The sequence below is a fragment of the Microtetraspora glauca genome (genome assembly GCF_040656155.1).
Lineage (GTDB): Bacteria > Actinomycetota > Actinomycetes > Streptosporangiales > Streptosporangiaceae > Microtetraspora > Microtetraspora glauca.
This window is the reverse complement of the sequence record NZ_JBFALK010000028.1, coordinates 56181-107567: the sequence shown is the minus strand read 5'-3', so window position 1 is coordinate 107567 and position 51387 is coordinate 56181. Positions and strand designations below refer to the sequence as shown.

General features: G+C 70.0%; 51 protein-coding genes (1 of these 51 cut by a window edge). 24 read left to right on the top strand and 27 right to left on the bottom strand.

The genetic code is table 11. The features are described from left to right. Positions 1–232: 232 nt before the first annotated feature. From AB0I59_RS37310 to AB0I59_RS37290, 5 genes are all read left to right on the top strand, one after another. Positions 233–904 (top strand): TetR/AcrR family transcriptional regulator, encoded by a 672-nt coding sequence (locus tag AB0I59_RS37310; RefSeq protein WP_358140713.1) that lies wholly within the window; start codon positions 233–235, stop codon positions 902–904. Further along, on the top strand, positions 861–1655 hold the full coding sequence (locus AB0I59_RS37305; protein ID WP_358140710.1) for a maleylpyruvate isomerase family mycothiol-dependent enzyme: 795 nt from the start codon (positions 861–863) through the stop codon (positions 1653–1655). The genes AB0I59_RS37310 and AB0I59_RS37305 overlap by 44 nt, the downstream gene beginning before the upstream one ends. A 74-nt stretch (positions 1656–1729) precedes the next feature. Further along, the gene (locus tag AB0I59_RS37300; RefSeq protein ID WP_358140707.1) at positions 1730–2404 is read left to right on the top strand and encodes a hemerythrin domain-containing protein; all 675 of its coding nucleotides are present in this window, start codon (positions 1730–1732) and stop codon (positions 2402–2404) included. Positions 2405–2761: 357 nt separating this feature from the next. Next, entirely contained in the window at positions 2762–4540 is a 1779-nt protein-coding gene (locus AB0I59_RS37295; protein WP_061254696.1) for an SGNH/GDSL hydrolase family protein, read from the top strand. Positions 4541–4866: 326 nt separating this feature from the next. Beyond that, positions 4867–5307, top strand: coding sequence for a ribosomal protein L7/L12 (locus AB0I59_RS37290; RefSeq protein WP_358140704.1), 441 nt, complete (start codon positions 4867–4869; stop codon positions 5305–5307). A gap of 233 nt (positions 5308–5540) precedes the next feature. On the opposite strand, the gene AB0I59_RS37285 is transcribed toward AB0I59_RS37290, so the two are convergent. The 3 genes from AB0I59_RS37285 to AB0I59_RS37275 form a co-directional block, all read right to left on the bottom strand. Next, entirely contained in the window at positions 5541–6350 is an 810-nt protein-coding gene (locus tag AB0I59_RS37285) for an aminoglycoside phosphotransferase/kinase family protein (protein WP_061254698.1), read from the bottom strand. Between the two features lie 469 nt (positions 6351–6819). Next, positions 6820–7539, bottom strand: a complete 720-nt coding sequence (locus tag AB0I59_RS37280; RefSeq protein ID WP_358140701.1) for a DUF8817 family protein — start codon at positions 7537–7539, stop codon at positions 6820–6822. Next, entirely contained in the window at positions 7524–7994 is a 471-nt protein-coding gene (locus AB0I59_RS37275) for a MarR family winged helix-turn-helix transcriptional regulator (RefSeq protein ID WP_061254702.1), read from the bottom strand. The genes AB0I59_RS37280 and AB0I59_RS37275 overlap by 16 nt, the downstream gene beginning before the upstream one ends. Positions 7995–9034: 1040 nt before the next feature. Between AB0I59_RS37275 and AB0I59_RS37270 the strand changes: the two genes are divergently transcribed. Further along, positions 9035–9169, top strand: coding sequence for a hypothetical protein (locus tag AB0I59_RS37270; protein ID WP_358140698.1), 135 nt, complete (start codon positions 9035–9037; stop codon positions 9167–9169). Between the two features lie 67 nt (positions 9170–9236). Here AB0I59_RS37270 and rho read toward each other — a convergent pair whose 3' ends face one another. Continuing rightward, positions 9237–10397, bottom strand: coding sequence for a transcription termination factor Rho (rho, locus tag AB0I59_RS37265; protein WP_358140695.1), 1161 nt, complete (start codon positions 10395–10397; stop codon positions 9237–9239). 616 nt (positions 10398–11013) lie between these two features. On the opposite strand from rho, the gene AB0I59_RS37260 reads away from it, so the two are divergent. Beyond that, on the top strand, positions 11014–12390 hold the full coding sequence (locus tag AB0I59_RS37260) for a hypothetical protein (RefSeq protein WP_358140691.1): 1377 nt from the start codon (positions 11014–11016) through the stop codon (positions 12388–12390). Between the two features lie 108 nt (positions 12391–12498). Next, the gene (locus AB0I59_RS37255; RefSeq protein ID WP_358140688.1) at positions 12499–13005 is read left to right on the top strand and encodes a hypothetical protein; all 507 of its coding nucleotides are present in this window, start codon (positions 12499–12501) and stop codon (positions 13003–13005) included. A gap of 178 nt (positions 13006–13183) precedes the next feature. On the opposite strand, the gene AB0I59_RS37250 is transcribed toward AB0I59_RS37255, so the two are convergent. Next, complete coding sequence (locus tag AB0I59_RS37250; RefSeq protein WP_358140684.1) at positions 13184–13792, bottom strand: TetR/AcrR family transcriptional regulator; 609 nt, start codon at positions 13790–13792, stop codon at positions 13184–13186. 9 nt (positions 13793–13801) lie between these two features. Next, a complete protein-coding gene (locus AB0I59_RS37245) occupies positions 13802–14722 on the bottom strand; it encodes an alpha/beta fold hydrolase (protein WP_358140681.1) in 921 nt (306 codons plus the stop codon). Positions 14723–14995: 273 nt separating this feature from the next. Here AB0I59_RS37245 and AB0I59_RS37240 point away from each other — a divergent pair, with 273 nt between their 5' ends. Next, entirely contained in the window at positions 14996–15307 is a 312-nt protein-coding gene (locus AB0I59_RS37240; protein ID WP_061254712.1) for a DUF3817 domain-containing protein, read from the top strand. Between the two features lie 258 nt (positions 15308–15565). Continuing rightward, positions 15566–16357, top strand: coding sequence for an arginase family protein (locus AB0I59_RS37235; RefSeq protein WP_358140678.1), 792 nt, complete (start codon positions 15566–15568; stop codon positions 16355–16357). A 133-nt stretch (positions 16358–16490) separates the two neighbouring features. Here the strand turns inward: AB0I59_RS37235 and AB0I59_RS37230 are convergent, their stop codons facing one another. Further along, a complete protein-coding gene (locus AB0I59_RS37230) occupies positions 16491–17927 on the bottom strand; it encodes an MFS transporter (protein WP_061254714.1) in 1437 nt (478 codons plus the stop codon). A 190-nt stretch (positions 17928–18117) separates the two neighbouring features. Here AB0I59_RS37230 and AB0I59_RS37225 point away from each other — a divergent pair, with 190 nt between their 5' ends. Continuing rightward, on the top strand, positions 18118–19257 hold the full coding sequence (locus AB0I59_RS37225; RefSeq protein ID WP_358140674.1) for a tyrosine-type recombinase/integrase: 1140 nt from the start codon (positions 18118–18120) through the stop codon (positions 19255–19257). A 30-nt stretch (positions 19258–19287) separates the two neighbouring features. Here the strand turns inward: AB0I59_RS37225 and AB0I59_RS37220 are convergent, their stop codons facing one another. Continuing rightward, positions 19288–19449 (bottom strand): hypothetical protein, encoded by a 162-nt coding sequence (locus tag AB0I59_RS37220; protein WP_358140671.1) that lies wholly within the window; start codon positions 19447–19449, stop codon positions 19288–19290. A 147-nt stretch (positions 19450–19596) separates the two neighbouring features. On the opposite strand from AB0I59_RS37220, the gene AB0I59_RS37215 reads away from it, so the two are divergent. After that, positions 19597–20352, top strand: a complete 756-nt coding sequence (locus AB0I59_RS37215) for a LysE family translocator (protein ID WP_358140669.1) — start codon at positions 19597–19599, stop codon at positions 20350–20352. Positions 20353–20447: 95 nt separating this feature from the next. Here AB0I59_RS37215 and AB0I59_RS37210 read toward each other — a convergent pair whose 3' ends face one another. Both AB0I59_RS37210 and AB0I59_RS37205 read right to left on the bottom strand, forming a co-directional pair. Further along, complete coding sequence (locus tag AB0I59_RS37210; protein WP_358140666.1) at positions 20448–21455, bottom strand: MerR family transcriptional regulator; 1008 nt, start codon at positions 21453–21455, stop codon at positions 20448–20450. A gap of 252 nt (positions 21456–21707) precedes the next feature. Next, positions 21708–22562 (bottom strand): aminoglycoside adenylyltransferase domain-containing protein, encoded by an 855-nt coding sequence (locus AB0I59_RS37205; protein ID WP_358140663.1) that lies wholly within the window; start codon positions 22560–22562, stop codon positions 21708–21710. Positions 22563–22839: 277 nt separating this feature from the next. Here AB0I59_RS37205 and AB0I59_RS37200 point away from each other — a divergent pair, with 277 nt between their 5' ends. Further along, positions 22840–23598: a MerR family transcriptional regulator gene (locus tag AB0I59_RS37200; protein WP_358140660.1), complete on the top strand. Its 759-nt coding sequence runs from the start codon at positions 22840–22842 to the stop codon at positions 23596–23598. Between the two features lie 119 nt (positions 23599–23717). Here AB0I59_RS37200 and AB0I59_RS37195 read toward each other — a convergent pair whose 3' ends face one another. Beyond that, positions 23718–24308, bottom strand: a complete 591-nt coding sequence (locus AB0I59_RS37195) for a TetR family transcriptional regulator (protein WP_061254718.1) — start codon at positions 24306–24308, stop codon at positions 23718–23720. Positions 24309–24466: 158 nt separating this feature from the next. Here AB0I59_RS37195 and AB0I59_RS37190 point away from each other — a divergent pair, with 158 nt between their 5' ends. From AB0I59_RS37190 to AB0I59_RS37180, 3 genes are all read left to right on the top strand, one after another. Further along, positions 24467–25225: an SDR family NAD(P)-dependent oxidoreductase gene (locus AB0I59_RS37190; protein WP_358140656.1), complete on the top strand. Its 759-nt coding sequence runs from the start codon at positions 24467–24469 to the stop codon at positions 25223–25225. Positions 25226–25262: 37 nt separating this feature from the next. After that, complete coding sequence (locus AB0I59_RS37185; protein WP_358140653.1) at positions 25263–26894, top strand: FAD-binding protein; 1632 nt, start codon at positions 25263–25265, stop codon at positions 26892–26894. A gap of 366 nt (positions 26895–27260) precedes the next feature. Next, a complete protein-coding gene (locus AB0I59_RS37180; RefSeq protein WP_358140650.1) occupies positions 27261–27965 on the top strand; it encodes an HAD family hydrolase in 705 nt (234 codons plus the stop codon). A gap of 132 nt (positions 27966–28097) precedes the next feature. On the opposite strand, the gene AB0I59_RS37175 is transcribed toward AB0I59_RS37180, so the two are convergent. From AB0I59_RS37175 to AB0I59_RS37155, 5 genes are all read right to left on the bottom strand, one after another. Then, positions 28098–29516: a pyridoxal phosphate-dependent decarboxylase family protein gene (locus AB0I59_RS37175; RefSeq protein WP_358140647.1), complete on the bottom strand. Its 1419-nt coding sequence runs from the start codon at positions 29514–29516 to the stop codon at positions 28098–28100. After that, positions 29509–30135 (bottom strand): helix-turn-helix domain-containing protein, encoded by a 627-nt coding sequence (locus AB0I59_RS37170; RefSeq protein ID WP_358140644.1) that lies wholly within the window; start codon positions 30133–30135, stop codon positions 29509–29511. Before AB0I59_RS37170 ends, AB0I59_RS37175 begins: the two co-directional genes overlap by 8 nt. A 196-nt stretch (positions 30136–30331) precedes the next feature. Further along, positions 30332–31222 carry a GNAT family N-acetyltransferase gene (locus tag AB0I59_RS37165; protein ID WP_358140641.1) on the bottom strand — a complete coding sequence of 297 codons (891 nt, stop codon included), beginning with the start codon at positions 31220–31222 and terminating at the stop codon, positions 30332–30334. Continuing rightward, on the bottom strand, positions 31219–32646 hold the full coding sequence (gene purB, locus AB0I59_RS37160; protein WP_061254725.1) for an adenylosuccinate lyase: 1428 nt from the start codon (positions 32644–32646) through the stop codon (positions 31219–31221). Before purB ends, AB0I59_RS37165 begins: the two co-directional genes overlap by 4 nt. 144 nt (positions 32647–32790) lie before the next feature. Further along, positions 32791–36057, bottom strand: a complete 3267-nt coding sequence (locus tag AB0I59_RS37155; RefSeq protein WP_358140638.1) for an efflux RND transporter permease subunit — start codon at positions 36055–36057, stop codon at positions 32791–32793. Between the two features lie 127 nt (positions 36058–36184). On the opposite strand from AB0I59_RS37155, the gene AB0I59_RS37150 reads away from it, so the two are divergent. Both AB0I59_RS37150 and AB0I59_RS37145 read left to right on the top strand, forming a co-directional pair. Beyond that, positions 36185–36688 (top strand): MarR family winged helix-turn-helix transcriptional regulator, encoded by a 504-nt coding sequence (locus tag AB0I59_RS37150; protein ID WP_358140635.1) that lies wholly within the window; start codon positions 36185–36187, stop codon positions 36686–36688. A 107-nt stretch (positions 36689–36795) separates the two neighbouring features. Beyond that, a complete protein-coding gene (locus AB0I59_RS37145; protein WP_061254726.1) occupies positions 36796–37569 on the top strand; it encodes an SDR family NAD(P)-dependent oxidoreductase in 774 nt (257 codons plus the stop codon). A 63-nt stretch (positions 37570–37632) separates the two neighbouring features. Here the strand turns inward: AB0I59_RS37145 and AB0I59_RS37140 are convergent, their stop codons facing one another. Continuing rightward, positions 37633–38475 (bottom strand): pentapeptide repeat-containing protein, encoded by an 843-nt coding sequence (locus AB0I59_RS37140; RefSeq protein WP_061254727.1) that lies wholly within the window; start codon positions 38473–38475, stop codon positions 37633–37635. Between the two features lie 326 nt (positions 38476–38801). Here AB0I59_RS37140 and AB0I59_RS37135 point away from each other — a divergent pair, with 326 nt between their 5' ends. Further along, positions 38802–39326, top strand: coding sequence for an SRPBCC family protein (locus tag AB0I59_RS37135; protein ID WP_061254728.1), 525 nt, complete (start codon positions 38802–38804; stop codon positions 39324–39326). Between the two features lie 459 nt (positions 39327–39785). Beyond that, complete coding sequence (locus AB0I59_RS37130; protein ID WP_061254729.1) at positions 39786–40547, top strand: hypothetical protein; 762 nt, start codon at positions 39786–39788, stop codon at positions 40545–40547. 216 nt (positions 40548–40763) lie between these two features. Here the strand turns inward: AB0I59_RS37130 and AB0I59_RS37125 are convergent, their stop codons facing one another. The 5 genes from AB0I59_RS37125 to AB0I59_RS37105 form a co-directional block, all read right to left on the bottom strand. Then, entirely contained in the window at positions 40764–41039 is a 276-nt protein-coding gene (locus AB0I59_RS37125; protein ID WP_061254809.1) for a hypothetical protein, read from the bottom strand. Between the two features lie 63 nt (positions 41040–41102). Then, a complete protein-coding gene (locus AB0I59_RS37120; RefSeq protein WP_061254810.1) occupies positions 41103–41384 on the bottom strand; it encodes a hypothetical protein in 282 nt (93 codons plus the stop codon). Between the two features lie 88 nt (positions 41385–41472). After that, complete coding sequence (locus AB0I59_RS37115; RefSeq protein ID WP_358140630.1) at positions 41473–42366, bottom strand: LysR family transcriptional regulator; 894 nt, start codon at positions 42364–42366, stop codon at positions 41473–41475. Further along, entirely contained in the window at positions 42363–43061 is a 699-nt protein-coding gene (locus AB0I59_RS37110) for a CTP synthase C-terminal region-related (seleno)protein (protein WP_061254731.1), read from the bottom strand. Before AB0I59_RS37110 ends, AB0I59_RS37115 begins: the two co-directional genes overlap by 4 nt. 173 nt (positions 43062–43234) lie before the next feature. Continuing rightward, complete coding sequence (locus AB0I59_RS37105) at positions 43235–44128, bottom strand: LysR family transcriptional regulator (RefSeq protein ID WP_358140627.1); 894 nt, start codon at positions 44126–44128, stop codon at positions 43235–43237. Positions 44129–44199: 71 nt separating this feature from the next. Here AB0I59_RS37105 and AB0I59_RS37100 point away from each other — a divergent pair, with 71 nt between their 5' ends. Continuing rightward, positions 44200–45090 carry an NAD-dependent epimerase/dehydratase family protein gene (locus tag AB0I59_RS37100; protein ID WP_358140624.1) on the top strand — a complete coding sequence of 297 codons (891 nt, stop codon included), beginning with the start codon at positions 44200–44202 and terminating at the stop codon, positions 45088–45090. Beyond that, complete coding sequence (locus AB0I59_RS37095; protein WP_358140621.1) at positions 45075–45968, top strand: aldo/keto reductase; 894 nt, start codon at positions 45075–45077, stop codon at positions 45966–45968. The genes AB0I59_RS37100 and AB0I59_RS37095 overlap by 16 nt, the downstream gene beginning before the upstream one ends. 8 nt (positions 45969–45976) lie before the next feature. Here AB0I59_RS37095 and AB0I59_RS37090 read toward each other — a convergent pair whose 3' ends face one another. The 5 genes from AB0I59_RS37090 to AB0I59_RS37070 all read right to left on the bottom strand — a co-directional run bounded on the left by AB0I59_RS37090 (position 45977) and on the right by AB0I59_RS37070 (position 49884). Then, on the bottom strand, positions 45977–46738 hold the full coding sequence (locus tag AB0I59_RS37090) for an isocitrate lyase/PEP mutase family protein (RefSeq protein WP_358140618.1): 762 nt from the start codon (positions 46736–46738) through the stop codon (positions 45977–45979). 88 nt (positions 46739–46826) lie between these two features. Beyond that, positions 46827–47312 carry a carboxymuconolactone decarboxylase family protein gene (locus AB0I59_RS37085; protein ID WP_358140615.1) on the bottom strand — a complete coding sequence of 162 codons (486 nt, stop codon included), beginning with the start codon at positions 47310–47312 and terminating at the stop codon, positions 46827–46829. Between the two features lie 102 nt (positions 47313–47414). Next, complete coding sequence (locus AB0I59_RS37080) at positions 47415–48176, bottom strand: alpha/beta fold hydrolase (protein ID WP_358140612.1); 762 nt, start codon at positions 48174–48176, stop codon at positions 47415–47417. A 7-nt stretch (positions 48177–48183) separates the two neighbouring features. Further along, on the bottom strand, positions 48184–48861 hold the full coding sequence (locus AB0I59_RS37075) for a LysE family translocator (protein WP_358140609.1): 678 nt from the start codon (positions 48859–48861) through the stop codon (positions 48184–48186). Positions 48862–48903: 42 nt separating this feature from the next. Further along, positions 48904–49884, bottom strand: coding sequence for a helix-turn-helix transcriptional regulator (locus tag AB0I59_RS37070; protein WP_358140722.1), 981 nt, complete (start codon positions 49882–49884; stop codon positions 48904–48906). A 72-nt stretch (positions 49885–49956) separates the two neighbouring features. On the opposite strand from AB0I59_RS37070, the gene AB0I59_RS37065 reads away from it, so the two are divergent. Both AB0I59_RS37065 and AB0I59_RS37060 read left to right on the top strand, forming a co-directional pair. Continuing rightward, positions 49957–50721, top strand: a complete 765-nt coding sequence (locus AB0I59_RS37065; RefSeq protein WP_358140606.1) for a DeoR/GlpR family DNA-binding transcription regulator — start codon at positions 49957–49959, stop codon at positions 50719–50721. 144 nt (positions 50722–50865) lie between these two features. After that, positions 50866–51387 carry the 5' end (the start) of an MFS transporter gene (locus AB0I59_RS37060; protein WP_358140603.1) on the top strand. It continues 765 nt past the right edge of the window, so only the first 522 of its 1287 coding nucleotides appear in the window; its start codon is at positions 50866–50868; the stop codon falls past the right edge of the window.

The window sequence follows — 51387 nt, the reverse complement described above, 5'->3', positions numbered from 1 at the left end:
CGATCATCGCGCTCGCCGTGACCGGCTCGCTCAAGGACGGCCCGATCCTGATCGTCCCCGCGCTGGTGCTGGTCGCGCTGGTCGTCCCCATGGGTCAATCCTGACACCCGGCGACCAAACGGACGCCAGGGGACGATCAGCGACCCCTCTCCCGCGCGAGAGCCTCACCCGGGCCGACCAGTGCTCCTAATCAGGATTGATTTACCTACGGGCATTAGGTTAATTTAACGACATGAGGCAAGACCGGAGGCTCCGCCGGCGCAACGAGACCGTCCAGGAGATCCTCGACACCGCGATCGAGGTCATGGCGGAAGAAGGCGTGGCCGCGCTCAGCCTCGCGGAGGTCGCACGACGGATAGGCATCCGCCCGCCCTCCCTCTACCAGTACTTCCCATCGAAAATCGCCATCTACGACGCACTCTTCGAACGAGGCATGCGCCGATCGGTCGAGATCCTCGCCCCCTACCGCGCCACGATCGCCGACGACCCATGCGGCGCCATCGCCGCCGGCCAGGAGGCGACCATCGCCTGGATGACGGCCAACCCAGTGCTCGCGCAACTCATGTACTGGCGACCGGCACCCGGATTCGAACCTTCCCCCCAGGCATTCGAACCCGCCGTACAACAACTGGAAATCCTGCGCGAGGCACTCCAGGCGGCCGTGGACGCCGGACAACTGGCACCCGCCGCGGCGAGCGAGGAGGGCCTCGCCCTCTACACGGTGCTGATCTCCGGGGTGATCAGCCAGCAACTCTCCAACGAACCGTCCGCGCCCCCCGGACAGGGACGCTTCACCCGGTACGCGCGCACGGCACTCGACATGTTCTTCCGCTACTACGCCCCCGAGGAGGGCGAGACCGATGATCCCATCCTTCGTCGAAGCCGCGCGGCTACCCCAGACTGATCGCGACCAGGCCGCGCTGATCTCCGACGCCGAGGGCCGCGCGACACTCGCACTACTCGGAGAACTTCGCGACGACGACTGGGCACGCCCCACCGACTGCGTCGAATGGGATGTCCGCACCCTGGTCTCCCACCTCGTCGGCCAGTGCGAGGACAACATCCACCTACGCACGATGCTGCGGCGGCAGCTCACCGGACGGCGACGACACCCCAGCAAGATCGCTCTGGACGCTCACATGGCCGTACAGATCGACGACCACGCCACGGAAACCGGACCGGCACTCGTCGAGGAGTTCGCCCGGCTGTGGCCCCGCGCCGTACGCGCCCGCCTACGGAGACCGAGCACGCTCCGACGCGTCACGATCGACAGCGGCATACCCGCCACGCCCCGGATGCCCATCGGCTACCTGCTCGACGTCATCTACCCCCGCGACCTGTGGATGCATCGCGTCGACCTCGCCCGCGCGACGGGGCGGCCGATCACCACGGGGGAGCACGACCGGCAGATCACCGAACAGGTCATCCGCGACCTGGCACTGGCCTGGACGGGCCCACCGATCGCGCTGGAGCTCACCGGCCCGGCCGGAGGGTCCTGGCTGATCGGCACCGGCGATCCGGCGGGAGTCGTACGAGCGGACGCCGTGGCATACATGCGCGCCCTCGCCGGCCGCGACGACGACGTGCACCTGGAACTCGTCTCCGGCGACCCGGCCGCATCCGCCGCCGCCCGCCAGGCCAGGGTCGTCTTCTAATGCCCCTCCCGGCACCAGCCGCACAGCGCATGACCCGCCGCCCACCGGCGCAGCCAGGGGAAAGGACACACGCGATGAAACCTCAGGCGACCACGCCGGCCGACACACGCATGATGGGCATCATCCACGACGCGCTACGCCGTGACCTCGAACGCACACGCCACGCGCTCACCGAACGGCCATATCCCGAAAACGGCCAACGGGAGGCGATCGCCGACCACCTCCGCTGGATGATGCGTTACCTGCACGACCACCACAGCAGCGAAGACCGCGGCCTGTGGCCACTGCTCCGGCGCAAGGCGCCGACCGCCGCGCAACTCCTCGACAGCATGGAGAAAGACCACGCGGACATCGCCCACGCCATGGCCGCCGTCGAGGCGGCGGCCCAGCGGTACGCCGCCAGCGGCACCGACGAGACGAGGACCGGCCTGCTCGACGCACTGACCGCCCTCGACGACGCGCTCCTGCCACACCTGCGGCGGGAAGAGGACGAGACGATGCCGGTCGCCGCGGCCGCCCTCACCTCGGCCGAGTGGCACGCCTGGGAGCAGGACTTCCACATCAAGCAGAGATCGTTGACCGAACTCGGCGACGAGGGCCACTGGCTGCTCGACAGCCTCGACACCACTCGCTACCAGATCGTCGTCCGGCAGGTGCCGGCCATCCCACGCTTCATCCTGCTACGCGGCTTCGCCGGACGATACCGGCGCCGCGCCGCGCGGCGCTGGGGTTTCGGCCCGCGGAGATGACGCCACGCCGCACTCATCGCCGGACCCCCGGGCGCTCCCCGGGATCGCCGTAACCCGCCTGTTCATGGATGGCGTCGGGAGCACCCGCGGGGGATCGCATCAAACGCGATATCAGAGAGCTACCGGTGGCCTCCAATATTCAATCGGCCGGTTTTCCTCGACGCTCTCGGGTCAATCCCAGTAGTTGTACGACAGCTCGCCTAGGGTCGCGCCTTCCATTAGGCGACCTGACGGCGTTCTCTCATGTCGCGGCTGAGATGACGGCCTCTTGCAGGAGCGTTGGCAGCCCGTGGGCGGAGAACGGGCTCCTCCCCAAGGAGGAGGCCCACCATATGAGCGGCGCTCATAGTTGACGGCATGACGCGAAGATCCTTACATCGGCCACTGCCCCGTGCGCTCACAGGAGCGGCGCTCGCCCTGGCCCTGGTCGCGGGCACGGGCTTCACCCCTGCGAGTGCCACCCCGATCACCGATATCCCGCTCCTCGACGACTACGACGCCGAATCGCTCGCGAACCTCCCCGCCGTCGGCGGCCTGGAGTACCTGGGGCAGCGGTACGCGCCGACCGACACCTGTCCGCCTGTCGGCACCGGGCCGGGTGGGCCGCTGTTCTGGGGGGACGACAAGCCCACCCAGTTCCGTCAGGGCGTCCCACTGCCGGGGCAGAGGGTCGTGAAGATCGTCATCATGGGCGACTCGTACATATCAGGAGAGGGGGCGGGGGACTACTTCAACAAGCGCGGCTTCCTGCCCGAACCCATGCGATTCCTCCCAGGGCCCAACGGTGGGCGTATCCCGGCGGTAGGGCACACCGAGGCCGACTACGATGAGGACTTCCGTCACCGTTCGGCCAACGCCGCGGTCCTGCAGGCCATCGACCAGTTGCGCCGCGCCAATCCCGAGATCTTCTTCGACGTCCGTTTCAACGCCTCCTCCGGCGCCGCCAGCGAGCACTTCTTCGCCGGCCAGAACGACCACGGCCGCGTCAACCCGCCGCAGAACGAGGGACTGGACGAGGCCACCGACCTGGTGATCTCCGGCTTCGGCGGCAACGACGTCGACTTCGGGCCCATGCTGGCGGCCGTACTCGACAAGCCAGGTGACGTGGGCGGTATCGAGGCGCGGATCGCGCCGCTGTTGAACACCACCCGCACCTCGGCGCAGGAATGGGCGGACTCAGAGCCGCCGCGTCCGCCGTTCGTCCGACCGGTGACGCAACCGTCGACCCTGTCGGCGCGGCTGGTGCAGCTCGTGCGGGCGATGAGCGTCGCCACCAGCGGCAAGGCCAGGGTAATGATGGTCAACTATCCCCAGGGCGTCGCAGACGGTCTCCAGCCCGGAGGTCTCATGGGATGGGTGGTGCGGAAACGTCCGGCGGACTGGGCGAAACTCCGCACTCTGGCGCCTCGGCTGACCGCCTCCATCAAAAAGGCGCAGCAGGTCCTGGCCGACAACGGGATCGCCGCCGACATGCTGGACATCGAGAACGCCTTCACCGGCCACGAGCTGGGGACCGAGGCCCCCTACATCCGCAACGTCAACTTCACCCTCGCCGCGGGAGGGGACAGCTTCAACAGCAAACAGCAAACAGGACATCCCAACAAGCAAGGGCAGCAGGCACTGGCGGGCCACTACGCCCTGATGATCGCGGGTGAGCTCGGGCTGCGGGTCAAGGCGCCTGACGGAGCCCGTCCACCGGCCCGAGCGGCGGAGCCGTGCGATGCCGACCCCAGCGATCGCCACTACCTGCCCGCCACCGCCACCCAGAACACGGGGTCGAACGGCGGCACCGGCGGCGGTGGTGGAGGGGGCACCAGCATCCCCAACGTTGGCCCACGCTCGACCATGACCTACGTCAACATCGACCCGCCACTGCCTCATGAGTGGCCCGGGCCCACGAACACCGGCCCACAGCCCCAGCCCACCGGCTCACAGCCCTCTCCCGGAACGGGGACGACAGATCCGACACCGCGATGGAACATCTATCCGGTCGATACCGTCCAGCCCACGAATCCGACCATCCCCATCGACCTGACACAGCCGTTGCCCTACCTGTGGCCTATACCTGGCGGTGGAGGAAGCCCGTACCGTGACACATTCGAGGTGCATATCAACGCCGACCAGCTCATAAGGTGAGGATCAACACCGTCCAGATCAAGAGTTGAGCGGGCACGGGCCGGCGTCCGCCTGGTCCGGACGTCTGGGACTCGCCTACCGCCCCTGTGCGTGCGGGCGAGTCCCATCGCACCCGCCGCACAGCGAGCCTCGGGCACGTCGAGCGCCAGGACCGGCCGTATAGGAGGGCCGGACCCAGGGCGAGGAATGCGGCCGTCTCGACGCCGAGACGGCCGCACCGACTGCCCCGATCGGGGAGACCCTCGACGGTCTACTTGACATAATGTTCATTATCGAGCATTACGGAGAGGCTTCCTCGGACCCTGCCAGAGCCGTACGATCACGGCGTGTCCATAGGAAATCCCACATTCGTCATCGTCCTCATCGTGCTCGTGGTCGCCGTGCTGGTGGTCGTCGTCGTACTGGCGGCCCGCGCGGGAGCCCGTCCCAGCGCACAGCTCGCGTGGCGGACGCCGGGAATGATGCCGCCGATCTCATTGGATCTTCAGGACCGCGTCCGCGAGCTGTGCGCAGAGGACAAGAAGATCCACGCGATCAAGCTGGTCAGGGAGGAAACCGGACTGGGCCTCAAGGAGGCCAAGACCGTCGTCGACGCCCTGGAGGCCGGCCGCCCCGTTCCCGGTGAGCGAGCCGGCGGGCACGGCGACCTCGCCTCCCGCGTACGCGAACTCAAGGCCGCCGGCCGCACCGAACAGGCGATCTTCCTCGTACGCGGCGAGACCGGCATGGGACAGGACGAAGCCGAGATCTTCGTCAACGCCCTCTGACCTGCCCTGAAAGACCCTGGCAGGCCTCCACCACAGCCTCCCGCGAGGGCCGCGGCGCCTCGAATCCGCGCACGGAACGGCGCCTCCGGCAGGAACCTGTGACCAGCGAGAAGAGGTGGTCACCGCCCGCCGCACGTAGCGGCCGACGGCGACCACCTCGGAATCACATGATGTGACTCACTTCCATGTGATTCACCCGGTCAGGCGCGCAAACGGCGTCTGACCTCGAAGAATCACCAGCTCCGCGCGGTGACGGCGCTCTCGAGCATCGACCTGTGGCGCAGCATCCACGCCGCCGACCGGGCCCGCCAGGCCATCGACCACAACGGAGCCGGATCGCCGGACTCGGGCGTGACCCGCCCCTTGATCGCCTCGGCCGCGCAGTCCCGGATGGCGTACTCCACCATCCGGGTCACGAGACCATCCCGTTCGGCGACGGGAAACCCGTAGCCGTCCAGGAAGTACCGCAACTGGGCGGCCCGCACCGACGCGCCGGGCAGACGGTGCCGCTCGGCGACGTCGTCGTCGTGCAACTGCGCGTTCCACCACGCGGTGGCGGCGATCTCGTCGAGCCGGTCGGTCGGCCCGGCGGACGTCCAGTCGATGAAGGCGACCGGCAGACCGTCGCGCGCCACGGTGTGCCACGGCCCCGCGTCCCTGTGGCTGATGATCGCCTCAGGGTCCGAGCTGTGGAACGGCCACCACTGCCAGACCGCGTCCGGCGGCGGCCGGAAACTCGCGGTGGCGTCGTGGAGTTCGCGTAGCAGGCGGCCGACTCGCCAGATCCCTTCATCGGTCCAGGCGAGCGGGTGGACGAACTCGCCGTCGATGTACGTGACGACGTCGCGCCCCTGATCGTCATAGCCATCGCCGACGAGGCGAGGACTGCCGGTGAAACCGACACTCTCCAGGTGCCGCAGCAGGGCGTGGACGGTCTCCGTCCAGGGCCCGGCCGGACGCAGCACCGTGTCGCGATGCCGGATCACCGGTGTGGGATTGCCTTCGGCTCCACGCAGAGGCTCGAAGGATGATTGCGAAGACACTCATGCTCCTCGTGATCGGAATCGTGACGCCATGAGACATGGGCGTCACGCAGGCAAGATGGCAGGGACATCCCTGCGGTCATGCGGATCACTTCGACGCGAGGAGCGCGCTTCACCGCCGGCTCGTCACCGTCCGGAACAGGTTCCACCCCGAGACTCGGGGTCGGGTGCGTCAGAGAGCGACAGGCTCCCGCGTCGAAGCGTGAGTCTCGCCAGGGACCGTGATCGTCATGATCGACCTCCAAAGAGCCGGAGTTGCCGTGAACGGTGTCACGACGGCATCGGGCACGCAACATGTTTTCTCGCGCCTGGCTGGACACAGGCCGACGCCGTCTCCAGCGTCACCTGCCGCGAGATGTTCATTCGAGCGGGCTCACAGCGACAAGGACCGGACCGATCGCCCTGTTCGGGGTGAGAGTGCTGACGCCGTTGGCAGGCGCAGCCGTCCCTGCCTATCCCACTTGGACACTCACGCTTCGCGCTGGGCGCGACGCAGGTCCTCGGCATTCGCCAGGGCGTCGGCCAGGCGTTCCCGATCGGCGCCGGCCAGGTTCGTCGCCGCCACCCGTGCCAGGAGGTCGTTCGCGCGCTCGGCGTCGCCCAGCCGTACGGCCAACTCGGCTCGGTACACCAGCGCTTCGACGAGTTCCACCGCCGGGGCGGAGTCCTGCTCGCGATTGATCGCGCCGTCGAGGATGCGGGCCGCCTGCTTGTCGTCGCCCTTGGAATCGCCGAGGACCACCGCGTTCTCCATGGCTTTGGCGAGCTTGCCGGTGGCAGAGGAGTCCGCGTCCTCGCCCTTGGCCGGGAAGATGCGGATCCAGTTGCCGCCTGGATCGACGACGGTGAAACCGGCCAGCCCGTCGGAGTTCTTGCGCTTGCGCGGTCGTGTGATGCGGGGAATCCCGGACACCGGGAGCTTGCCGTAGGCCTCTCGCAGGCCGGCGGCGAAGCTCTCGAACAGCACTCCCGTGTCCGGCACGAACACCAGGCACGAGCCGTACGAATTCGCGGGATCGAAATCAGGAATCCCGAAGAAGTGCAGTTGGAGATCCTCGCGACGCAGGACCATGTACGGATTGGGGCGCGTCTGCCGGTAGGTCCGCTCGAAGCCGAGCGCACGGTAGAACTCCGCGATGTCGTCGATGGACGCGCAGGGTAGCAGCGGGACGGTCACTTCGTCGGCCATGGGCTCTCCTCTTCCTGTGCCCTGGTCTCGAGGCCGAGTTCGCGCAGGGTGCTGATGGTGATCTTCATATCGGCGAGGGACAGGCGTCCGCCCAGGCGGTTGGCCCACTCGGCCTGATGCCGTTCGACGTAGGCGAGTGCCGCGCGTCCCTCCGAGGTCAACGTCATCAGCCTGGATCGCCGGTGAAGCGGATTGTCCTGGAACACGATCAGGCCGTCGGCCGCGAGCGAGTCGGCCGTCTGCTGGACGCTCTGCCGGGCCAGCCCCATCGTCCGTGCGACCCCGGCCACGGTGATCGGCTCGTGGTCGATCACCCCGAGCACCTGCCATCTGGCACTGGTGAGACCGACGGGCCCGGCGAGCTCGTCGCCGGTGGCCAGCAACAGCCCGTTGGCCCTGAACACCTCGATGACCAGCTCGGAGAAGGCCAAGCCGCGCTCGGTGAGCTCTTCCATGCGCGTCACCCTGCCAGGATGACAGGTACCTGTCAATCTTGCTCAAGGATGGGCGCGAGGGGCCATCGCAGAGGGGCACCACCGTCGACGGCGTCCTCCTCCAGCGATTCAGGCCACCGAAAATGCCTTCCGCGGCTCAGGGCACCGCACGGATGATCATGGCCGTTCGGATCGGCTTTGAAAACGATCAATGAGTCACACCGAAGGAGCGACGTTGTCGTTGCCTCGCATTCTGGGCGCGACGCAACCCCCAACGCCACGGCGGGCGTATGGGCTCGATTCCGTCGCCTCGAGTGAATGTCGGCGGTGCGTGCTCCCCAATGCTTCGATGTCCGGAAAAACCCTCTAAGTTCTATACCGGACAGAAGGTGAATTCTGTCCGGTATGGAGGAGAGTGTTCGGTTTTCAACCAGCGCCCAGTGTCCTGTCTCAGGGAACGTGGCCCCTGTCTCATCAAGGTGGCCCCCGCGGGATTTCGTCTCACTAAAGTGGCTCCGCTCCCGGATTTGTGCGGATCGGACTCTTAGCAACGTGGCCCCTCAGCGTCGGCAGTCTCATGAAAGTGGCTCCGGATCATGTCCCTGGTGGCGTCGATGAGCGTGCAGGCCGTAGCAGCAGCTCCCTCGAACGTCTCCAGCGCGGGCTTCGTAACACAGGAAGCCGAGGAACGGCGGCTTCCGCTGGGTTTGGCGCGCCAATGGGTGGAAGCCCTCCCCCATCCCCGTCGGCTTGGCCAGGAACCGACGTCACCGTCAACTGTCTTCGCCGCCAACGAGCACGCCTACCCGGACATCCACTGATCAGCCTTACAGCCGCCTATGGTGGCGACCGTGAGCGTGCATTACTCCGACGAGGACCTTCCCGCCCGGACTTGCAAAGGTGAACCGTTGCCCCAACCGAGGTCGCGACCCACCCGGTCCAGATCGACGTCGCCGTACGCGGTATCCAGCGGCCGCCAGGGCCTCCTGGTCCCGGTGGCGGCGGCCACTTCACCCACACGCAGACCAACCCCGGCCAAGCAGTGGATCACCGTCCACCCGTTGAGCCGGCGCCCCCGGGTTGCCGTCGAGGACTCCGACGGCAACGAGATCGACGCCGGGGTGACCTGCCCAGATGCGACGACCGTGGCCGTCACCCTCGGCGCGGCAACCGCCGGTCGGGCTTACCTCACCTGAGAACGACGGGGAACCAACGCCAACCAAGAAGATGCGCTGCTCGTGCTCCGGGGTTTCCTGCCGGGGCTCAGAGGGGGTTCTGCGAGAGCGCGAGTTTCCGGAGGAAAGCGGCATTGGACGGTGACGTGCGCAGACCGTCGAGTATCCCGGTGAGCGCCTGCTCGCGGTCCAGGTCTGCGAGCGCCTGCCTGAGTTTCCATATGATCTCGCGCTCGTCGTCGGCGAGGAGCATCTCCTCCCGCCGTGTGCTGGAGGCGGTTACGTCCACGGCGGGGAACAGGTGCTGCTGGGCGAGGGCCCGGTCAAGGCGCAGTTCCATGTTGCCGGTGCTCTTGAACTCCTCGAAGAGGTAGTCGTCCATCCGCGAGCCCGTCTCGACGAGCGCGGTCGCGATGATGGAGAGCGAGCCGCCTTCCTCGGTCGCGCGGGCCGCGCCGAACAGCCGTTTCGGCTGATGGATGGCGTACGCGTCGATTCCACCGGTCAGGGTCTTGCCGCCTTTGGGGGCGATGACGTTGTATGCCCTGCCGAGACGGGTCAGGGAGTCCAGTAGGACAACGACGTCCTGGCCATGCTCGACGAGCCGCTTGGCGCGCTCGATCGCGAGTTCGGCGAGCGCTGTATGGTCGCGTTCGGGCTGGTCGAACGTTGAGGCGATCACTTCGCCGCGCACCTGCCGGCGGAAGTCAGTGACCTCCTCGGGGCGCTCGCCCACGAGTACCACCATGAGGTGGACGGCGGGATGGTTTGCGGCGATGGCGTCGGCGATGGCCTTGAGTGCCATGGTCTTCCCGGCCTTCGGTGGTGCGGCGATCAGGCCGCGCTGTCCCAAGCCGACCGGGGTGATGAGGTCGATCAGGCGTGTGATCGGCGATCCGGTCTCCAAGAGCAGACGGCGGTGGGGGTGGACGGGCGTCATGTCGGAGAAGTGCGGCCGTTCCCTGTGCCGTTCTTCGCCGTCGATCGACACCACCTGTGCCGGCTTGCCGTGCGGCTTGCGCAGGAGGGCTGTGATCAGTTCGCCCCGGCGCAGGCCGAGTGCTTTCACCTGCGCGGTAGGCAGACAGACATCGTCCTGGCTGGGGAGGTAGCCATCTGCTATGAGGTAGGCCCTTCTGTCACGGATGTCGAGCAACCCGGTCACCTCCCGTTCTTCGGTGGGCGGATGTGTGCTGTTCTGGACTGCCAGGGCGCTCCTTGTCGAGGGCTTGTCAGCGGTAATGGTCATGGGCGTGTCCTTAAGTTCGGAGACGAGTGACGGGGAAGGGTGGATGCGCTACATCGGCCCGGTAGCGGGCATGGCGCGATGACTCTCGGCCGGCGGCGGGCGGTCTGCGCGCACAGGAAGAGGCGCGTGATGACGCCGTCCGGCATCTGGAGGAGAAACGACGCCCTTGACAGCGGGCGAACGTGAGATACCGACGCTCAGGACGGCAGAAGAAAGGCTCAGATGGAACGAGGATCAGATTGATCACAGCGAGGAGCCAGTTAGACGGTATCACCCCCGGACCTGGACGCAACCCAGGTGCCGGGACTGCTGCCAGCGAGTGAGAGGTTCACCCTTGGCGGGGCGAGTTGCCGGGGTTGCTCGGGTGTCCTGTCTCACGCAAAATGGCCCCGTCTCACTAAGGTGTGTCGGTGTCCGCCCCAGATGAGCTGATCAAGCCTGAGGATGCGGAGCCCTTCCGTGCGACCGCCCAGTCGGTGACCGATCCCAGCGCGTAGTGGTTGAAGGAGTTCGTTTCGCCCGGGTTGACGGTGCCGTTTGGCAGCATGGAGTCCCAGCAACCGACTCGTGTGCGAAGATCTCGGAAATGCTCTCGTCTAACGGCAGGAAGCCCGTCATGGGCCCATCGCTGGTGCTGGGTGCGCTGGTGCTGGGTGCGCTGGTGCTGGGTTCGTGGGGATGCTCGGCGCTGTCGCCTGGCACCGGGCACTCGCCCGGCGCCGGCGTGCGCCCCTCCCCCGGCGGGGTGCGAACCGTCGCCTCTCCCCGGCCGGTTGCGGCCCCGACCCTGTCGCTCCGAGCGGTGAAGGCCCCGGCGCTCACGTCCGTTCCAGCCCAGCCCTCCTCCTGTCGCCAGCCGCCGGAGCGTACCGACGATTTCCAGGCCGCCGGGAAGGCACCGAACTGGAAGCGACTCACCGTCGACAAGGACGACACCCACACCGATCCGCGTCAGGTGGCCGCCACCGCTGACGGGACGATCTGGGCCGTCTACAACAGGGACCCGTTCAAGACCGGCGTCCTACGTCGCTGGGACGGTTCGGCCTGGCAGGCTTTTGACATCCCACCGGCGCCGGTCGACGGGCCGTTCGACCGCACATCCAATCCCCATGCCGTGGAGGGCTTGGCCGTGGTGTCGGCTCAGCGGGTACGGGTCTTCGGTAGGGCGCTTTACACCGGTGGCTCTTCCAGGCCCGGAGTGTTCGTCCACACCTTCGAAAGGGGCCGGTGGCGTAGTGAGGTCTTCCCCATCGCCACCACGTCCGCCGATTCCGTGGACGTGTACGGTCCGTGGCTGAAGTACGGCAGGCAGGCGCTGCGCTGGAACGGCTCGGCCTGGCGGTCCTACCGGCTTCCGATCCCGCGCCTGGGTGTTCCGTCTTATGGCGGCCTGCTGGTCGGAGGCCGGGGCGATGAGATATGGGCGGTGGGAGTGCCCGGCCGGGACAGCGAGGGTGGGCACCGTGCAGGGGTGCTGCGCTGGGCGGGTTCCGGCTGGCAGGAGATCGGAATGCCCGAGTTGGGTGGGCCGGCCAAGGGGGTCCTGGCAGGCGACAGGGTCGTCGGCACCTCCCTGAGGGTCAACGATGTGGCGGTGCTGGGTCCCGGCGACGTGTGGGTGGTCGGCGCGGCGGCGATGCTGGTGGAAACCGGCGAAGACGAGGAGATGGGCTTCCGTCCGGTGGCGCTGCACTGGGATGGGAGGTCCTGGAGCTGCCACTGGGGTCCGGTGCCCACCTCGGGGGGCGAGAGCAGATGGTTCGAGCATGCCGAGCCCGACGGCGCGGGCGGGATGTGGACGGTGGACGACGCCGACGAGCTGTGGCACCTGTCGAGTGGGCGCTGGACCCGCGGCCGACTGCCCGCGTTCGACGGCTGCACGGCGTACGGGGCGGATCTGGTGCTGCGTCCCGGCACCCGTGAGGTCTACGCGCTGGGCGCCTACCGTTGTGGCCGCGGCATCGATCGTTCCGCACTGTGGCGAACCCGGTGATCGCCCCTGGCGCGCGGGCGGCCCTCCTCACCAACATGAAGACCACAAGGTTCGCCCGGTCGGTGTGAGACCGGCACTTCTACCAGCGACGGAACCGGAAGGCACCGCATGATTCGACTGATCAGGCGAAGACATGGCCTCTCTGCGGCCATCACCGTGCTGTCATATACGGCAGCCGTATGCACACTCACCTGGCTGACCATCGACAACCGGCTCGGGGACCAGCTCTACGGGCATTTGACGATGCTGCTGGTGGCCTTTCCCGTCTCCATCGTGGCATTTCTGGCCGGCTCCTGGCTGTCCCACGCCTTGATCGGCGAGCACGGCACCGCCATCACGTATGGCTGGGACTTTTTCGTGCTGGCCTGGCCCGGCATCGTACTGGCCGTCATCCTCGCGATCCTGCTGTTTCGGCGGCGCGCCGCAGGCCGCGCCATAGGTTGGTTTCTGGCCGGGTGCGTCATCCTGGCCGGACTGGCGATCGCCTTCGACCAATGGGCCCCACGCCGTCCGCACGGTTGGCCGTTGCTGGTGTGCGGGCTTGGCATGGGTATCGGGCTGCTCATGGAACACATCGGGCACCGGAGCGCCACCACGGGCCGCGACGTCACGTGAATGGTCACCACGGAAATCGGAATGATCACACGCCAGAACGGCGCCGGCTCTCACTCCCGCGTTCGGCACAGCGCTGTGGCCGACGAAGGTCGATTGTTCGTCTCGACCTGCCTGGCGACGTGCCGAAGCTGAAGTGAACTGCGCCGGTTTGTCCCTTAACCGCAGTGGTCCCGCTGGGTCAGGCCGCCCCCGGCGCGAACAGGCGGTCCAGGTGGTAGTCGATGATCTTGGTGGCGGCCTCGTGGCTGCGCTGCCGGCTGAGGACGCTGTGGGTCAGGCCGTTGGCGAGAGCCAGAAGGCCGGCGACTTCGGTACGCGTGTCACGATCGGGGGCGATGTCCCCGGCCTGCTGCGCGGCGGTCAACCGTACGGTGAGGAAGTCTTCCAGTGCGTTGGGCAGGGTGAGCCCGACCGCGGCGAGCGCCGGGTCCGTGAGGGCGGCGGTGTAGTAGGCGGTCCAGGCCATAGAGTCCAGGCGGCTCTGCTCGTCGAAGGGCACGATCGTGCCGAGGACGGCGGCGAAAACGCCTCGCGGTGTCAGCTCGCCCGCGGCAGCGGCGGCCCGCTGCTTGACCCGGCGGTCCATGCGGGCACCCAGCTCGGTGAGGCCGGACTCGAGCAGGGCCTGCTTGTTGGTGAAGTAGTACTGGACGACGCGCAGCGAGACCCCGGCCTCGGCGGCGATCTCACGCATCGACACTGCCTGCAGGCCGCGGGTGCTGGCGATGCGCAGCAGCGCCTCGATCAAATGGCGCCGCCGCTCATCATGATCCACCTGTCGGGGCATAACCGTTTTCTACCTGTTGTTCGTGCTGTGCTTCGGCGTTGCGGTCCCGGGCCGCGCCTGGCCGGGAAAGGTGAGGATCCGCTCGGCGACCAGGTCCGGAGCTTCGACGGGTAGCGAGTGTCCGGTGCCGGGCACGATCTCCACCCGCCAGGACGGCGCGATGTCGGCCAGCCGCGCGGCCAGCGCCTGCGCGTCGAGCAGCGCGCTGCGGGCGCCCAGCAGCACCTGCACGGGCACGGACACCTCGCGTATCTGCTCGTCGGTGTAGGCGGGCGGGATGGGCACACGCCGGCGGAAGGACCATCCGGCCCGCATCAGCTCCACCAGCCCATCCTCGCGCAGCACTCCGTTGTTCACTACGCCGGCCATGCGGTGTCGCAACGTACGAGGAAGCATGGAGGCGATGGCCCCGGCAAGGGCCCACCGGATGAACCGCCTGGGCAACGGCGCGAAGCCGCCCGGGTCCACCAGCGTCAGCGCCGCGACTCGGCCGCCCCCGCCGAGTTGCTGTTCCACCGCGGCCCAGCCGCCGGCAGAGAAGCCCGCCACATGTGCGCGCTCGGCTCCGACCGCGGCCAGGACGTCGGTGACCCAGCCACCGACCTCGGCACCGGTCGCGAGCGGCCGCGTCTGAACTGAGCGGCCGGGCTCGCCGAGCGGGTCGACGGCAAGGACCGGGCGCGTGCGTGCCAGCGGCTCGATGTAGCGGTACCAGGCCAGCGCGTTCCCGCCGGCACCGGCCAGGAGGACCACGGGATCCCCCTCGGCGGGTCCGGCCCGGTGGATCCGCACCATGCCGGCGCGGGTCTCGATGTCGATGGCGTCCACCGGCACCGGCCACAGCTCGCCGAGCACTCGGTCGTAGACGGTGTGGTACTTGTCACGGGCGGAGTCGCTGGTGAAGGCGGATGGCCGGTCAGGCATGCGCATGGTGACCTCATCTCCCGAATGGATACAGTCGTATCCTAACAATGCGCGGGGCCGACTGCGGCGGCGGCGTTCGGGCCGGCTGCCCGACCAGACGCGACCTCACCAGCACCGAGGCCGCTTCTCGGCCGCTTCCACGGCACCCCTTCCAGGCGGGTACGCCAAGCCCGCGTCGTGGCTCGGGCGGGGGTCGGCGCGACCCGGCGGCCGGACCGGTCCATCGTGCGCTTAGGCTCGGGGCATCCCCTCCCCCGCCGCTCGAAAGGTGATGCCCTCATGCCCTCCGCGTTCCGCCTCTTCCGTGCCGTCGCGATCGCCGAGGCGTACTCCTGGGCAGGGCTGCTCATCGGCATGTTCTTCAAGTACGTCGTCGTCGGCGACGAGATCGGCGTGCGGATCTTCGGTCCGATCCACGGGGCGATCTTCGTGCTCTACGGGCTCGCCGTGCTGGCCGCAGCGAGGGCGGGCCGATGGAGCTTCGGCACCGTCGTGCTCGGGCTGGCATGCGCGGTGCCGCCGTTCACCACGGTCTGGTTCGAGCGGCGGATGACCCGGCGCCTGGAGCCGGCCGCCCAGGTGGCCGCCTGACGAGGGGTCGGAGGACCGCCGGACAGGATCCGGCGGTCCCCAGGCCGAGGCCGCGGTCCGTTTCCGACCGCGTCGCGCAGCTCGCGGGACCTTTCCTCCAGTAGCGCCTGCAGCAGTCCGGCGCGGTTACCGAAGCGACGGAACACGGTGCCCTATGTGGGGATTTCCTGCTATCAGCCCGATCAGGCGAAAAATCGGTTGAAGACGGCAGCGAGAACGATCTAGATCTTTGATCCCGGCGCCTCGTATCGTCGCCGCATGACGACTGTGCTCTGCGTACCACAATGGCAAGGCTCGGCGTCGAGCAAGGCGCGGGGGTTGTCGGCCGGTGCCCGCCGCGCCGCCGAGCTCGTTCCGGCCGACGCAGTGGTGACCGTGCCGGTGCGGGAAGCCGACGGGGACAAGACCGCCGGGATCCGCGCGTACGACGTGCTCGTGGAGAACCAGCGGCTGACGCGGACGGCACTGGTCGGCATCGACGACCGGGTGATCACCATCGGCGGCGACTGCGCGGTCGACATCCCGCCGATCGACGCGGCCCACGCCCGCTATGGGAATGCGCTGACAGTGCTGTGGATCGATGCGCATCCGGACGTCTACAGCCCGCAGACCCTGCCATCGGGCGCCTTCCACGGGATGGTGGTGCGCGCGCTGCTCGGGGACGGGCCGGCCGGCCTCACACCGGAGCAGCCGCTGGCGCCACACCAGGTGATCATCGCTGGGGAGCGGGCGGGCGATGTGTCCGAGCACGAGTACCTCGCGAGGACCGGCCTGCGCAGGTATGGCGTTGACGACCTGGAGCGTGTGCTCGACGGTCTGCGCGGCCCCGTGTACGTACACATCGACCTCGACGTCCTGGAGCCCACCGCGTTCGGCTCGACCTGCTACCCGGAGCCGAACGGCGTGCGGCCGCAGCGACTGATCGACCTCGTCGCCCAGGTGGAGGACATGGTCGGGGCGGCCATCACCGAACACGCGCCATCCAGCGACGACGTCGACCCCGGCGAGGCCGAGATCATTCGCCGGCTGGGCACCGCTCTGACGCGCTGACGGTCGGCATGTCCTCGGTGCCTTCATCACTCCTGTGGTGATGGAGGTGGCGGCCCGGCGGTGCCGGGCTGGATGTCGGAGACGTCGCGCGGCAGCCCTTCGATCAGGGAGACCCGGGTCGGTCGTTCACCGGTCACTCCGCGGTCAGCGGCTTGGCGATGTGTTCGAGTGACTGCTGCTCCGCCCGTACGCCGAAGGCCAGTTCGGCGATCCCGCCGAGGGCCATGGCGGCGGCTCCGATGAGGAAGCCGACGGCGACGAGGGTCATGCTTCCGGTGGCGATGAACTCGCCGAACACCAGTGGTCCGGTGATGCCGCCGATTCCGGTCCCGACGGCGTAGAACAGGGCGATCGCCAGTGCCCTGGTCTCCATCGGGAAGATCTCGCTGACGGTGAGGTAGGCCGAGCTCGCGCCCGCCGAGGCCACGAAGAACGTGAGCGCGACCAGCGCGACGAACGACACCGCGGTCAGGCCGCCGTTCATCAGGAGGAGGGCGAGGACGACGGCGAGCGCGGCCGACCCCAGGTAGGTCCCCGAGATCATCGGCACGCGGCCGACCGTGTCGAAGAGCCGGCCGAGCAGGAGCGGGCCGAGGAAGTTGCCGAACGCGAAGACCACCATGAAGTACGGCACGGCCCCTGAGGCCACGCCGAAGAAGGTGTGCAGCATGGTGCCGAGGTCGAACGTGACGGCGTTGTAGAGGAACGCCTGCCCGATGAACAGGGCCAGTCCGAGGATCGTCCGGCGGGGGTAGCGCTTGATCGCGACTTCGGCGATCTCCCGGAAGGGGATCGCCCGGCGTTGCCGTACGGTGATGGTCCCGTAGGGTGGTGCCAGCTCGCGGCCGGTCTTGGCGCGTACCTCGGTCTCGATCGTGCCGACGATGCGTTCCGCTTCCTTCTCGCGGCCATGGATGAACAGCCAGCGGGGACTTTCGGGCACGTGCCTGCGTACGATCATGATGCCGATGCCGAGGAGGCCGCCGAGGCCGAAGGCGAGCCGCCATCCGATGTCCGTGGGTAACAGGTCGGACAGCAGAACCAGCGCGGCGGCGCTGCCGAGCGCCGATCCGGCCCAGAAGCTGCCATTGATGGTGAGGTCGACCTGGCCGCGGTTGCGTGCCGGGATGAGCTCGTCGATGGCCGAGTTGATCGCGGCGTACTCCCCTCCGATGCCCATTCCGGTGAGGAACCTGAACAGGTACAGATACCAGGGGGCGAAGGAGAAGGCGGTGGCCACGGTCGCGACGACGTACAACGCGAGCGTGATCATGAACAGTTTCTTGCGGCCGTGGCGGTCGGTGAGCTGCCCGAAGATCAGGGCGCCGGCGCAGGCTCCGGCCACGTAGACCGCGGCGGCGGTGCCGATGTCGGCGGCCGTCAGGTCGATTCCGCTGCCGCGTTCCGTCATGCGGGGGGCGATCGCGCCGACGATGGTCACCTCGATCCCGTCGAGGATCCATACGGTTCCCAGGCCGACGACGATCCGCCAGTGGAAGCGCGACCAGGGCAGCCGGTCCAGGCGGGCCGGGATGCCGGTGCTGACGACCTTGAGCTGCTCGGCTCCCATCGGCACCGCTCCCCCGCTGCGCCCGTGCTCTCACCGCCGCCGTGTCCGTGTGCGTCACCTCCCGGCCTACGGCGGGCGCCGAGAGGCGTGTCTCCCAGCCTCTCGGCCGGGCCGGGCGGGCGCATCCCTCGATCGGGTAGTCGTACGGGTGGCCGCGCGGATGTCGGTGGGGCCGGATACGGTGTGGATCATGCTTCCGGCTCGGTTGAACCGCATCACCGTGGAGGAGGCCGCGGATCGCTACGTGGAGCTGGTCCGGGCCAAGACGCTGACGGGGGCGCTGTCCCCCGCGACCGCCGAGGTGTACGCGCGGGACGTCGCCACGTTCGTACGGCTGGCGGGTGCGGACCGGGTGCTGGACGACCTCACGGGTGAGGACGTGGACGCGGTGCTGCTGGCGTTCGCGCGCAAGCCGGACGAGCGGCGGCGGGAGCCGGAGGCGGGGTTGCAGAGCGCGGGGTTGCAGAGCGCGGCGTCGCAGGCGCGGTTCCGCCGCTCGGTGTCGGCGTTGTTCAAGCACGCGGCGGTGGCGGGGTGGGTGCAGCTCAACCCGATGGCGGCCTCGTCGGTGACCGCCCGGGAGCGTGGCGGGTTGCGGGCCGAGCGGCGGGCGCTCACCAAGGAGCAGGCCGAGGGGTTGATCGGGGCGGCACGTTCTCCCGCCGAGGAGCCCGCGCGCAGGAAGGATCAGCGTACGGATGCCCGTGACGCGTTGATCGTGCTGTTGCTGGCGACGGTGGGGCCGAGGGTGTCGGAGCTGGTGCGGGCGAACGTCGAGGATTTCTACACCAATGACGGGGTGCGCTACTGGCGGATCTTCGGCAAGGGGGGCACGACGCGGGACGTGCCGCTTCCGCGTGACGTCGCCGAGGTGTTCGACGCCTACCTCGCGGTGCGGGCGGCCAGCCAGGAGAAGGCGCTGTTGTTGTCGTGGCGGGGCAGGCGGCTGGCCCGGGGTGACGTGCAGGGGGTGATCGACCGGGTGCAGCGGCGGGTGGAGCCGGGGCGGCGGCGAAGCGTGACGCCGCACGGGTTGCGGCACACGACCGCGACGCATCTGCTGGCGGACGGCACGGACATGGACGCGGTTCGCCGCGTGCTGGGGCACAGCGATCTGTCGACGCTCGGCCGTTATCGCGATGATCTCCCGGGTGAGCTGGAGGTGGCGATGCGGGCGCATCCGCTGCTGCGCGGCCCTCGGGGCGTGGCGGACGTCCCGGCTGCCGGGTCGGCCGATGCCTCGGCCGTACCAGGCGATCCGGAACACGGTGGCCCAGGTGACGCGGGTGAGCGCGGCGCTGAGGGTGACGGCCTGTCGGCCGGACGTTGAGCCCGGATCCGGCGTGTGCTCGCTGACCGGTCATAAAGCGGGACGTTGCCGTGCCGCTCCCCGGGCGGGTGTGGCCTCGGCGATGGCCCGGGCGATGACACGTCGGGGCTTCGCGGGCTGGACGACCTCGTCGAACCTCGCCGCTTTCACCGCGGCGGTGGAGTCGAGGCAACCGCCCGGGCGCAGAGTCACCGCGATCACCCGATTCCGGCCGCCGGCCGCGCATCGGCTCGCTGCGCGGTATGGGCTGCGAGTACGGCGTGAGCAGCCCGCCCGGCTGGAGGGCCGGGGCGAGCACTCAGGTGGACGGCGCACGACAGTCATCACAACAATCGCCATATGACCATGTTCTCCTCGCTTGCCTCCTTCGCCGTCGTCGCCGGCCTGATGACGATCGTTCCCGGTCTGGACACCGCCCTGGTCCTGAGATCGGCGATCACGGGCGGACGGCGGCACGCGTTCGCGACCGCGCTGGGCGTCAACACGGGCGTGTTGGTGTGGGGCGCGGGGGCCGCGGTGGGCGTGTCGGCCCTCCTGACCGCGTCGCAGACGGCGTACACGGTCCTGCGGCTGGCCGGAGCGGCCTATCTCATCTGGTTCGGGGCCACCATGGTGTGGCGCACGATGCGCGGGCGGCCCGCACCCTCGACGACCGCATCCTCAGCGAGCGCGTCCACGCAGCCCGCACCCCTCCAGCCCGCACTCCCCGAGCCCGCACTCCCCGAGGCGGCGAACGCGGAAGGCGCCGACCCGGAGGCGAAGATCGACTCCGCGCCGGTGACAGGGCCGGTGACAGGGCCGGCTGGGGCGTGGGCGCGCGGGTTGGTGACGAACCTGCTCAACCCCAAGATCGGCGTGTTCTACGTGGCCATGCTGCCGCAGTTCATCCCGGCGGACGCGCCACACCTGCTGACGGGCCTGCTGCTGGCGCTGGTGCACAACGTCGAGGGGATGGCGTGGTTCACCTTGCTGATCTTCGGTACCCACCTGGCGCGCGCCTGGCTGATGGGGGCCCGAGTCCATCGGATCATCGACCGGATCACCGGCACCGCTCTGGTCGGGTTCGGAGTGCGCCTGGCCCTGTCCGGCGACTGAGCGGCGAGCACGCTGTCGGCACCGCGTGCTGTACCTGAAGGACACCTCCCGTCCCGACCCGTGGAACCTGGACGTCTCCGTCAGGGAGCTCAAGGTCACCCTCTGGTACCCCACCAGGCAGAAGGGAGGTCAGCGCGCGCCGGACATGACGGCCAAGGAGTCGGAGCTGCCGCCAAAGGGATCATGAGATGGGTGACCAGCCGTTCAGACGGCGTGGTCGAGGGATCACTGACATAGACCTCACGCAGCGGCCCCGCCGGAAGATGGCCGCGCTCGGCGCACCAGGCGAGCAGCGCGTGCGCGGTGAGCGCGATCTGGTCGTAGGGCCCGACATGGGTGGCACGGGCGAAGGTGCCCCCGGGGAGGATGTCCAGCGACGTCCCGGGCGGCGCGCCGTGGCCGTGCCCGCCCGGGACCACCGTCCCCGGCAACACCACCGCGACCGTGACCGGGATCGTGTCGCCGAAGTCGACCGGGAACAGGCCGATGAGCCATACCGGCCCGCCGCCCGTCCCGGACTCGGCGGCTCTCTCCGGCCCGGCCCCCTGCCCAAGGGCGGCGAGCAGGCGGGCGACACAGGCGGAGGTGACCCGTCCGATCTCCTCCGGCGTGGCCGCGACGTCGCGGAGTACCGCGACGCGGCGCGGCGGCTCGGTCACCACGCTCACCTGCGGGGCGGGCAGGCCGCTCTCCAGGATCCGTTCCAGGGTCTGGAGCGTGCGACGCCGCCGGGCCAGCTCGGTTTCGAGATCATCCCGTACGCGGGCGAGTGCGGCGGCCGCCCGGCGGTCCCCCGTACGCGGGGATCCGGCATCGGCCACCTGGTCCGCCGGGACCGGGTTCAGCGTTTCTCCGGTGTCCACCATCGGCCCGATCACGGTGGCGATCACGGCGAGAGGGACGTCGAGGGAGCGCAGCAGCCCGATCGCCAGGGCGGCCCGCGCCTGCCCGGCCCGGTAGTAGCGGTAGCCGCTGTCCGGGTCGATCAACACGGGTTCGAGCAGTCCGAGGTCGGCGTAGTTGCGCAGCTGTTTCACGCTGAGCCGGGCCAGCCGGGCGAACTGCCCGATGGACAACAGGTCGTCGTTCACGCGATCCAGCATGGTCCCTCCCCCCGTGGGAGAGTCCACTCAGCACGTACGCTCCCGCTGCTCGGGCCGCGTACCACCGGCGACGGCGTGTGACGGCGCCGGGAGACGACGGGGCCACACGGTAAGGAAGAAACCCTTTACCGCAAGGAACGCAAGGAAGGGACGGAAGGAGGGCGACCCCGCCGGGAGACCCCTGCCGGACCCTCCGGGTCGGAGTCACGGAGTCACGGAGTAGAGGACGGCGAGGAGCGGGAGGACGGCGCGTCACAGCCGATCCGCGTCAGCGATCACCTCGAGGATGAACTCGCCGACGAGACGGACCCGCCGCTCGGGGTCGGCGAGCGAGGGGTCGGGCCAGGCGGTCGCCGGCTCACCACGCCGGTGGGCGAGGGCCGCCCGAATGAGCGAATGCCAACGCACGCCGAAGGTGTCGAGCGCGTACTCACCCGCGGTCTCCTTCGGGATCACCTCACCGGTGGCGATCGTGTGGTGCAGGCGGGGCGGGCCGAGCGCGCCCCAGGCCGCCAACGACTCCGCCATCCAGCGCGCCGGGACGAACGGCAGGCTCCGCACCCTCCCGGCCAATGCCCTGTCTGCCCAACTCCGCCAGTAGCCGTGCAGGTTGTCCAGGTTCCAGGCGCGCAGCCGGTCCGGTTCCGGGTCGAGGCCGAGCTCGTCCGGAGCCTGCCCCCGCACGGTGATCCCCCGCTCACGCAGCACCTTCCACATCACCGGGTTCACATCGAAGCCGCGGCCGCGGCCGAAGGACGGACCGGTGTGCGAGGCCAGCGGCCGGATCTCCGTCACCGGCCTGCCGAGGTCCCCGGCCGACACGAACACCCCGTTCATCGTCCCCGGGACGGTCGGCCGAACCCGGACCAGTGCTCGCCCGACGGCCCGGGCGTTCCCGGCCGGGTGGAGCACGCGCAGCCGGCGTACGTCCCGCGCGCTGAGGTCGCCCTCCACCACGGCGACGAAGTCGATGTCGCTGCGTCCCGCGCGCCACGCGCCCAGCGCCGCCGAGCCGACGACGTAGAAGCCGGTGATCCGCCCTGGGAGCAGCCGGTCGGCGACGGCCAGGTAGCCGGTGACGGGCCGTACGGCATCTGGATGCAGCATCCACGGAGTCTGCCACAGGCAGCCTTGACCACGCCGCAATACCGCGCCGCGACGACCGCGGTACCCGTCCACCTGCGCCGGAGAACGGGCGGCCCCTCCGCGGGGCATGGCGTTCCCGCCGGGGGACATGACGTTCCCGCACCGCCTCGCGCGGTCGGTACAGTGCACGCGCTCGGCGCACATCCCCCGGCATCGAAGCCGGGAGCCTGCCGGTCGAAACCGGCTTGACCCTCACGTCACGAGAGACCGCAGGCTGGACCATGAAAGGAGGAGAGCCATGAGCTACTCGGTCGGCCAGGTGGCGGCCTTCGCCGGTGTGACGGTCCGCACGCTGCACCACTACGACGAGATCGGACTGCTGTCCCCCAGCGAGCGGACCCACGCCGGATACCGCCGCTACAGCGAGCCCGATCTCGACCGTCTGCAGCGGGTCCTGTTCTACCGCGAGCTCGGATTCTCCCTGGAGGAGATCGCCGCCATCCTCGACGAGCCGGGCGTGGACGCGCTCACCCACCTGCGCCGCCAGCACGAACTGCTGCGCAGGCGGATCGTCAGGCTCACCGAGATGGCCGAGGCGGTCGAGACAGCGATGGAGGCCCAGATCATGGGGATTTCCCTCACCCCGCAGGAGCGGTTCGAGGTGTTCGGCGACTTCCGGCCCGAGGAGTACGCCGAGGAGGTGGAGGAGCGCTGGGGCGGCACCGACGCCTTCGAGCAGAGCAGACGCCGCACCGCGTCCTACACCAAGGAGGACTGGCTGCGGATCACGACGGAGGCGGCCGAGGCGCTGGCCGCGTTCGCCGCCGCGTACGAGGCCGGTATTCCTGCCGACGGCGAGCAGGCGATGGACGCCGCCGAGCGGCACCGCGCCCACATCAGCCGCTGGTTCTACGACTGCGGCTACGAGATCCACAAGGGGCTCGGTGAGCTGTACGTCAGCGACCCGAGGTTCACGGCGAACTACGAGTCCACTGCGGTGGGGCTGGCCCAGTACGTCCGGGACGCCATCCACGCCAACGCCGGCCGCAGGTCCTGACCCCCTCTTTCTGACCCACTGACCGGCTGACCGGTTCACCACCCGGCTGAGGTGGCCGCGCCGCGTCCTGATCACCGACATCGGCGTCCCGCGCCGACGACGGCGGCGAGGTGAGCCGGTCAGCCCGTACGGCCCGGCCCGCCTCCGGCCCGGCCCGCCGCCGTCATCCCTTCGCGGATGAGTCCCCACGCCCGTTCGGCGGTCCGGCGCCGAGCGGGGGCCGGAGTCCTGGCCAGGATCCCGGCGAGCATGCCGACGGCCAGGAGGAGATCGCCGCTGGTGAGGTCGCTCCGGATGCCGCCCGCTCGCTGGGCTCTGGAGAGCGGAGCCCCCAGCAGGGTCTCCACACGGGCATGGACGTCGCGGATGCGCGGGTCGATCGGCGCCATGCTGACCATGTCGATGAACGCGGTCGAGGCGATGGTCTGCTCGGTGATGAGCGTCAGCAGGTCGGTGAGTGTGGTGCCGGGTTCGGCCGCCAGCGCCTCCAGATCGTTCACGCTGTCCTCGAACACGGCCAGGGCCAGGCTGACGCGGTCGGGAAAGTGCCGGTAGAGGCTGCCCTGACCGACCCCCGCCCTGCGGGCGACCAAGCTGAGCGGCGCGTCGTAGCCGGCGTCGGCGAAGACCTCGCGAGCCGCGGCTATCAGCGCCGCACGGTTCTCCGCGGCGGCACTGGGCCCTCTGTTGGGTCGACGAGTAGCAGGCACAGCGGGTATTTTAACAACCGGACAATATTGTCCGGTTGTTTGCGGAGGCGACATGACCGACGGGACCGCACGAACCACCGGTCCTGATCAGCACGGCCTCCGACGCCAGTCGGCCTCACCGGACCTGGCGCCCACCTTCCCCCCAAAGGACTGAGCGCATGACCACCGACACCTTCACCGACCGCGTCAGCCTCATCACCGGCGCGGGCTCCGGAATCGGCCGCGCCATGGCCCTCGCCTTCGCCAAAGCAGGCGCCCGCGTCGTGGCCTGTGACATCAACGCGGAAAGCGCCGATCGGACCGCCGCCGAGATCGGCGACGCCGCCATCGCCGTCGCCGCCGACATCTCCGACGAGGAGGCGGTCACCGCGCTGGTCGAGCGGGCCATCGGCGAGTACGGCCGCATCGATGTGCTGTGCAACAACGCCGGAATCATGGACGACATGGCCCTGCCCGCCGACGTCACCCTCCAGCTATGGGAACGCGTCCTGCGGGTCAACCTCACCGGCACTTTCCTGCTCACCCACGCCGTTCTCCCCCACATGCTCGCCCAAGGCGCCGGCGCCATCGTCAACACCGCCTCCGAAGCCGGCATCCGCGGCGGCGCCGCCGGCGCCGCCTACACCGCCTCCAAGCACGGCGTCGTCGGCCTCACCCGCAGCGTCGCGTGGGCATACGCCAAAAACGGCATCCGCTGCAACGCCATCCTCCCCGGCCCCACCATGACCGGCATCGTGGAATCCGCCGCCTCCTTCGACCCCACCGGCCTGGCCCGCCTCGCCCCGGTCCTCGCCCTCGGCGAGAGCATGGCCCAACCCGAGCAGATGGCCGACGCCGCCCTCTTCCTCGCCTCCGGCGCCGCCTCGTTCATCAACGGCGCCATCGTCCCGGTCGACGGCGGCTGGTCGGCCGCCTGACGCGTCACGCACACCCCCAGATCGAAGGATCAGCACGATGACAGAGCAGTGGGACACCCACGTCGACGTCCTCATCGCGGGAACCGGCGCGGCCGGGCTGACCGCGGCCATCACCGCCGCCGACGCCGGGCTCGGCGTCCTCGTCGTGGAGAGCACCCCGAAGTGGGGCGGCACCACGGCCGTCTCCGGCGGCGGCCTGTGGATGCCGGTCAACCCGCTCATGATCCGGGCCGGCGTCCCGGACTCCGTCGAGGAGGCCCTGCAGTACATGCAGGCGTCCATCGGCGACGCCGGCCCCGCCTCCTCCCCCGAGCGCAGGCGCGCCTTCCTCGACAGCGGGCCCGCGGTGATGCGGCTGCTCGGCCGCCTCGGCGTCCGCTGGACCCGGGCCAAGGACTACCCCGACTACTATCCCGACCGCCCCGGCGGCAAGGTGGGCCGCGGAGTCGAGGTGGCGCCCTTCGACACCAAACTGCTCGGCGCCTGGTACGCCACCGCCCGCGCCGCAGACGGGCTCCCCGCACCGGTGACCACCGACGACGTGTGGCTGCTGGCGCGGGCCTGGTCCACCCCCAGAGGCTTCGTCCGCGGCGCCCGCTTCGTCTTCCGCACAGTCGGCGGCCTCGCGTCCGGCAAGCGGCTGGTGGGCCTGGGCGGCGCCCTGAGCTGCTCCCTCATGCACATCGTCCGCACCCAGCAGACCCCGGTCTGGTTGTCGTCGCCGATCGTCGAGTTGATCACCGAGGACGGCGCCGTCGTCGGCGCGGTGATCGACAAGAAGGGCCGCCGGATGCGCGTACGCGCGCGGCGCGGCGTCGTACTCGCCGCCGGGGGATTCGCCCGTAACGCGGAGTGGCGGCAGAAGCACCACGGCATCCCCGGCTACTCCGCCGCGCCGGAGGGCGACCTCGGCACCGCCATCGACCTCGGCGCCAGGGCCGGGGCCGCGCTGGAACTCATGGACGACGCCTGGTGGGGCGCGGGCACCGTCGGCCCCGACGGCACCCACGGCTTCATTCTGTCGGAGCGGTCCATGCCGTTCTCCATCGTGGTCGACGCGGCCGGCGAGCGCTTCACGAACGAGTCGGCCTCCTACATCGACTTCGGCCACGCCATGCTCTCCCACACCGTGCCGGGGCCGACCTGGCTGGTCACCGATGTCCGGCACGCCCGCCGCTACCTGTCCACCGCCTACGTGGGCCGCAAGAAGCAATGGCTGGCCGCCGGCACCCTGGTCGAGGCCGCGTCGCTGCACGAACTCGCGGACATCACCGGCATGGATCCGGTACGGCTGGCCGCGACCGTCAAACGGTTCAACGGCTTCGCCCGCACCGGCGTTGACGCCGACTTCGGGCGCGGCAGGACCGTCTACGACAATTACTACGGCGACCCCAGGGTCAAGCCGAACCCCAACCTCGGCCCGCTGGAGCGCGGCCCCTTCCGCGCCCTGCGGCTCTACCCCGGCGACCTGGGCACCAAGGGCGGCCTGCTGACCGACGCCGACGCCCGCGTGCTCCGCGAGGACGGCACCGTCATCCCCGGCCTGTACGGCGCGGGCAACACCACCGCCTCGGTCATGGGCCGCACCTACCCCGGTCCCGGCTCGACCATCGGCCCGGCCGTCGTCTTCGGCTACCGCGCCGCACGGCACGCCGCCACGCCCGCCTGAGAACCACCAGGACCCCGGCCAGAACGGCAGCCACGAACGGCGGCGCCTTCCCACGCGAAGGCGCTGCCGCCGGCCATGGCGTCAGCACGCCGCGCCGGGACGCCCGCCACATCCCCTTGCACAACCTTGAAGTGGTGGGTGGAGGTGGACGTGCTGACGGGATGTCGAAGCCCCGCAGGCGATGTCCTCGCCGGTGGCGTCGAGCCCGGCCCCGCGCACCGGGCAGGGACCGGCGTCCGCTACATACGGGCCGCGGACGTGTGCCACAGGCCGTCCCACGACACGATCCGGGGCCATTCCATGGGAGGGTTACCGCGTTCACCTGCGTGAAATGCAACCGAAACACCGGCTGGCCAGGATGGCGTCATGATCAGGGCGATTCTGTTCGACCTCGACGAGACCCTTTTCGACCACCGCCAGGCGGTCGCCTACGCCGCGACCACCTGGACGGAGTCGTTCTCGCCCGGGCACGAACTGCTGACAGAGGTCCCCGCCCTCTGGCTGGACCTGGAGGACAGACACCTCCCCTCCTGGTACGCCGGGGAGTGCTCCTTCGACGAGCAGCGCCGCAGGCGGCTCCGGGACTTCTGCCGGCGCCTCGGCCTGCCCCTCCCCACCGACCTCGACGCGGCGTACGGGGACTTCCTCCTGCACTACGAGGCCGCCTGGGCGGCCTTCCCCGACGCCGCCCAGGCGATGGACGCGCTGTCCGGCCTCGGCCTGACGCTCGGCGTGCTCACCAACGGCGTACCGGTCCAGCAGGAGGCGAAACTGCGCCGCATCGGCCTGATGGACCGTCTCGACCCCGTCCTGACCCCCGACGCGCTCGGCGGCAACTTCAAACCCACCGCCGCGTGCTACCTCGCGGCGGCCGCCAAACTCGGCCTGCGCCCGCAGGAGATCCTCCTCGTCGGGGACAACCGCGACCTCGACGCGATCGGCCCCACCACGGTGGGCATGCACGGCGTCTGGCTCGACCGCTACGGCACACCCCAGGAGCGGGACGACCACGCGACCGGCGGCCCTCCCCGGATCGCCTCGCTCCTGGAACTCCCCGCGCTGCTCAACTGACCCATGTCATCTTCTCGGCAGCGCCGGCCGAGGAGGGGGCTCACCCGCATGCCCGGTAACAGAGCCTGCTCGATGGTCTCCGGACCCCGGAGGTGGACGGCGGTCCACATGGTGGATCCTCATGGTGGATCCTCACGCGGTGGCCTCCCTTACCGCGGTCCGGATTTCGTCCAGCAGGGCGGTGAGGTCGGCTTCGGTGGTCTCCGGGTGGAGGATGCAGGCACGCAGCGCCGCCGTGCCGGAGAGCCGGGTGCCGGTGAGGAAGGCGTGGCCGCGGCCTTGCACGATGGCGGGGATGGCCTGGTTCAGTGCGTCTGTCGCGGCCGGGTCGAGCGTGACGGACCGATAGCGGAAGGCGATGACGGAGGTGACGGCCGGTGCGAGCAGGTCGAAGTCGTCGGAGGCTTCGATCATGGCGGCGAGGGTGCGCGCGAGCCGGGTGGTTCGCCCCACCAGGCGGACGATTCCCTCGCGCCCGAGGTGGGAGATCGTGGCCCATACCCGCAGCGCGCGGAACGGACGGGTCTGTTCGGGTCCGTACTCGGAAAACCACCCCAGTGCGTCGGCCTCGTCGTCGCGAAGATAGGGCGGTACGAGGCTGAAGGTGTCGCGCGCTCCGACGGGATCGCGGAAGAGGACGCAGCCGGCGTCGACGGGGACGCCGAGCCACTTGTGCGGGTCCAGGACGAGGGAATCCGCCAGTTCCAGCCCGGCGTAGAGGTGGCGGGCTCCCTCGGCGAGAATGCCGAGGGCGCCATAGGCGCCGTCGATGTGGAACCACAGCCCGCATTCACGGGCGATCCCGGCGACTTCTTCCAGAGGGTCGACAGTGCCGGTGTTCACCGTCCCCGCGCTGGCCGCGACGAAGAACGGCCGCACGCCCGCCTCCCTGTCCGCCGTGATCATGCGGCGCAGTGCGCCGGTCTCCATGCGGTAGGCGCCGTCGACCGGAACCGTGCGGATGTACCGACTTCCCATACCGAGGAGTTCCGCCGCCTTGCGCAGACAGCTGTGTGCCTCGGCCGAGGCGTAGATCGCCAGCGGACGCTGTCCGTACAGACCCGTCTCGCGCACGTTGTGGCCCTGTCGGCGGACAGCCCGCTGTCGGGCGGTGGCCATCGCGATGACGGTGGCCACCGAAGCCCCGCTCGCCAGCAGTCCGGCCCCCGGTTGGTACGGGAAGTCCACCAGCTCCGCCAGCCACCGCACGACGGTACGCTCCAGCAGGACACCGGCGTGTTCTCCCCCCGCGCAGCTCGGGTTCATCGCCGCGGCCAAAGGTGCGACCAGGACACCGGCGGGCGAGGGCGGGGAGTTGACCCAGCCGAAGAACCGGGGATGCCCGTTGCCCATCGGGTAGGGCAGGATCCGGTCGCGCACGTCGTGCAGCAGGTCCGCCAAGGGGCGCCCCGCCCCGGGCAGCGGCTGCCGGGTAAGCCATGAGCGGTCCGCTTCGGCCACCGGACGCCACACCGGCCCGCCTGGCACGGCGGCCAGATGATCGACTGCCAGGTCCACCGCCGACCGGCCCGCTCGTCGCAGGTCATCCATCATGGCCTCCATGCGGGGGACGGCCGTGGGAGCCGGCTGCGGGGCCCAGCGTCATGGCCAGGTAGTACACGCATGGGCCGGCGGAATCGTTGGCGAAGGCGTGCCGGCGGTTTCCGGGGAAGTAGGCGGCGTCCCCGACCTCCAGGCGGTGCGGAACACCGTCGACGGTCAGGCGCAGACACCCCGTCTCCACCGCCACGTACTCGTGCGACCCCGGCGCGTGCGGGGAGAACTCCCCCGCATCCACGCCCGGCCCCAGGGTGGTGCGCATGAACTCGAACTCGACATCCGGCAGGACAGGGGACAGAATCCGCCGTTCCCACCCGGAGGGATCCCGTACCACGTGCTGCCGGTCGCCGGGCAGGACCACGACATCGGGACGTACCGGCTCATCCAGAAGCCGGGCGATCGAGGTGCCCAGCGCGGTCGCCAGCCGGTCAAGGACCAGCACACTCGGCGTCTTGGCGCCGCGCTCCACCTCGGACACCATGCTTCGACTGACCCCGCTCAGCTCGGCGAGCCGCTCCAACGCCATGCTCCGGGCCCGCCGCTCAGCCCGGATCCTGGCCCCCAGCTCGCCCATGGACAAACCACTAGAAAAAGTGTTGCCGTCACCCATTCGCCCACTATAGCGATCGCCTTCCGCTTTAGAAGATGATCCCTGCCCGCGGGAGTGGCGGACCAAGTACGCGAGCAAGGGGCTGAGGCGCCGGCCAGAGGGCTCGTTTGCCGGGTGATGTGACCCTCCGCTTATGTTTGGTTGCGGTTCCGCTGGTTTCCCCCGGAAGGGCCTGCCGTGACGCGCCCAGGCGATCTCAGCCGACCCGGTTCGCCGCGACCCGGCGGCGGGCGTAGCCCAGACGCTCGTACAGCCGGACGGCGGACCCGTTCCAGTCGTCCACCATCAGCGCCGCCCGGCCGTGATCGGCCAGCAGCGCCGCCGTCACGAACCGGCACACCCGCTCGGCCAGCCCGCGCCCCCGCGCCCGCTCGGCGGTCGCCACCCCCGCCAGGAGCCCCACAGTGGGCGCGGACCACGCGTCGGCCGCGACCGCCACCAGCGCCTCCGCCGCGTCCCGGACCCCGGCCCACCGCGACACCCGGGCGATGCCCGGCACCGCGTACGAGGACGGGTTCGCCCGCGCGAGCAACTCGCCCACCTCGGGACCGGCGGCTGGGCCCAGCCATCCCGGCTCCGACCCCGCCATGGACCCCGGCAGGGATCCGGGATCCCGCTCGGCCTGCCTCCCGCGCCCCTCGCGGCCACCGGTCGCGGAAGCGGGAGCGGAAGCGAGCGAGGTGGTGACCATCCACGAGAACGGCACCGCCTCCGTCAACCCCTCGACCCGCGCCGACATCTCCATGATCAGCTCGACGTCACCGAACAACCGGTACGTCGGCCCCGACTCGGCCAGCGCATGCCGCACGAGCGGCAGAGCGCACGCCGCGCTCCCCCCGACGGCGAGCCGGTCACGGCGGGACGCACCCGGACTGGCCACCGCCACCGCGTCACCCAGCGCCCACGCCCGCACTCCCGGCCGCATCCCCTGAGCCGCCCACACGATCAGATCGTCGTCCCCGCACGCGTCGACGACCTCGGCGACCGTGGTCAGCTCCCGGAGCGCCCCACCCCGCCACGGCGCCGACGAAGAAGACGACGACGCAGCCGGGGACCGTACCGCGGGCGGCTCAGGAGCCGACGTCACAGGATCGCGCCCGGCGCGTACGCGGCCGCCTCCGGATAGCGTGCCGTGATCTCACCCACCCGCTCGACGAGCGCCGCCACCTGCCCCGACGCCGCACCCGTGAACGAGATCCGATCGGCCAGCAGCGCGTCGAGCCGCTCCCTGTCCAGCGGGAACCGCTCGTCGGCGGCGAGCCGGTCCAGCAGCGCGTTCGCCGACCCCTGCGACCGCATCGCCAGCGCCGACGCCACCGCGTGCTCCTTGATCAGCTCGTGCCCCGTCTCCCGGCCGACACCCGCGCGCACCGCCGCCATCAGCATCTTGGTCGTCCCGAGGAACGGCAGGTACCGATCGAGCTCCGCCTCGATCACCGCCGGGAACGCGCCGAACTCGTCCAGCACGGTCAGCATCGTCTCCACCAGGCCGTCGAACGCGAAGAACGCGTCCGGCAGCGCCACCCGGCGCACCACCGAGCAGGACACGTCGCCCTCGTTCCACTGATCCCCGGCCAGCTCGCCCACCATCGACGCGTACCCGCGCAGGATCACCGTCAGGCCGTTGACCCGCTCACAGGAGCGCGTGTTCATCTTGTGCGGCATCGCCGAGGAACCGACCTGGCCCTCCTTGAAGCCCTCCGTGACCAGCTCGTGCCCGGCCATCAGCCGGATCGTCTTGGCCAGCGACGACGGCGCGGCGGCCAGCTGCACCAGCGCCGACACCACGTCGTAGTCCAGCGAGCGCGGGTACACCTGCCCCACGCTGGTGAACCGGCGCGCGAAGCCCAGATGCGCGGCGACCCGATCCTCCAGATCCGCCAGCTTCTCCGGCGTGCCGAGCAGATCCAGCATGTCCTGCGCGGTACCGACCGGACCCTTCACCCCGCGCAGCGGATACCGCTCGATCAGATCCTCGAGCCGCCCGAACGCCACCAGCAGCTCGTCCGCCGCCGTCGCGAACCGCTTGCCCAGCGTGGTCGCCTGCGCGGCGACGTTGTGCGAACGCCCGGCCATGACCAGCTCGGCGTTCTCGGCCGCCAGCCGGGACAACCGCGACAGCAACGCCACCGTCCGCGCCCGCACCAGCAGCAGGCTGTCGCGGATCTGCAACTGCTCGACGTTCTCGGTCAGGTCACGCGAGGTCATCCCCTTGTGCACCTGCTCGTGACCCGCCAGCGCGTTGAACTCCTCGATCCGGGCCTTCACGTCGTGCCGGGTGACCCGCTCCCGCGCGGCGATGGAGGCGAGATCGACCTGCTCGGCCACCTTCTCGTAGTCGGCGACCGCCTGCGGCGGCACCTCCACACCGAGGTCGGCCTGGGCCCTGAGCACCGCGAGCCACAACCGGCGTTCCAGCACCACCTTGTGCTCGGGAGACCACAGACGGGCCAGCTCCGCCGAGGCATAGCGGGCGGCCAGGACATTGGGGATACGCGGCTTGTCACTCACGTTGCCTCAGTTTATTGAGTGCCCCCGGTACGGCTCGCGCCGGTCCCCCACAGGAGAACCGGCGCGCACCGCGTCCGTTCCGGATCCGCCCCGAACAACGTCCCCTTTCGGCGTCGATTCGGCGTCTGATCCGGGATGAACCGGCTACTTCGACGGCGCGAGCGCGTCCTTGTCGTACACCTTCACGTCCGCTTCCGGACGGTCCTTCGGCGTACGGCGCAGCCGCTCCTTCATCCGCTCCACGATCGTGTAGAGCGTCGGCACCAGCACCAGCGTCAGCAGCGTCGAGGAGATCAACCCACCGATCACCACGATCGCCAGAGGCTGCGAGATGAACCCGCCCGACCCCGTCACGCCCAGCGCCATCGGCGTCAGCGCGCAGATCGTCGCGATCGCGGTCATCAGGATCGGCCGCAACCTGCGCCGTCCTCCCTCCAGCACCGCCTCGACGATCCCCAGCCCCTGCTCGCGGTACTGGTTGATCAGGTCGATCAGCACGATCGCGTTGGTCACCACGATGCCGATCAGCATCAGCATGCCGATCAGCGCCGGGACTCCCAGAGCGGTGTCAGTCACCAGCAGCAACCCGATCGCACCCGTCGCCGCGAACGGGATCGACACCAGCAGGATCAGTGGCTGCACGAAGCTGCGGAACGTCGCCACCATGATCATGAAGACGATCGCCACCGCCAGCAGCATCGCCAGCCCGAGGTCCGCGAACGCATCCTCCTGGTCCGCGCTCGCCCCGCCGATCTCGTACGACACGCCCGCCGGCAGCCTCAGACCCTTCAGCTTGTCGGTCACCTTCACCGTGATCGCGCCCAGGTCCGCCGCGTCCGCCTTGCCCGACACGGTCGCCGTACGGTCACCGTTCAGACGGGTGATCTGGGTCGGCCCGTCCGCCCGCACTACATCCGCCACCGAGCTCAGCTTGACCAGACCTGAGGCGGTCGGCAGTGTGATCTTCTCGATCTCCGCCAGGCTCGCCGGAGCGTCACCCATCCGCAGCACGATGTCGCTGGACCGGCCGTCCAGGCTGATCGACCCCAGCGGCGCGCCGCGGAACGCCTGCGCGACGAGCTGGCCGACACCCATCTCGGTCAGCCCCCTGGCCGCGGCCTTCTCCCGGTCCACGTGGACCTCGATCCGGGGCGCGCTGTCCTCCAGGTTGGAGGAGACCTCCCGCAGGCCCGCGACCCCCGACATCGCCTCGCCCACCGCGGCCGCCGCCGTCTTCAGCTCACCGGTGTCCGCACCCTGCAGGATGACCTGCACCTGGTCGGAGCTGAACCCGCCCTCCGAACCGCCGACGGTGATCTCACCCGCGCCGGACAGGCCCTTCAGCCGGTTGCGCAGCGACTCCTGGAACGCCGCCGTGTCCACGCCCTCGGCCACCGTCACCGAGTACGACGCGCGGTCGGCGCTGCCGCCGAGCCCGCCCATGAACTGGTTGCCGCCGCCCACCGTCACCTGGTACGACTCGATCTGCGTGAACTCGGAGAAGACCGTCTCGACCTTCTTGGCCGCCGCGTCCGTGACGGGCAGCGCGGTGCCGACGGGCATCCGCTGCGTGACCGAGATCGAGTCGTTGCCCGAGGAGTCCAGGAAGTTCGTCTTCAGCTTCGGCACCAGCGCCATCGTGCCGGCGAACACCACGAACCCGATCACCAGCGTGACCAACCGGCGCCGCGTCGCGAACCGCAGGACCGGCAGGTACATCCGCTGGAGCGGGCTGCGCAACTCCCGCAGCTCCGCCTCCTCCCGTACGGCCTCCGCCTCCGCCGGTGACAGCACCGGAGCCTTCAGGAACCAGTACGCCAGCACCGGGATCACGGTCAGCGACACCACCAGCGACGCGAGCAGCGCCACCGTCACGGTCACCGCGAACGGGCTGAACAACTGGCCCACCATGCCGCCGACGAACGCGATCGGCAGGAACACCGCGACCGTCGTCAGCGTGGACGCGGTCACCGCCCCCGACACCTCGCGCACCGCCGTGACGATCGCCTGCCGCTTGTTCTCCCCGTAACCGAGGTGCCGCTTGATGTTCTCCAGTACCACGATCGAGTCGTCCACGACCCGGCCGACCGCGATCGTCAACGCGCCCAGCGTCAGCAGGTTCAGCGAGTAGTCGCCCACCCACAACGCGATGAGCGCCATCACCACCGACAGTGGGATCGACACCGCCGTCACGATGGTCGACCGTACCGACAGCAGGAACACCAGGATGACCAGCACCGCGAACGCCAGGCCGAGCAGGCCCTCGGTGGTGAGGTCCTCGATCGACCGCTCCACGTACGGCGCCTGGTCGAACACGACCGTCAGCTCCGAGGCGTCCCCGACCGATCGGGTCAGCTCCGGCAGCGCGGCCCGCACGTCATGGGAGATCCGTACCGCGTTGCCGTCCGGCTTCATCGTGATCGACACGCCGAGGCTGGGCTTCCCGTTGGTCCGGGTCAGCGTGGACGCGTCGGTGTCCTTGACCGTGATGTCGGCGACGTCGCCCAGCTTGACCGGCTTGGGCTGCGTCGGCTTGGCCGCGCCCTGCGTGCGGCCGGGGATCTGCCCGCCCGCGCCCGTGGCCGCACCGCCCGTGGCACCGGAGACACCGCCGGCGCCGCCGGTACGGCCGGTCGCTCCGGCGCCGCCCGTGGCGGCACCCGCGGGCGCGGCGGGGGCGAGGTAGAGGTTCTTCAGGTCGTCGACCGTCTCGATGCGGTCACCGACCTGCACGGTCAGCGTGCGGTCCTTCTCCGTGACACCGCCCGCCGGGATCGCCACCCCGTTCGCGCGCAGCAGTTCGGGGATCGAGGCGGCCGACAGGCCGCGCATCGCGAGCTTGACCTGGTCGGGCGTGATGACGACCTGCTTCTCCCGCGCCCCGGAGACGGTCGCCTCCCGGACACCGTCGATGCCCTGAAGCTTCGGCACCATGATCCGCTCGAGCCGGTCGAACATCGTGTGCTGGTCGCCCACGTCACCCACGGCGATCACCATCACCGGGATGTCGTCGGTGTTGCCGGCGATCACCTGCGGATCGACGCCCGAGGGAAGCCGCGCGCCGATGCGCCCCACGGCCTGCTGCATCTTGCCGACGGCGGCGTCGATGTCGGTGCCATACTCGAACGCGACCTGAATCTGCGCCAGGCCCTCCTTGGACGTTGAGGTGATGTCGGTGGCGCCCGCGATGCCCTGGAAGCTGTTCTCGATCGGCTTGGTGACCTGTTCCTCGACGATCTCGGGCGACGCGCCGGGGTAGGCCGCCACCACGAACGCCCCTGGGAAGCTCAGGGACGGGAACAGTTGCTGCTTGAGAGAGGGAATCGCGAAGGCGCCCAGCGCGCTGAGCACGACCGCGATCATCATGACGAGAGTGCGGTTGCCCAGGCTCAGGCGAGCCAGGAAGGTCATCTGGCGAAGCTCCTTCACGGATGATCATGGAGAAAGGATTCGCCCCACCCTAACACTTCGCCTCATGCGAATAATTCACCTTCGAATTAATGACTGGTAAACTGACTCGCCGACGCGAGAGGTGAACGTGGGCGACAACGAGGCGACAGGACAGCCGGGCGGAGAGCGCGACGAGCGGTGCGCCCTGATCGACCGGCTCGTGCAGCTCCAGCGGACACTCGGCCGCTTCCTCGCCCACGACCGCTCCACCCCGCTGCTCGCCTCCAGCCTCACCATGCAGCAGCTCAAGGTCGTCGTGATGCTCTTCTTCCGCGACGCCTCCTCCGGCCAGCACCTCGCCAGAGCGCTCGGCACCGGCCTCGGCACCGTCACCGGGATCGTGGACCGCCTCGTCGCGCAGGGCCTCGTGAGCCGCCGCGAGGACCCCACCGACCGGCGCGTACGCCTCGTCGAGCTCACCACCCGCGGCCGCCTCCTCGCCGAGGAGCTCATCGACGCCGGGACGTCCAACTACACGCGCCTACTCGGCCGGCTGGACACCGAGACCCTCCACACCCTCGAGAAGGTGATGGTCAAGGTCCAGGAGGCGGCCGACGACATGCTCGCCGGGAACACGCACCCCGCGCCCTGAACCACGCCACCCGCGAGCCGGCGCCACCCGCGTACGTCCTGCCCGCACCGACGATTCGCCGCTGCCCCCTGCCCTTCCACGACCGAGGAAAGATAGGATGATCCGCTATGTCGTCCTATATCGAGGGACTGTTCTCCCTCCGTGGCCGCACCGCCCTCGTCACGGGTGGCAGCTCGGGCATCGGCCGGGCCATGGCCGAGGCCATCGGCCGCGCCGGCGCCGCCGTCGTCATCGTCGCCCGCCGCGAAGCGGAGCTCGCGGCAGCCGTACGCGACCTCGAAGGGCACGGCGTACGCGCCGCGGCCATCAGCGCCGACCTCGGCGACCGCGCCGCCGTCGCGCGCGTCTGCGCCGAAGCCCCGGAGATCTTCGGCGACATCGACATCCTCGTCAACGACGCCGGCAACAACATCCGCCGCCCGATGGCCGAACTCACCCCCGACGACTACGACCAGACGATCGCGGTCAACCTCACCGCGCCGTACCTGCTCGGCCAGCACTTCGGCCCCCGCATGGCCGCCCGGGGCCGGGGGCGCATCATCAACGTCGGCTCCCAGCAGTCGATCAGCGCCTTCGGCGACAGCGGAGCCTACGGAGCCTCCAAGGCCGCCGTCTGCGGCCTCACCAGGTCACAGGCCGAGGCGTGGTCCAAGAACGGCGTCACCAGCAACACGATCATCCCCGGATTCGTGCTCACCCCGCTCACCGCCCCCGCCCAGGCCATCCCCGGACGCGTCGAGGCACTCGCCGCCCGCTCCATGACCGGCCGCAACGGGCTACCCGCCGACTTCGCCGGCATCGCCGCCTTCCTCGCCGGCGACGCCTCGGCCTACGTCACCGGCCAGACCATCTGCGTCGACGGCGGATTCAGCGTTCACTGACGTCGCGGCTCACCCGGCGACCTCCCTCTGACCATGGGACGGCACGGCCGCCACGCAGCCGGGTCAACCGGCGGTCCAATGCGCCGGACGGCTGAGCGCCGGCGGCAGCGTGGTGGCGGCATTCCCCTTGGCCGCGTTGACCTGGGACTGAGTGAGGAAGATGCTGCCCGTGAGATCGGCGCCGCTCAGGTCGGCGTCGCGAAAGTCCACCCCGATCAGGTCAGCCCACCTCAGGTCGGCCTTCGTGAGGTCGGCCGCGATGAGATAGGCCCCACGGAGATTGGCCCCCCGCAGATCGGCGCCCTTGAGCCTGGCCCCGATCAGGTCGGCTCCCCTGTGGTTCTTCTTGCGGCCGGGGACGCCGGCCCGCACCAGTTCGCTGACGCGCAGGAGAAGACCGTTGACGTCCTGCCGCACCCCTGCGACGTCCACCTCCGCGAGCGCTTCGGCGCTGCCGCGCGTGAGGCCGTCCACCTCGTCCAGCGCGCGACGAAGATCGGGGTGAATGGAGCGAGCGGCAGGCAGGGACAGCGCCTCGGCCAGATACCACAGCAGTTCGTGGAGCTGCCGCATGACGGCGAACACGTCGAACATCCGCCGCGCTGTCTGGGGCGCCTGCCGCCAGCTCTGACCGCCGAAGGTGATCTGGGAGACCTTCTGTCCCGCGCCCAGGCAGTCGAAGACGGTACATCCGGGAAACCCACGCTCACGGAGATTCGCGTGGATCCCGCAGCGGAAGTCCGCCCGCAGGTTCGCGCACGGCTGCCCCGCGTCCTTGTCGACCGCGAAATCGGCCGACGCGGCGAAGGGCAACGCGACACAGCACAGCCCGAAGCAGTTCGCACAGTCGGCGCGCAGACCGAGACGGTCACTCTCGGCGGAAGGGGCTTGGCTCTTCTGGGACAACGTGCGTGATCTCCTGCCGTACAAGGGGTGAATCGGGGGTGAGCACCGCATTTCGGCGGGCTCTACGACACACCATTGTCGCCGACCGGATGCGGGACGAAGTAAAGCGCAGCCCACCAGGCGGCAGTACTCGCTGCGCCGAGGCGCCCGCTGCTCGGGCTCAGGTGCGTTTGTTTTGTTCGGCCGGGAAAATCGATCTTCTGACAACCGATCGCCTTTACAACGTAGATTCATAACTCCGAATCGGCCGGTGGATGGCCACGCGGACCTCCCAAATCACCTCCGCCGCACCGCGAACCGAACCTCAGACCATGGGGGTTAGCCTGATGAGGAACACGGGAGGGATCACCATGACCGACTACGGCAGTGTGTCCACCACCGGCGACACCTGCACGCTGTACTTCGAGCGCCGCCTCCCCCACCCTGTCGAGCGTGTCTGGCGCGCCATCAGTGAGCCCAAGCACCTCATCGAATGGCTCGCGGAAGTCGAGATCGAGCTACGCCCCGGAGGCCGTGTCACGCTTCGCTGGCTCGGGACGGACGAGCACGGCAAGCAGACCGGGCAGCCCCTCGCCCACGGAGTGATCAGCGACTTCAAGCCCCCGCACGTCCTCCAGTTCGACACCGACGTGCACGGAACGCTCCGCTGGGAGCTGGAGGGAGACGGCAGCGGCTGCCTGCTCGTCTTCAACGCGATCGGCGACTACGGCGACCAGCTGACCAAGATCCTGGCCGGCTGGCACGCCCATCTGGACTTCCTGGCCGACTCCCTCGAGGGGCGCGTCGTCGACTGGCCCAACTGGCCGCGTACGCGCTGGGAGGTCCTGCACGGCTACTACAGGTCACGCTGACTCCTGCCCAGTACGGCCCGCTCCGGGCGGGGGCGCGGCGGTCACGAACGATCCTGAATGGGCGCTGGCGAGGTCGTCCGCCTGGACGCTCGGAATCGGTCGCCCGACGTGGTGTTTCATCCCCTGCCGTTCGGTTTTCCGGGTGGTGCTGGGGCCGGTTGGCGGCCTGTCGGGAAACCGGCTGATTCCGACACCCCGAGAAGGCGCCACAGCGCGATCAAGCCCCCGTTGGGGCTGGGGACACGTTGGGAGCGGAGGACCGACTTATGGTGGGCACGCGAGGTCCGCAGTGGAGGCGCACTCTGATGAACGGGCTTCGCCGTACTGGATGGGTGCCTGGATGAACCCTCCAGGCCGGTGGCGCGTCCCTTAGGTATGAAGAGATCGCGTTTGACCGTCATCGCGGTGCTTGCGTCGTTGTGCGCCTGCGGCCAGTCTGGTGCTGGTCCGGTACCCGCTGTGGCCGGGACCGAGACGATCGTCGGGACCGAGACGATCGTGTTGCCGCGGGCCGACCAGCCCAAAGCGCATCGGCCCACCCTGGAGCGGCTCAAGCGAGAGGCGGCGTCGTCGGGCCGGCCCCTGGAGGAGGTCGTCAAGCGGTACGCGACCCGGGTGGCTGCTACCTCGTCGCCCAAGCCGACGGACTTCGAGGGTTACGACCCCGCGGTGACCGACCCGGACGTGGCGATCGACGGCATTCCCTACGCCGAGCTGGTCGACCTCGGGACCGTCGCCAAATCGGAGGGCATCTCCTACGAGGAGGCCATCGACCGCTTCGGCTCACAGTCGTCCAACAGCCGGGTGATCGACAAACTTAATGCGGAGTTCCCCGACGAGATCTCCGGCGTCAGATACGTCGACGACCAGCGGGGGCTGCGCATCGGCTTCAAGGGTCCGATCCCGGCTCGCGCGATCGAGCTGGCCAGGACCCTCCCCACGGAGGTCACCCTGATCGGCGGCAAGGGATTCTCGACCGCGGAGCTCCGGCGGGCCCAGGACACGGTCGTCTCCTGGCTCCGATCCCGTCCTGAGGTGGCCACGATGATGGCGCACCCAGATGAGGAGACCGGCCAAGTCATGGTCACAGTTCAGCCGAAGGTGATGCCGGACGATGCGGAGGAGTTCAAGCGTGGGCTTCAGCTCCCGCAGCTGGACAATCCGCACATCACCGTCGAGGTCACGCTCTCCGCCGAATCGATCGCCGTTCGCCCGCAGTGAGGGCCACCGAAGCCCCCGGCGCGCCAACGTCCCCGCGGGGCCGGCGCGGCGGCTCACGTGGCGGCTCGATCGCCACCGTACGGCGAGCTGACCGCGAGGGGCCGGTACAACTCGGCGCCATGCGGCAAACTACTGCTCTTTCACTTTCTCCCGGGCAAGCTCGGCGACGAACGTGCCGCACGAACACGATCAAGCAGAAACGGCCCACTGTCGTGATCAATGCGGCACGACCACGCCGAGTTCGCGGAGCCGGGCGACTGCCAACGACAGGCACAGTGCGGCGCTGGCGGCATCAGCACGCATGCCCACCACCAGCGGGCCGCCGCTCGCCGCGAAGGTCCAGGAAGGCCGCCCCTCCGCCAGCCTCTCGGCATCAACCCTGAGCATTGCACCGATGCCCTGCTCGGCGAGCCACTCCAAGATGAGCAGGGCCGCGTCCTCGATCCCGTCATCGTGATCGGCCTTCGGCCATCTGTCTTTCCGCCCGGTCACGAGACGACCGCATAGACCGGAACCGCAGCCGGAGTGCCGGAAGGCCGGGTGCGTTCGGAGAACTCACCCGGCATTCTGGAGGCGCTCCCAAAGCATCGTGAGCCATGGCGGACCGTCCTGCGCGGGCGCGGAACGAAGTGGATGCACGGGAGCCGACTCGATCACGTGCAGGAGCGACCAGGCCACACCGTGACAGCCGTCCGGCCCGAAGCACCCGGCCAACAGCTCCGCTTCCTCGACAGTCACCGGAGCGGAGATCGCATGAAGCTCGCTCTCCCGATCGGCGATCTCTTCGAACTCGGCATCCTCACTGGGCAGAGGACCCGCATCAACGAACTTCGACACCTCAGGCCTCACCACAAAACGATCTTCTCACAAAATTGCGTCCCTTCCACAGAGCTACCTGGCCGCGTACGGGCCCTGGACCAGGTGCTCATCGGGTGGCGACGGTGAGGGTGACGGCCAGTTCGGCGAAGGCGGCGGCGGCGGGGAGCGGGTCCGCGGGCAGGACGAGGAGAACGGTGCGCTCGGCCGCCGGATCCAGCGGGATCGCATGTACGCCCGCGCGGTGGGCGGGCAGCGAGAGTTCGGGGACGACGCTCACCCCGAGGCCCTCGGCGACCATGGCGAGGATGCTGCCGGTGTCGCGCACACGGTAGTGGCACGTCAGGCTCGCCCCCGCCGCACGCGCGAGTGCCGTGATCAGCGGCTCGCACCCACCCGTGGACATGATGAACGGGTGCCGGGCCAGCTCGGCCACCGGCACCGAGTGGCGTACGCCCAGCTCGTGTCCGCTGGGCAGGACGGCCAGCATGCGGTCCGCGGCGAGCGGCCGCGCCACCGCCCCGGCGGGGAGCGGGACCCCGGCGGCGCCCGCACCCCCGGCTGACACGGTGGCGATGTCCGCCGCACCCGTCTCCAGCCACTCCAGCACCTCGTCGTCCGAGCCCTCCAGCACTGTCAGGCGCACCCGCGGATGCGCGTCCCCGAACCGCCGCAGGATCGGCGGCAGCAGCCGGACGTTGGCGCTGGGGATGACGCCGACGCGCAGGCTGCCGCGCTCCTGCTCCCGGGCCGCGGCCACCTCCTGCTCCAGCGCCTCCACCTGGGTGAGGATGAGCGCGGCGCGGCGGCGTACGGCACGCCCGGTCTCCGTCAGGGTCACCCCGTGGTTTCCGCGCACCAGCAGCGCGACCCCGAACTCGTTCTCCAGTGCGCGCAGCGCGTGGCTGACGGCGGACTGCGTGGTGGCCATCTCCTCGGCGGCCCGGGTCATGTTGCCGGTCCGTGCGACCGCCAGCAGGATCCTGAGCTGGGTGAGCGTCACAGCGCCGCACGCAGCAGGCCGACGACCAGCGGGTGCGGGGCGTCGGGGCGCGAGCGGGCCTGCGGCACATACAGCGTGGCCACGTAGTACGGGTGGCCGGGGATCTCCAGCACGCGGGCCTCGCCGTCACCGTCCACGCCGGTGACCGAGAACCCGCCGTCGTGGAGGCTCCCCTGCCGGCTGGGGTCGAGGCCGAAGTCGCAGTAGTACTTCTCCTCGACCTCGGTCCGTCCGTAAAGCGCGGCCACCCGGGAGCCGGGGGCCAGGGTGACGGGCATGGTCATGCCCGCCAGGGAGCAGGTCAGCGCCGACACGAACAGGGTCGAGGCGTACGGGTCGTACTCGGCGTGCTGGGCGTCCTCGTAGCCGAGCACGTGGCGGGCGTACTCGATGACCATGTGCTGGCAGCCGCCGCACGTTCCCAGGGTGGGCACGCCGCGCTCGCGGCCGTGCCGGAGCGCGGCGAGGGCGCCGAGCAGGCTGCGGTACGGGCTGCCGGGCGCGCACCACAGCACGTCGGCGGCCTCGACCTCGGTCAGGTCGGATTCGAGCGGTTCTGTGGCCAGCCAGCGAACGTCCACCGCGATGCCGAGGTGCGCGGCGGCATGCCGCAGGGCGTCGTCGGTGGCCAGGTGCGGGGGAAACGCCGGGTCGCGATCGCCGATGACGGCGACGCGCAGGGATCGGTCGAACATGGCACTCACTATGCGGTGGGCCGGCCATGACGGCCAATGCCGGATCACGCGCCCGCCATGAGCGATCGCTCAGGTCAGGACGTGACGCCGATACGCGGAGAATCCGGCGCATCGAGCCAACCTTGTGCCTCGCCGTTCGAGGGGACGCTCTGACGGCAGGATCGCGCCCTCACTCATGCTCCTTCCGACAGGAGCCCGCACAGCGCCTCGACGTACGGCTGGGCGGGGCCGCGGTGGCGGCGGGAGGTCGCGATGCCGATGAAGCGGGACGGGCTGGGCGGCTCAAGGGGGATCGCGACGACGTCCGGGGCGGGCGTCAGGGCGATCTCGGGGATGAGGGCGACGCCCACGCCCGCGGTGACCAGGGACTGCGCGAAGAAGTAGTCGGTGGCGCTGCAGGAGATCCGCAGCTCGAAGCCGGCCAACTCGGCGTAGCGGCCGAGGAGGTCGACTGTCTTCAGGCATCCGAGGATCCAGCGTTCGCCGGCGAGTTCGGCCAGATGGAGGCGGGCGTGCCCGGCTCGGGGATGCGTCCGCGGGAGGACGACCCGGAGCGGGTCGGCGATCAGCGGGGTCCAGTCCATGCCGGAGCGGTCACCGGGGCGGACGGGCGCGGGCCCGTCGAAGTGGTAGGCGAGGGCCAGGTCGGCGCGGCCCTCCCGGACCAGGGGCAGGCTGTCCTCCGGTTCACGCTCGAGGATCGTCAGCTCGGCCTCGGGATGCTCGACGACGAATCGGGCGAGCGCCGGCGGCAGGAGGCGGCCCCCGCTGGCGAAGGCCGCGATCGTGAACCGGGCCCGCTCGGTGGACAGCCGGTCGATGCGCTCCTGGGCGTCGGTCAGTTCGGCGGCGATGGCCTCGGCGGCCTCGACGAGCAGGCGCCCCGGCTCGGTGAGGACCACGCCTCGGGTGCTGCGTTCCACCACGGGGACGCCGAGGCCGCGCTCCAGTGCGGCGACCTGCTGCGAGACGGCCGAAGGGGTGAACCGCAGGGCGGCGGCGGCGCGGTTGAAGCTGCCATGGCGGGCGACCTCACGCAGAACGCTGAGCCGGTGAACATCGATCAACAGTTTTCCTTACGACCAACTAAGAAGATCACCACTACCGCTGATGACTATACGCGGGCACCCTGATCCTCGTGAGCGAGATATGCATCATCGGCGGAAGCCGGCACTTCGGCAGGCGGCTGGTCGAGAACCTGCGCGACGCGGGGACGGCGGTCACGGTCGTCAACCGGGGATCGGCTCCGGTGCCCGCGGGCGTGACGCACCTGCGGGCCGACCGGGACGACGAGGCCGCCCTGCGCCGCGTCCTGGACGACCGCGACTTCGACGCGGTGATCGACCAGGTCTGCTACACACCCGCGCAGGCGGCCGTCGCGCGGCGGGTGTTCGCGGGCAGGACCAGGCGTTACGTCATGACCTCGACGATCGAGGTGTACGCCGACCTCGACGGCCCGCCGCACGCGGAACACGCCGTCGATCCCGCGACCTGGCCGGTACGGACGGACCTGCCATGGGACGACCCGGCGTTCCTCGACGACAACTACGGCGAGGGCAAGCGCCAGGCCGAGGCGGTCTTCACACGCGACCCGGTGTTCGACTTCGTCAGCGTCCGGACGGCGCACGTGCTGGGCGGCGCGGACTTCACCGGACGGCTCGCGCACTACGTCCGCAGGATCCGGGCCAGCCTTCCGGTGATCGTCCACGAGGATCCCCGGCCGGCGTCGTTCATCCACGAGCGGGAGATCGCGGAGTTCCTGGCCTGGGCCGCGCGGGCGGACTTCACCGGAGCCGTCAACGCCGCCTCGCACGGGACCCTGGACGTCCGGCAAGTGTGCGCCGCCATCGGGGAGCCCGTGTACGAGGTCGGCGAGGACGTCTCGCCGTTCTCCTTCGACCGTTCCTACGCCATGGACAACGGGCGCGGCACGGCTCTCGGCTTCCCGTTCTCGCGGGTCGCCGACTGGCTGCCGTCCGTCATCGAGGACGCGCTCGCGGAGGAGGAGCGGATATGCGCACTCGCCTGATCGCAGACGTCCCCGTGAGCGCCGTCGGCCTCGGCGCGATGCCGCTGTCCATCGAGGGCAGGCCGGACGAGGCCAGGGCGATCACCACGATCCACGCCGCCCTCGACGCGGGCGTCACGCTGATCGACACCGCCGACTCCTACCACTGGCACGCCGACGAGATCGGCCACAACGAACGGCTGATCGCCCGCGCGCTCGCGGCCTACGGCGGCGACGTCACCGACGTCCTCATCGCCACGAAGGGCGGCCGCGGCCGCCCCGGAGACGGCTCATGGACGGTGAACGGCGACCCGCGCCACATCATGCGGGCCTGCGAGGCGTCGCTCAAGCGGCTCGGCGCCGACTCGATCGGGCTCTACCAACTCCACAAGCCCGACCCGGACGTCCCCTTCGCCGAGTCGGTCGGCGCACTCCGCGACCTGCTCGACGACGGCAAGATCCGGATGGCCGGGATCTCGAACGTCGACACCCTTCAGATCCGCCAGGCACACCGGGAACTGGGCGGCCGTCTGGCCTCGGTCCAGAACCGCTACTCCCCCGCCGTGCGGGACAGCGACCCCGAACTGCGCCTGTGCACCGAGCTCGGCGTCGCCTTCCTGCCCTGGAGCCCCCTCGGCGGCGTCTCCCGCAGCGCACTGGACTCCGACGACCCTGCCGATGGGACGCCGTTCCACACGATCGCCCGCCGACGCGGCGTGAGCCCGCAGCGGGTCTGCCTCGCCTGGCATCTGGCCCGCTCCCCGCGGGTCGTCCCGATCCCCGGCGCGAGCCGTCCCGCGTCGATTCGCGATTCCGCCGCGGCTGCCGAGCTGACGCTCACCGCCGACGAACTCGCCACGCTCGACCGGCTCGACCGGCTCGACCGGCGAAGGGGGTGATCCCGGTTTCAGGGCGCGACGTCGCCGTACGGGCTGAGCCCGGCGCCGATGGCCGCGACCATCCGCTCGGCGTACGCGTGCGCGGCCCGATGCAGGTTGTGGCCGAAGCTGATCCGGGCCACGCCCAGCTCCGCGAGCACGGAGGGCGACGGTGAGCCCGGCCCGCACAGCGCGTTGACGGGCCCGCCCACCTCCTCGACCAGCGTGGCCAGATCCGCGACCTGCGCCCGGATCGGGTAGACGCAGTCCGCGCCCGCCTCCAGGTAGCGGCGGCCCCTCCGTACCGCCTCGGCGAGCGGGTCATCGTGCCGGGACAGGTACGGATCCGTCCGGGCGTTGACGACCAGGTCCGGCGCCGCCTGCCGGACGGCGGCGAGGAAGTCGGCCTGCTCCTCCACGTCCACGAGCGCGCCGGTACGCGGATCCGAGTCCTCCAGATTGCAGCCCACCGCGCCGCTCTCGGCCAGGCGCTCCGCCAGCTCGGCGGGCCGCAGGCCGTACCCGCGCTCCACGTCGGCGGTCACCGGGACCTCGACCACCCGGCAGACGCGGGCGATCGCCGCGAACATCTCCGCCGGAGGGGTCTGCTCGCCGTCGTTGTACCCGAGGACGGCGGCCACCGCGGCGCTGCCGGTGGCGACGGCGGGGAACCCGGCCCCCGCCACGATCCTGGCGCTGGCGGCGTCCCACACGTTCGGCAGGACCAGGGGTCTGCCGGGCACGTGAAGGGCCCGCAGCGTTGCCGACGGCGTGTCCGTAGCGGCTGTCATGTTCATCGTGATCTCCTTGTCCGCCGTAGTCGCGGCCCCGCCGCGGTAACGCCTGTCATCCCGTGCACGCCGCGGCCTGCCCAGCCGGCTATCCGGCGGGGCGGTACTTTGCGACCATCCGTGTGGAGATCGCGACCCGGTTCCAGGCGTTGATCGCGGTGATGGCCCAGATCAGGCGGGCCAGGTCCTGCTCGTCGAACTCCTCGGCCGCCTCCGCGTACACGTCGTCGGGCACGCGGGTGCCGGCGATCAGCGTGATGGCCTCGGTCAGGGCCAGCGCGGCGCGCTCGCGCGCGGTGAAGAACGGCGCCTCCTCCCACGCGGACAGGGCGTAGATCCGCTGCTCGGTCTCTCCGGCCGCCCGGGCGTCCTGGGTGTGCATGTCGATGCAGAACGCGCAGCCGTTGATCTGGGACGCCCGGATCTTCACCAGCTCCTGCAGCGAGGACTCCAGGCCGGACTCGCCGATGGTCCGATTCAGCGCCACCATCGCGCGGTAGATCTCCGGGGCCAACCGGCCGATCTCCATGCGTGCGGGCACGGGAATGGTCGTTGACGTGCTCTCTTTCGCCATATGGGCCACTCTAGATCAGCGGTCGGCCGACGCCTAAGAGCCAATTCCGGGTCTGCTGAACGATCCATTTCGGCCGCAGAAGCGCCGCTCCTCGCCTGCCGGTCATGATCGGCCGGTCAGGAACTCCTCGATGATCCGGGTCGTCTCCGCCGGGCGTTCCATGCTCGGCAGGTGCCCCGCCCACTCCAGCCGGACGAGGCTCGCCGTGGACAGCGTCCGGGCGAGATGGCGGGCCGTCTCCTGGAAGTACAAGAGGTCGTGGTCACCGGTCACCACCAGGGCCGGAACCCGGATCCGGGTCAGGTCGATCTCACCGCGGACCCGCTCGGGCTCCGGATCGGCCTTGAGCTGCAGCTCGAAGGCATCGCGCTGCATCTGGGACACCCATGCCCTCGTGGCGTCGTCCGCCTCGGGTCCGAGCCAGGTCCGCGCGTTGAGGTCCGCGGCGCCCGCGATGTCACCGGCCTCGATCAGCCGGTCCTCCTCGGCGCCGAACTCCTCCAGCTCGGGAGTCGCGGGCAGCCCGCACCCGGCGTTGAGAAGGACCAGCCGGGAGACCAGATCCGGATGCCTCGTGGCCAGCTCCAGCGCCACCCGCCCGCCGTGCGAGGCGCCGACGACGGCCACCTCACGCAGTCCGAGTGAGGCGGGCTCCGCGACGTCCCCGTCGTCGGAGTACGGACCGTCCGCAGCCGACGGGCTGCGCCCGTATCCCCGGAAGTCGAGCCGTACCACCCGGAACGACGCGGTCAGCGCCTCCCACTGCGGGGCCCACATGCGGGCGTCGGTCACACCGGAATGCAGCAGCACCACCGGATCGCCGGCTCCCGCGACCTCGTGCCAGACACCGGTCAACCCGATCACAGCTCCTTCATCGAGCGTCCATCGCGACGCGCAGGCCGAGGCCGATCAAGATCACGCCGGAGACCTGTTCCAGCCGGCGACGTACAGCGGGCCGGTCGAACACGAGCCGGGCCCGGCCGACCACCCAGATCAGCCCGAGATACCACACCAGGTCCACCGCCACCCAGATCGCCGCCAACAGCGACAGGGTCAGCGGTACGTTGCCACCCGACACCGTGCCCGGCGGCACGAACTGCGGCAGGAACGACATGGCGAACACCGCCGCCTTCGGGTTGGCGCCGCAGGTGGCGAGCCCCAGAGCGTAGGAGCGCCGCCAGCCGCGCGCCGCCTCCGGCTCCGCTCGCGCCCCCTCCGCGGACGAGCTCCGCGTCGTGCCTTCCCCCGCTTCGGCCGGTACGGCACGGCCGCGCCTGGCCTGCCACAACGACTGGGCGCCCATCACGATGAGCACGACGGCGCCCACGACCCGTATCGCGGCATACGCCACCTCGGAGGCGAGGACCAGCGCGGACAGCCCGAACACGGCCGCCATCGCCCACAGGAAGATGCCGGTCTCGTTGCCGAGCGTGGCCGCCACGCCTGACGCACGCCCCGCGCGGAGCGTCTGGCGCAGGATGACCGCGGTGCTGACCCCGGGGATCATCGCGAGCAGCACGCATGAGCCGATGAACGTGAGCAGGAACACCCGCCCATCGTCATCACGGCACGGGCGGGGCGCAAACGGTTTTCAGCCCGTCGCGGGGCGGGAGCCGTACATGGCGGAGAGGTCGGCCGCCGCCTCGGCCATCATGTCGCGCAGTTCGGGCGGCTCCAGGACCTCGACGAAGGCGCCGAGCCGGAGCAGCTGCCAGCGCGCGTGCCGGAGCGACTCGACCGGCAGGGTCAGCCGCGTCCAGCCGTCGTCGCCGGGGACACCCTCGCGAAGCGCATCCTCGGCCACGTCGCCGAAGGTGTAGCGGAAGAGGCCCACGGCGTCGGGCGCGAGCCGTACGACGGCGTCGGCGGTGTACATGCGCGCGGCGAACTCGGCGGCGAACTCCCGCCAGAACGCCACGAGATCGAAGTCCTCCGGCCGGTCGAACCGCTCGTCCAGGACCTCCACATCGATGATGCGGCTGACGCGGTAGGTGCGGACGCTCTCGCCGCAGGCGGCGGCCAGATACCAGGAACCGCCCTTGAGCACCAGGCCGTACGGGTGAACGGTCCGTTCCACGTCCTGCGGCCCCCACCGCCGGTAGCGGAGCCGCAGCACCCGCTGGTCCCACACCGCACCGGAGACCTCGGCGAGGAACGGGACGTCGTCGCCCGCGCGGTACCAGCCCGGCACGTCGAGGTGGAAGCGCTCGCGCATCCGGGCCGCGTGCGAACGAGGTTCCGGCGGCAGCGCCGCGAGGAGTTTCAGCTCGGCGGTCGCCGCGACCTCGGCCAGCCCGAGCTCGGCGGCGGGACCGGGCAGCCCGGCGAGGAAGAGCGACGACGCCTCCTCGCGGCTGAGCCCGTTCAGCTTGGTGCGATATCCGTCGAGGAGCCGGTAGCCGCCCGCCGGGCCCCGGTCGGCGTACACGGGGACGCCGGCCGCCGACAGGGCCTCGACATCCCGGTAGACCGTACGGACCGACACCTCGAGTTCGGCGGACAGCTCGGGGGCTGTCATCCTGCCGCGGGTCTGCAGCAGGAGAAGGAGGGACAGCAACCGGCTGGCACGCATGTCACCCATCCTGCCACCTTTACAATGTAGATTTATTTGCTGAATGCACAACGATCATGTTCAAATGAACACATGGAGAGTGCGGACAGGATGAGAGCGATCATGAACGCTCTTCGTACGGCCGACAGCGTCTCGGTCGCCGAGTTGGCGGCCGAACACGGCGTCTCGGAGATGACCATCCGCAGAGACCTGGACGAACTCGCCCAGCAGGGCGTCGTCCGCCGGGTCCGCGGCGGCGCGCTGAGCCTGCTGCTGCGCGGAGAGGAACCCCCCTTCGGCGTACGCGAACGCGAGGCGGTCGATGCCAAGCAGCGCATCGCCGCCGAGGTCGCCGCGCTGCTCGCCGACGGAGAGGCGGTGCTGCTCGACGGCGGCACGACCCTCCTCGAGGTCGCCCGAGCCGTACGAGAACGACGGCTCACCGTGCTCCCCCTCGCCCTCCAGTCGGCTCAGGAACTCGCCACCGCGCCGCGGATTCGTCTGGTCCTGCCCGGCGGAGAGGTACGGCAGGGCGAGCTGAATTTCGTCGGCCCGCTCACCGAGACGTCGATCAGGGCGCTGCGGTTCGACACCGCGGTGATCGGGTGCTGCGGCCTGTCCGCGGAACACGGGCTGACCGCGCACGACCTGCCGGAGGTCGCGATCAAGCAGGCCGCCATCGCCTCGGCACGGCGGGTCATCGTCGCGTGCGACTCCGGCAAGTTCAGCAGGACCGCGTTCGGCGCCGTCTGCGGGTTGGACCGGCTCGACGTGGTCGTCACCGACGAGGGCGTCCCCCGGGACCAGCACGACGCCCTCACCGCCGCCGGCGTGACCGTCCGCATCGCCCGCCCCTGATCTCCAAGACATCACCCCTGATCTTCGGGCCCTCCAGCTCGGGCCCTCCAGCTCGGGATCTCCGTCGTCGGGTCACCCTTCGACCTGTGGAGATGCCGCGTCGCTTCCGGAAACCCTCGTGACATCCCCCCATCGGAGTGTCTTATGGTCCTTCTCGCCCCCAGCCGCCCGGCGCTGCTGCGCGCCCGGCTCGCCGTGTACGGGCTGTTCCTGCTCTCCGGGCTCACCATCGGCACGTGGACGGCCCGCGTCCCCGCAATCAAGGAACGCCTCGCCCTCGGCGACGGCGAACTGAGCCTCGGCCTGCTCGGCATCGCGGCGGGCGCCATCGCCGGCATGCAGATCGTCGGCCGGCTCATCGACCGGTTCGGCAGCCACCGCGTCATGGTCCCCATGGCCATGGCCCAGGGTTTCGTCCTCGTGCTCCCCGCCTATGTCCCGAACCTGCCCTCGCTCGCCCTGGCACTGTTCGTCTTCGGGCTGGCGCACGGCAGCCTGGACGTCGCGATGAACGCCAACGCCGTCGTCGTCGAGCGCGCGTACGGCAGGACGCTCATGGGCTCGTTCCACGCGGTGTTCAGCATCGGCGGCTTCCTCGGTGCCGCGATCGGCGGGCTGTTCGCGCACGCCTCCGTCGACGCGGGCCGTACGTTCCTGTCGGCGGGC

What these genes read in the sequence shown, in the direction of transcription:
- AB0I59_RS37310 (WP_358140713.1), top strand. Translation starts at nt 233, where the DNA reads ATGAGGCAAGACCGGAGGCTCCGCCGGCGCAACGAGACCGTCCAGGAG.
- AB0I59_RS37305 (WP_358140710.1), top strand. Translation starts at nt 861, where the DNA reads ATGATCCCATCCTTCGTCGAAGCCGCGCGGCTACCCCAGACTGATCGC.
- AB0I59_RS37300 (WP_358140707.1), top strand. Translation starts at nt 1,730, where the DNA reads ATGAAACCTCAGGCGACCACGCCGGCCGACACACGCATGATGGGCATC.
- AB0I59_RS37295 (WP_061254696.1), top strand. Translation starts at nt 2,762, where the DNA reads ATGACGCGAAGATCCTTACATCGGCCACTGCCCCGTGCGCTCACAGGA.
- AB0I59_RS37280 (WP_358140701.1), bottom strand. Translation starts at nt 7,539, where the DNA reads ATGGCCGACGAAGTGACCGTCCCGCTGCTACCCTGCGCGTCCATCGAC.
- AB0I59_RS37275 (WP_061254702.1), bottom strand. Translation starts at nt 7,994, where the DNA reads ATGGAAGAGCTCACCGAGCGCGGCTTGGCCTTCTCCGAGCTGGTCATC.
- rho (WP_358140695.1), bottom strand. Translation starts at nt 10,397, where the DNA reads ATGACCATTACCGCTGACAAGCCCTCGACAAGGAGCGCCCTGGCAGTC.
- AB0I59_RS37260 (WP_358140691.1), top strand. Translation starts at nt 11,014, where the DNA reads ATGGGCCCATCGCTGGTGCTGGGTGCGCTGGTGCTGGGTGCGCTGGTG.
- AB0I59_RS37255 (WP_358140688.1), top strand. Translation starts at nt 12,499, where the DNA reads ATGATTCGACTGATCAGGCGAAGACATGGCCTCTCTGCGGCCATCACC.
- AB0I59_RS37250 (WP_358140684.1), bottom strand. Translation starts at nt 13,792, where the DNA reads ATGCCCCGACAGGTGGATCATGATGAGCGGCGGCGCCATTTGATCGAG.
- AB0I59_RS37245 (WP_358140681.1), bottom strand. Translation starts at nt 14,722, where the DNA reads ATGCGCATGCCTGACCGGCCATCCGCCTTCACCAGCGACTCCGCCCGT.
- AB0I59_RS37240 (WP_061254712.1), top strand. Translation starts at nt 14,996, where the DNA reads ATGCCCTCCGCGTTCCGCCTCTTCCGTGCCGTCGCGATCGCCGAGGCG.
- AB0I59_RS37235 (WP_358140678.1), top strand. Translation starts at nt 15,566, where the DNA reads ATGACGACTGTGCTCTGCGTACCACAATGGCAAGGCTCGGCGTCGAGC.
- AB0I59_RS37230 (WP_061254714.1), bottom strand. Translation starts at nt 17,927, where the DNA reads ATGGGAGCCGAGCAGCTCAAGGTCGTCAGCACCGGCATCCCGGCCCGC.
- AB0I59_RS37225 (WP_358140674.1), top strand. Translation starts at nt 18,118, where the DNA reads ATGCTTCCGGCTCGGTTGAACCGCATCACCGTGGAGGAGGCCGCGGAT.
- AB0I59_RS37215 (WP_358140669.1), top strand. Translation starts at nt 19,597, where the DNA reads ATGACCATGTTCTCCTCGCTTGCCTCCTTCGCCGTCGTCGCCGGCCTG.
- AB0I59_RS37210 (WP_358140666.1), bottom strand. Translation starts at nt 21,455, where the DNA reads ATGCTGGATCGCGTGAACGACGACCTGTTGTCCATCGGGCAGTTCGCC.
- AB0I59_RS37205 (WP_358140663.1), bottom strand. Translation starts at nt 22,562, where the DNA reads ATGCTGCATCCAGATGCCGTACGGCCCGTCACCGGCTACCTGGCCGTC.
- AB0I59_RS37200 (WP_358140660.1), top strand. Translation starts at nt 22,840, where the DNA reads ATGAGCTACTCGGTCGGCCAGGTGGCGGCCTTCGCCGGTGTGACGGTC.
- AB0I59_RS37190 (WP_358140656.1), top strand. Translation starts at nt 24,467, where the DNA reads ATGACCACCGACACCTTCACCGACCGCGTCAGCCTCATCACCGGCGCG.
- AB0I59_RS37185 (WP_358140653.1), top strand. Translation starts at nt 25,263, where the DNA reads ATGACAGAGCAGTGGGACACCCACGTCGACGTCCTCATCGCGGGAACC.
- AB0I59_RS37180 (WP_358140650.1), top strand. Translation starts at nt 27,261, where the DNA reads ATGATCAGGGCGATTCTGTTCGACCTCGACGAGACCCTTTTCGACCAC.
- AB0I59_RS37175 (WP_358140647.1), bottom strand. Translation starts at nt 29,516, where the DNA reads ATGGATGACCTGCGACGAGCGGGCCGGTCGGCGGTGGACCTGGCAGTC.
- AB0I59_RS37170 (WP_358140644.1), bottom strand. Translation starts at nt 30,135, where the DNA reads ATGGGTGACGGCAACACTTTTTCTAGTGGTTTGTCCATGGGCGAGCTG.
- AB0I59_RS37155 (WP_358140638.1), bottom strand. Translation starts at nt 36,057, where the DNA reads ATGACCTTCCTGGCTCGCCTGAGCCTGGGCAACCGCACTCTCGTCATG.
- AB0I59_RS37145 (WP_061254726.1), top strand. Translation starts at nt 36,796, where the DNA reads ATGTCGTCCTATATCGAGGGACTGTTCTCCCTCCGTGGCCGCACCGCC.
- AB0I59_RS37135 (WP_061254728.1), top strand. Translation starts at nt 38,802, where the DNA reads ATGAGGAACACGGGAGGGATCACCATGACCGACTACGGCAGTGTGTCC.
- AB0I59_RS37110 (WP_061254731.1), bottom strand. Translation starts at nt 43,061, where the DNA reads ATGTTCGACCGATCCCTGCGCGTCGCCGTCATCGGCGATCGCGACCCG.
- AB0I59_RS37095 (WP_358140621.1), top strand. Translation starts at nt 45,075, where the DNA reads ATGCGCACTCGCCTGATCGCAGACGTCCCCGTGAGCGCCGTCGGCCTC.
- AB0I59_RS37090 (WP_358140618.1), bottom strand. Translation starts at nt 46,738, where the DNA reads ATGACAGCCGCTACGGACACGCCGTCGGCAACGCTGCGGGCCCTTCAC.
- AB0I59_RS37085 (WP_358140615.1), bottom strand. Translation starts at nt 47,312, where the DNA reads ATGGCGAAAGAGAGCACGTCAACGACCATTCCCGTGCCCGCACGCATG.
- AB0I59_RS37070 (WP_358140722.1), bottom strand. Translation starts at nt 49,884, where the DNA reads ATGCGTGCCAGCCGGTTGCTGTCCCTCCTTCTCCTGCTGCAGACCCGC.
- AB0I59_RS37065 (WP_358140606.1), top strand. Translation starts at nt 49,957, where the DNA reads ATGGAGAGTGCGGACAGGATGAGAGCGATCATGAACGCTCTTCGTACG.